A 49760-nucleotide genomic window follows, 5' to 3' on the forward strand; every position below is an offset into this window, starting at 1 on the left:
GTGGGGGGGGGGCGGCGGGCGCGCGCGCGCCGGGGGGGCGGGGTCTCTCCCCCCCGCCCCCCCCCCCGCCCCCCCCCCGGGGGGCGCCCCCGCGCCCCCCCCCCCCCCCGACTGCCGGATGACGCCCTATCCGCCGGTCCAACGGTGAACTCCGTCCTCGCCGGCATCGGCACGAAACTCGCCGAAAGGTGGGCCGGCGCCCTCCTTCTGCCCGGCCTCCTGTGGACGGTCCTGCTGGCGGTGGGCCTGCGTCTGGGCCAGACCCACCCCTTCGACCGCGGGCGGCTCGAGGGCTGGCTCGACCAGATCGCGGCACGACCGGCGGCCCATGCTCCGGGCACACTCTTCCTGGTCACCGGAGTGTTCTTCCTGGCCGCGGCGGGCATCGGGCTGCTCTCCGCAACCATGGGCGGTCTGGTCCAGCGGTGGTGGGCGCTGCCCGCCGACCGCCCCTTGATGTCATGGCTCCTGCGCCGGCGGCAGCGCCGCTGGGACGAGGCGACCCGGGAGCTGAAAGCGGCGATTCTGCGGGCGGCCCGGGCCGCGCCCGGTTCGATCGACGCCGACCGGGCGGCGGCACACGTGCGCCGCCGCCGGCGCAGGAGGGCCGTTCTCGGTCCTGCCCGGCCGGTGTTCCCGACCAGGGTCGGCGACCGGTTCGCTCGTGCGGGGCTGCGGATCGCCGAAGTGAACGGCCTGGAGGACATCGCCCTGGTCTGGCCCCGCTTGTGGACCGTACTGCCCGACGGGTTGCGGGCTGATGTCACTGCCGCCCGTGCCGCCCACTCCGCCCATGCCCGGCTGGTGGCCTGGGGTCTGCTCAACTGCCTGCTCGCCGCCGTCTGGTGGCCCGCCGCGCTGATCGGCATCGCCCTGGTCGTCGTCGCGGTGCTGCGCGCCCCGGCGGGAGCCGACACTCTGGCCACGCTGGTAGAGACCGCGGCGGACCTGTGCGTCAGCGAACTCGCCGACCGGCTCGGTGTCCCCGCCGCGTCGTCGGCGGCAGACACGGGCCGCGAGATCACCGCGCGGCTGCGCCACGTGGCCCTCCCGTCCGTGCCCTCGCCGAGTGAGGCGGGGCCGGGGTGAACGGGCGGCGCTGTCAGTGCCCTCCCGTAGTCTTCCCGGCACCGCTCACCGACCGGGAGGATCAAGAGAGTTGTCCGGCCAGTCCGCTTTTCCGTTGCCTTTTCAGACGTCCCGTTCCCTACCCTTCGCGGCACCGCGCACGCTGCGTGAGCTGGAGATGATGCGGTGCAGTGCGCACATCCGGGCGAAGGCGCGGTGGTTCGAGAAGATGCGGGACGGTGAGATCGTCGCCCGCTGGACCCGGGAGGCGCACGCGCAGGGGCTCACCGAGGCGCAGGTCCGTTACGTGCTCGCGGAGCTCGCGCACTACGCCGCGCTGAGGGACGAGCGGACCGGGATCGAGGTGTCCGGCGTCCACGGCGTGTGGCAGTCGGACACGCTGGTCGACGACGCGTTGAGGTCGCGGCTGCGCGAGGCCGTACGGGTTCTGGAGGAGGTGCCGGACGCGGAGAAGGACTGGCATCCCGGGTCCGGCGGGCAGGTGCTGGATCTGGTGCATCCGTCGCTGTTCTGCCTCGTGCGCGACGTGAGCGGCGCGCCGGAGCGGGCCTGGGACCATCGGGCCGACCGGTACACGAAGTACGAGTTCTCGGAGAAGTTCCAGTGGCTGCCGACGGACGTCGATGTCGCGGAGGACGGCAGCGCCGCATTCCGCTCGTACGTCAACAACGTCCACCCCGAGCGGCATCGTGAACTGGCTGCCGTTCTGCCGGAGTTGTTCGCGCGGATGCTGCCGCTCTGGGAGAACGTGCTCACCGATCTGCGGCATCCGCGGCCGCCGCGCATCGAGGCCGATCCCTTCGGGTGGTACGACTCGGAGCCGGAGTGTCCGGACAAGGCTTCGTACGGCGACGACGAGGAGGCGTACCAGGAAGCCGTGCGGGCCTGGGAGGTGGCCCAGGACGACTGGTGGCAGAACCGCCGCCCGGTCGTTCCCGACGCCCCGGTCTTCACGCCGCCCGAACTGCCGGACGCGTCCGCCCGGGTCGGCCTGCGCGGGCGCCGGCTTCAGGTCATCGTCAAGCTCGCCACCATCCACCTGACCCCGGACAGCCCCGAGTACGCGGGGGGTTCCTGGCACGTCGAGGGGATGCTGAACGAACGGATCGTCTCGACCGGCATCTACTACTGGGACAGCGAGAACATCACGGAGAGCCGGCTGGGGTTCCGGGCGGCGCTCGACGACCCGGACTACGAGCAGAACGACGACAACGGGGTGCGGGACGTCTACGGCCTGGAGAACGAGGACGCGCTGAGCCAGGTGCTGGGCTCGGCGTCGACCCCGGCGGGCCGCTGCCTGGCGTTCCCGAACGTCCTGCAGCACCGGGTCGACGCGTTCCGCCTCGAGGACCCCTCCCGCCCGGGGTACCGCAAGATTCTGGCGTTCTTCCTCGTCGACCCGTCGGAGACGATCGTGTCGACCTCCGACGTGCCGCCGCAGCAGCCGTGGGCCGAGACGTCGACGATGACGCCGGCCCAGGCGAAGGAGTACCGCGAAGAGCTCATGCGGGAGCGGAAGTTCTTCGTCACCGAGCACAACGAGCAGCTCTACGAACGGGAGTTCTCGCTCTGCGAGCACTGAGCGTGACCGCCGGGCGCTGACACCCGGCGGTCCCCGGCGCGGTGGGCTCAGCCGCCGCGCCGGACCCGGGCCGCCTTGCGGGCCTCGGCGAGCTTGCGGGCCTCGCTGCTCTTGCGGGACGGCTTGGCACCGGAGGCGCTCTTGGTGTCCTTGCTGGTGCCGATGCCTCGGAACGGGGCGTTCTGGTTCTTGGGGCGCGTCGACGGCCCGCCGTCGAGAGGCGTTCCGGAGGGGACCCGGGCGCCGGTGATCCGGCTCAGCTCCGCCTCGCCGGACCGCACCTTGGTGACCTTGGCGGTGACGTCGGCGTCCGCCATGACCTGGCTCGTCTCGCGGCGCTGCCCGGAGAGGGCGAGCGTCACGACGGTGCCGGTGCGGCCGGCCCGGGCGGTGCGGCCCGCGCGGTGCAGGTAGTCCTTGGGATCGGTGGCCGGGTCGACGTTGACCACGAGGTCCAGGTCGTCCACGTGCAGGCCGCGCGCGGCGACGTTCGTCGCCACCAGCGCGGTGACCTGCCCGTTCTTGAACCGGGCCAGGGTCGCGCTGCGCTGCGGCTGGGACTTCCCGCTGTGCAGGGCGGCGGCGGGCACGCCGCTGGCCCGCAGATGCCGGGTGAGCTGGTCGACGCCGTGCTTGGTGTCCAGGAACAGCAGGACGCGGCCGTCGCGGGCGGCGATCTCCGTGGCGACGGACCAGCGGTCCGGGCCGTGCACGACGAAGACGTGGTGCGCGATCCCTGAGACCGCGTTCGACGAGGGGTCCACGGAGTGCACGGCGGGGTCGCGCAGATAGCCGCGCACCAGCTGGTCGACGTCACCGTCGAGGGTGGCCGAGAACAGCATCCGCTGCCCGTCGGGCCGCACCTGGTCGAGGATCTCGGTGACCTGCGGCAGGAATCCCATGTCGCACATCTGGTCGGCCTCGTCCAGGACCGTGATGCGGACGCGGCCGAGACGGCAGCCCTTGCGCTCGATCAGGTCGTGCAGACGCCCCGGGGTGGCGACGACGATCTCGGCGCCGTCCCGCAGCGCGGCGGCCTGCCGGCCGACGGACACGCCGCCCACCACGGTGGCGAGCCGCAGCTTCAGGGCGTCCGCGTAGGGGGTGAGCACCTCGCCGACCTGCTGCGCGAGCTCCCTGGTGGGCACGAGGACGAGCGCGAGGGGTTCCTTCGGCTGGGCGCGCCGGCCGGCCGTGCGGGCCAGCAGACCGAGGCCGAAGGCGAGCGTCTTGCCGGAGCCCGTGCGGCCCCGGCCGAGGACGTCCCGTCCCGCGAGGGCGTTGGGCAGCGTCGCCGCCTGGATGGGGAAGGGCACCTTGACGTCGTGCTCGTCGAGCGTCCGCAGCAGCGCGGCCGGGAGTCCCAGGTCACTGAAGGACGCGGCGGACTCGTCGTCCTGCCGCCGGGCGTCGGCGCGTGCTGATTCGCTCACTGAGAGCCTTCCTCCGAAGGGGACCGTACCGACGTACCGGGGAAGGCGCGGCGGGGACGCGGCCGCCGGCCGGAGCCCCCGTACGGAGCGGGGGCGCGGCGAGGCCACAAACGCACAAGGCTAGCACGGGAGGCCGGTCCGGCCCTCGGTGATCAGTGCCCACTGTGCGGGGGCGAGCACGCGCGGCCCCCTCACCACGCCACCCCCGCACCACGCCGACCCCGCACACCTCGCCGTCCGCTCAGGCGGGCTCGTGCGCGTGCACCGTGCGGACGGCGTCGACGACGGCCCCGCGGTGCACGAGGTCGATGGCCGCGCGGACCCTCGGGTACATGACGACGTCCTGCGTGAGGTGGTCGACGGGCCGGCCGTCGGCGGAGCGGGTCGAGCGCAGCATGCCGAGGACCGCCCGGCTCGCGGAGGACAGCACCGACGGGTCGGCGTCCTGCTCGGCGAGGCGCAGTTCGAGCGCCTGCGCGGCCATGAGGAGCTCGATGCCGATGACTGCCTCGATGTTGGCGACGACCTGCCGGGCGTGCCGGCCGGCGTTGTTCGCCATCGAGACGTGGTCCTCCTGGTTCGCGCAGGTCGGGATGGAGTCGACGCTGTCGGGGTGGGCCAGCGTCTTGCAGTCCGACACCAGGGCCGCCGCGAGGTACTGCGGCAGCATGTAGCCGCAGTCCATGCCGACCTTCTCGCTGGCGACGAGCATGTCCGGAAGTCCCCGGTTGAGCGAGCCGTCGTCGAGGCGGAACAGCCGGCGCTCGGCGATGCTGCCGATCTCGGTGACGGCGATGGAGAGGAAGTCCGCCGCGAAGGCCAGGTACTCGGCGTGGAAGTTGCCGCCGGAGACGGCCTTCAGGGAGCGGCCGGCGGGCAGGTCCGGGAAGACCAGGGGGTTGTCGGTGGCCGCGTTGATCTCGGTCTCGACGATGCCGTGCACGAAGCGCAGGGTGTCGCGGACGGGGCCGAGGACCTGCGGGGTGCAGCGCAGCGAGTAGGCGTCCTGGGGCGGCCTGCGGGTCGGGTCGCGGTCCACGTCGCCGTCGATCAGACCGCTGTCGCCGAGCAGCTGCCGGATGCGGGCGGCGGACTCGATCTGCCCCTGGTGGCCGCGGGCCTCGTGGATCTGCGGAAGGAACGCGTCGCCGAAGCCCATCAGGGCCTCGATGGACATCGCGGCGGTGATCTCGGCGGTGGCGAGCAGGTTCTCCGCGTCGGCGACGGCGAGGGCGACCTGCGCGGTGGAGAAGGACGTGCCGTTGGTGAGGGCGAGGCCCTCCTTGGCGCGCAGGGTGATCCGCTCGATCCCGGCGTGCTTCATGGCGGCGACCCCGCTCATGAGTTCGCCGTCCCAGAACGCCTCGCCGCTGTCGATCTCGGCGTCCTCGCCGGCCGGGCGGGACAGCACGATCGCCAGGTGGGCCAGCGGGATGAGGTCGCCGCTGGCGCCGAGCGAGCCGTACTCGGGGACGGCCGGGTGGACGCCCGCGGAGAGCATCCGGGCGAGGGTCTCGGGCAGTTCGGAGCGGACGGCCGAGTAGCCGCGGGTGAGGCTCGCGGCGCGGATCAGCATGGCGGCGCGGACGACCTCGTGGTCGAGGTGGCGGCCCACGCCGCTGGCGTTGGAGACGATCAGGCGGCGGGACAGTTCGGCGGCGTCCTCGACGGTGTCGAAGGCCTGGCGTCCCGCGAGGGAGCCGAAGCCGGTGTTGATGCTGTAGATGGGCTCGACGGGCTTTCCGGCGCGCATGTCCTCGATGATCGAGCCGACCCACCGTTCGCCGGCGCGCATCGCCTCGACGGCCGCGTCGCCGACGACGACCTCCCGGCCGCCGCGGGCGACGGCGACGAGGTCGTCGAGCGAGACGGGCGCCTCGCCCAGGGTCACGGGCTCGGTCATGGGTTTCCTCCTGATGTCGGTTCCGTACCTCGTCGCACGCGACGGTGTCGCGGCACTTCTCATGATGGGCAGCCGCGACGGCGGCGGCCCGCGGCCCTCACACGTCCAGGACCAGGCGCTCGCCGCGGCAGCGCGAGACGCAGATCATCATCGTGTCGCCCGCGGCGCGTTCGTCCTCGGAGAGCACGCGGTCGCGGTGGTCCGGTTCGCCCTCGAGGACGCCGGTCTCGCAGGTCCCGCACACGCCTTCGCGGCAGGAGCTGAGCGACCGCACCCCGGCGGCGGACAGGGCGTCGAGGATCGACTCGTCCGCGCCCACGGTGATGTCGCGGCCGTCGCGGGTGACCACGGTGAACGCGTGGTCGTCCTCGCGTCCCGCGGCGTCGGGGGCGGCGGTGAAGTGCTCCAGGACGAGCCGGCTGCCGGGGCGGCTCCCGGCGTAGCCCTCGACGGCGGCGAGCAGACCGGCCGGTCCGCACGCGTACAGGTCGGCGTGCCCGGCTCCCAGCCGGTCGAGTGCGGCGGCGACGTCGATGACGCCGGACTCGTCGTCACGGTGGAGGACGACCTTGTCGCCGTACTTGCCCAGCTCGTCCGCGAAGGCCATGGAGGTCGCCGAGCGCCCCAGGTAGAGCAGGGTCCACCGCTTGCCCGCGGCCTCCAGCGCGGCGGCCATCGGCAGGAGCGGCGTGATCCCGATGCCACCGGCGACGAGGACGTGCCGCTCGGCCGCGAGGTCCAGCGGGAAGGTGTTGCGGGGCGTGCTCACCAGCAGGTGGTCCCCCACCTTGACCCGGTCGTGGAGGTGGGCGGAGCCGCCGCGTCCGTCGGGTTCGCGCAGCACCGCGATCCGCCAGCGCGCCTCGTCGGGGCCGGACGAGAGGGAGTACTGCCGGACGAGGTCGCGGGAGAGCACGACGTCGATGTGGGACCCCGGGGTCCACGCCGGGAGGGCCCGGCCGTCGCGCGACGCCAGGACGAAGGAGACGACTCCCGCCGCCTCCCGCGTCACCTCCTCGACCTTGACGGTCACGAACTGCTGCGCCGGCATGGCTCCTCCGTCTCCGCACTCGCCGTCCGCGGGGCGCGTCGTGCGGCGCCCCGATCACCCGCATCGTGCTGACGTCGGCCGGGGCGCGGCAACGGTGGTTCTCAGCAGGTGATAACGGCCGTGTCCCGGGTGTCCGCCGCGCGCCTACGGTTCGGCACGTCCACCCGTACCGACCCGAAGGAGGCCCGATGTCCGGGACCGCCGGCCACGTCGTCACGTCCGTCCTGGACGACCCGTACGACGACGCCAACCTGACCGATCCGTATCCGCTGTTCGACCGCCTGCGCGACGCCGGGCCCACGGTGTGGCTGGAGAAGTACGGGGTGCACGCCTTCACGCGGTTCGAGGAGTGCCGGCGGATCCTGGCCGACCACGAGACGTTCATCTCCGGGGCCGGGGTCGGGCCGCGCAACTACCACCAGCAGCCGCCGTGGCGCCCCGCCGGGATCCTGGACTCGGACCCGCCGCTGCACACCCCGCTGCGCACGGCGATGGCCGGGGTGATCTCGCCGCGCAACGTGCGGGCGCTGCGGGCCGCGTTCCAGGAGTTCGCGGTGCGGCTCGTGGACCGGATCCTGGACGAGCGGGAGTTCGACGCGATCACGGACATGGCCGAACTGTTCCCGATCGAGGTGTTCGGCAACGCGGTCGGCATCCCCCGCGAGGGCCGCGCCGAGAACCTGCTGCCGCACGGCGCGATGAACTTCTCCGCGTTCGGCCCCGAGGACGCCCGCTACGACGCCTACTTCGCCGCCGGCGAGGGGACCGTGGAGTGGGTGATGAACAACTGCGCCCGCGAGAACCTGTCTCCGGACGGCCTCGGCGCCAAGATCTGGGAGTACGCCGACCAGGGCGTGATCAGCCCGGACGAGGCCACGCGCCTGGTGCGTGCCCTGCTGTCGGCCGGCCTGGACACGACGGTGCTGTCCATCGGCAACACCATGAAGTGCCTGGTCACCAACCCCTCCGAGTGGGCGGCGCTGCACGCGAACCCGTCCCTCGCGCGGTTCGCGATCGACGAGGCGCTGCGCTTCGAGTCCCCGTTCCAGTCGTTCTTCCGTACGACCGCGCGCGAGACGACGGTCGACGGCGTGCGCCTGGAGGAGGACGTGAAGGTCGCGCTGTTCATGGGCGCCGCCAACCGGGACCCGCGCCGGTTCGGCGAGGACGCCGACGCGTACCGGATCGAGCGGGACGCGTCCGGGCACCTGGCGTTCGGCATCGGCATCCACCAGTGCGTGGGGCAGCCGATCTCCCGCCTGGAGATGGACGTGCTGTTCAGCGAGCTGGCGCGGCGGGTCCGCACGGTGGAGCTCACGGGTGAGCCGGTGCCGTTCCTGCACAACACGCTGCGGGGCTGGAAGAGCCTGCCGGTGCGGATCACCCCGGCCTGAGGCCGCGCGGCCGCCGTTCAGCCGGTGGGCGGCGGCCCGGCGCGGTGCTCCAGGATCTCGCCGAGCCGCAGCCCGGCCGCCTGGAGCCGGCCGCGGGCGTGCCGGCGCCAGTCCGAGCCGCACCGGTTCTCCGGTCCGGCCACGGTCAGCGCGCACAGCACCTCTCCCCCGGCGACGACCGGGACCGCCACCGCGACGGCGCCCTCGTTGAGTTCGCCGCGGGTGACGAGGAAGCCGCGCCGGCGGATCTGCTCGATCTCGCCGGCGAGCTGGGCGCGGCCCAGGGTGCGGGGCGTGATGCTGCGCAGCGGCTGCTGGAGGACGTGGTCGATGACGGTGCGCGGGGCGTGGGCGAGGAGGACGCGCTGGCCGGCTCCCGCGTAGAGCGGCAGGAGTTGGTTGATGCGGAAGGCCATGCGCAGCGGCTGGGCGGACTGGGTCTGGCGCAGGCACATGGCCTGGGTGCCGACCCGGACGGTGAGGACGGCGGTCTCGCCGGTGGTCTCCGTGAGTTCCTCGAGGACGCCCTGGCCCAGTTCGACGAGGCGGGTGTGGGTGAGGTGCTGGCCGGAGATCTCCAGGAGGCGCCAGCCGGGGGCGTAGGTGCCGCCGCGCTCCTCCACGAGTTCCATGTCGCGCAGGGTGCGCAGGTACCGGTAGACGGTGCTGACGGGGATGCCGACGTCGGCGGCGATCTTCTCCACCCGGGCCTCGCCCGACTCGGCGACGGTGATCAGTACGTTGAGTCCGCGCTGGAAGGAGCCCGCCGACGACGTGCCGGTACGCCCCTCGCGCTCGGGGACGGATGGTGCCACGGAGCCTCCCTCGGCCTGGGACCACGACCGTGCCGCACGGCAGGGCTCCGCGCACACCCCCTTCTCACACTGTGAGAACCACCCTCTCAGGGCTCGGCTCCCGGCCCTCGGCGCTCTTGGTGCGGTGGCCCGGCGACCGTAGGCCGCCGGCGGGGTGGCGGGGAGCGCTTGTTCCGGTGACCGGGACGGGGACCGGGCGCGGGGGCGGGGTCCGCTGCGAGCATCACGCCTCACGCGGCAGACGGCCGTCGAAGGGTACGGAGGGCACGGGATGAGCGCACGGGCGGACGGCAAGGTGGTCGTGGTGACGGGCGGCGCACGCGGCATGGGCGCGGCGTTCGCGCGGCGCCTGGTCGCGGAGGGCGCCAAGGTGGTGGTCGGCGACGTCCTGGTGAAGGAGGGCGAGGCCCTCGCGGCGGAACTGGGCGCCGGGAGCGCCCTGTTCACCGAGCTGGACGTGACGAGCGAGGCTTCGTGGAACGCGGCGGTGGCCCGCGCGGAGGAGGCGTTCGGCGGGGTGACGGGGCTGGTGAACAACGCGGGCGTCGTGCACCGCTGCCCCATAGAGGAGCTGTCCGAGGCGGACTACCGGCGGGTGATCGACGTCAACGAGGTCGGTGTCTTCCTCGGCATGAAGGCGGTCCTGCCGTCGATGCGGGCGGCCGGCGGCGGCTCGATCGTCAACATCTCCTCGCTGGGCGGCGTCATCGGCTTCCCGTACATCATCAGTTACGTGGCCTCGAAGTGGGCCGTGCGCGGGATGACGAAGGCGGCGGCGCAGGAGTTCGCGCCGTACGGAATCCGCGTCAACTCGGTGCATCCCGGCATGGTGGCGACGGAGATGACGGCGCACTCGGAGCGCTCGCACGAGTCGGTGAAGCACCAGCCGATCCAGCGCCTGGCCGCGCCGGAGGAGGTCGCCGGCATGGTGCTCTACCTGCTGTCGGACGAGGCGAGTTACTCGACGGGCGCGGAGTTCCTCGTGGACGGCGGATACGCCAGCCAGTGAGCGGCCGTGCCCCTACGCGGTGTGGAGGCCTCCGTGCAGGACCAGGAGGAACTGCACCGCGACCGCCTCGTGCTTGTACTTGCCGCGCGGGCGGTACCAGCGGACGGTGGACCAGATCGCGTCGCGGATGAAGCGGTAGGTGAGGTGGACGTCGACGTCGGGGCGGAACACCCCTGACTTCTGGCCCGCCTTGAGCACCGTGAGCCAGATCTTCTCGATCTTCTTGCCGGTCTGGCCGACGTACTCGAACCCGGGCTGACGGCTGAACATGGTGAGTTCGTTCTGGTAGAGCGCCACGGCGACGGGTGAGGCGTGGATGGCCGCGAAGGAGTGGCGGACGAGCTCGTCGAGGACCTGCTCCGGGTTCTCCCCCTGCTTCTCGATCGCGGTGAAGCGTTCGAGGAGCGGGTCGAGGAACTCGCGCAGGATCTCGTCGAGCATCTCCTCCTTGGAGCTGAAGTGGTGGTAGAGGCTGCCCGACAGGATGCCGGCCTCGTCGGCGATGTCCCGGACGGTCGTCTGGGCGTAGCCGCGCGTGGCGAACAGTTCCGCGGCGATGCCGAGGAGTTCGCTCCGCCGCTGTGAGCCGCTGTGGCCGCCGGCCCTGGATCCGCGCCGTGTGGTCGCCGGCTGCCCGGACCGCCCTGCCGCCATGTCGTCCGTCCCTCCTGGCAGGAGAGGGTCCCCCACCAAGCAATTGCTCGATCTGTCACTACTACCCCCGGTAAGCGCAGCTTGCCACACCGGGGCTCGGGCATGCCCCGGCCCCCCCCGACGGTGCTCGGCGGGGGCCGGGACGGGGCGGCGCGGGCCGCGGTCTCAGGAGCCCGGAGCGGGTGCTCTCGGTGCCGGGGTCCGGCCGAAGTAGGCGTCCTGGAGGTCGTCCACCTCATCGGCGGGCGCGGACAGGACGACGCGGCCCATGTCGAGGACGGCCACGTGGTCGGCGACGGCGACGGACGCCTCCACGGCCTGCTCGACGAGCAGGATGCCGATGCCGGTCTCCTTCAGCCGGCCGACGCGTTCCATGACCTCGTTGACGATCACGGGGGCCAGGCCGCCGGAGGGCTCGTCGAGCATCAGGAGCTCGGGCCCGGCCATGAGGGCCTGGGCGATGGCGAGCATCTGCTGCTGGCCGCCGGACATGGTGCCGGCGAGCAGCGCCCGCTTGTCGCCGAGGACGGGGAAGAGCTCGTACATCCGCTCCGCCTCCTCGCGCAGGGCGGGCCGTTTGAGGCGGCGGGTGTAGCCGCCGAGCAGCAGGTTCTGCTCGACGGTGAGGGCGTGGAAGACACGTTTGCCTTCCTGGACGTAGGCCATGCCCCGTTTCACGCGGGTGTGCGCGGCGGCCTTCGTGATGTCCCGGCCGGCGAGTTCCACGCGGCCGGCGGACGCCTTGTTGAGGCCGGAGACGGCCCGGAGCGTGGTGGTCTTGCCCGCGCCGTTGCGTCCGAGCAGGACGGTGAGCTGTCCCGGCCAGACGTCGAAGGAGACGTCCCACACGACGCGCAGGTCGCCGTAGCCGGTGCCGAGTCCGCGCACCCGCAGGATCGGTTCGCCGGGCTGTTGTGCCGTCATGAGGTCTCCCCCGAGGTGGTGGCGGGTTCCACTCCGAGGTACTCGCTGAGGACGCGCGGGTCGCGCTCGATCTCCTCCGGCGGGCCGGTGGTGATGAGCTGTCCGTGGGCGAGGACGGCGATGTCGTCGGCGAGGGAGAGGACCAGCCGGAAGTTGTGTTCGACGAGGACGACGGTGCCGCCCGCGTCGCGGATCTGCCGGATCAGCGAGGCGAGCCGCTCGACCTCGTGCTCGTCGAGGCCGGACGCCGCCTCGTCGAGGAGGAGCACGCCCGGCGCGTCGATCAGGGCGCGGGCCACCTCGAGGAGCCGGCGCATGCCCAGGGGCAGCGAGACGGCCTCGGTGTCGCGCAGATGGCCGAGGCCCACCAGCGCGAGCATCCGCTCCGCCTCCTCCAGGTCCCCGCGGCGCACCCGGCGGAACCGGGGAGTGCGCAGCACGGCCGCGAGGACGGAGGCGCGGTGTCCCGTGTAGCGGCCCGACGCGACCGCTTCGAGGACGGTGACGCCTGCGGGGATGTTCGGCGTCTGGAAGGTGCGGGCGACTCCGGCGCGCGCGACCCCGTCGGGCGGGAGCCCGTGCAGGGCGGTGCCGTCGAGGGTGATCTCGCCCGCGTCGGTGCGGTAGAAGCCGCACACCATGTTCAGGAGCGTGGTCTTGCCGGAGCCGTTGGGTCCGATGAGCGCGGTCACGGTGCCGGGGCGTGCGTCGAGCGAGACGTCCTTCAGGGCCTGGTTGCCGCCGAACGCCTTGGAGACGTTGCGGATCGTGAGGGTCGCGCCCTGGAACGGAGGGATCCGCGGTGCGGGTCCCTCCTCCGACGCGACGGCGCTGTCGGCCGGCGTCGCCTTCCGGTCGAGGCGGGCGACGAGGACGCGGAAGACGCGGGCGAGGCCGCCGGTGAGGAGGACGCCGCCGATGACCAGGAAGGCGCCGGTGAAGACGAGGGCGTACTGCTGGAAGCCCGAGGACTGGTTGGGCCCGAACTGCATGACGGCGGCGCCGACCAGTGCTCCGTACACGCTGGCGGAGCCGCCGAGGATGGAGGCGGAAAGGACGGTGGTGGCGAAGGCGAAGGAGAACGCCTCCGGGGACACGTACAGGTCGAGGTTGGCGAAGAGCGCGCCGGCGAGGCCCGCCGGGATGGCGCCGAGCGCGTACGCGAGGAGCTTCATCCGGAAGACCGAGATGCCGGTGGAGGCGGCGAGGACGGGGCTCTGTCTGAGGACACGCAGGGCGATGCCGTGCCGGGAGGTCACGATGTTGCGCAGCACGGCGAACCAGAGGATCGCGACCACGGCGATGACGAGGTAGAAGCCCGTCCCGTCGAGCAGGGAGCCGAACAGGGTGGGGCTCTGGATGCCGCTCAGGCCGTTCCGGCCGCCGGTCGCGCCGGGGAAGATCGCGAGCACGTCGGGGACGAGCAGGACGAGGAAGAACGAGGTCATCGCGAGGGACCAACTCCCCAGCCGGAGGCCGGGGATGCCGGTGACGACGCCGACCGCGAGCGCGCCGAGGCCGGCGAGCAGCAGCTGGAGCAGGATGTCGGTGTGGCCCGCCTTGGAGAGCAGGCCGGCGACGTAGGCGCCGGAGGCGTACATCGCGGCCTGTCCCAGGGCGAGTTCACCGGCGTACCCGAGGCTGAGGTTGAGGCCGCTCACCACGAGGGCGAGGATGAGGGTGAGCTGGACCTGGCGGGTCGTGGAGAAGTCCAGGCCCGCCCAGGGGAGGACGAGGACCAGCAGTCCGAGCGTCAGGGCCGGTACCCAGCCCGGCACCGCGCGAACGGTTCGCCACAGGGCCATGGTCACACCGTCCTTTCCTGGACCCGTACGAAGAGGCCCGCCGGTCGCACCAGCAAGATGGTGACGAGGATGACGAAGACAGTGATGTTGGCGTAGGCGCCGCCCAGGTAGCGGGCGGCGAGGGCCTCGGCGAGGCCCACGACCAGGCCGCCGACGAGCGTGCCCGGCATGGATCCGAACCCGCCGATGGCCAGGACGACGAAGCCCTTGAGGGCGAGGGAGGCGCCCAGCGTGGCCACCGCGAAGGTCTTCGGGCCGACGAACATGCCGAGTACGCCGGCGACGGCGCCGGAGAACGCGAAGGCGCCGAAGGCGAGCCGGCGGACGTCCACGCCGCGGAGCATCGCCGCCTCGCGGTCTTCCGACATGCCGAGCAGCGCGAGGCCCACGAGGAAGCGGCGGCTGAGCCGGGTGAGCGCCCACACGAGGAGGACGGCCACGACGACGAGCGCGATCTCCACCGGGTAGGTCTGGCCGCCGAGCAGCCGCATGACCTCGTTGCCCCCGAAGAACGGGACGTTCAACGGCTGGGTGCCCCACACCAGTTGGGTGACTCCGTTGAGGAGGATGGAGACACCGAGGGTGGTGACGAGGATGTTGTGCGGGTCCTTGACCGGGCGCACCGCGAGGCGTTCCTCGACCGCCGCCAGGGCGAGGACCGAGGCGACGGCGAGCAGCACGACGACCGGGACGGACAGCTTCCAGGTGACCAGGCCGGTGTACGTGACGAACGCGCCGACCATGATGAGCTGGGCCTGGGCGAAGTTGAAGGTCTTCGAGGAGATGAAGACGATGTTGTAGCAGACGGCGACCAGCGCGTAGACCGCTCCGAGGGCCAGTCCGCCCCAGATCAGCGTCACTGGAACTGCCCGTCCTTGATCTCGGACGGGGCGATGAAGAGGAACACCCCCGCGTCGGCGTTCGGCCGGTGCGCCGTGGCGCTGAAGTGGTAGTCGTTCAGGATCGCCGTCTTGGCCTTCTTCTGCACGCTCTGCTCCTCGAGCGCTCGGGCGAGTGCCTTCGGGTCGTCGAGCGAGCCGGCCTTCTCGGCGGCCGCCGCGACGAGGGGCAGCGCGTCGTAGTTGTAGCCGAGGATCAGCGTGGAGCGGATCTTGCCGAGTGACTTCATCGCCGCGACCGCCTCGTTCATGGCCTTGTCCCCGGCGTCGTACTTGGTGCTCGTGTACACCTGCATCACCAGGTTCTTCACCTGGTCGGTGCCGAGGACCCCGGCGGGTGGCGGCGTGGAGATCAGGCCGGTGGCGGAGACCGAGGTGTTGGCGACGACCGGGACGTTCCAGCCGAGCTTCTTCATGCTCTTCAGCAGGTAGCCGACCGGGGCGCCGTAGCCGTCCATGATCAGGGCGTCGGGGCCGGCGGCGCGGACCGCCTGGAGCTGCGGGGTCATGTCGAGCGCGGCGACGTCGTACTCCTCGCTCTTGACGACCTCGATCCCGGCGTCGTCGAAGGCCTTCGTCATCTCGGCGTCGAAGGTCTCCCCGTAGGAGCTGCTGCCGTGGATGATGCCGACCTTCTTGTACCCCTTGTCCTTGAGGTGGGGGATGAAGCCCTTGGCGTAGTCGGAAGGGCCGGGCGACAGGTCGAAGTTGAGCGGAAAGGCCTCGGGGTCCGAGGAGTCTGCGGTGGGGCCGACGTTCATGGACAGGATGTTGTTCTGCTTCAGGATCGGCAGGACGGCGGCCGTGACGGTGGACGGGCCGGAGTCGAGGAACAGGTCCGGCTTCTTGTCGGAGTTGATCGCCTCACGGAGCTTGGTGACGGCGGTCGTCGGATCGCCCGCGTCGTCGACGACGGTGACCTCGACCTTGCGGCCGAGTATCCCGCCCGCCGCGTTGACCACCTTGGCGCCGGCCTTGGCCGAGAGCACCGAGGTCGCCGAGTTGTCCGCGAGGACGCCCTGGGCGCTCAGGCCGCCGGTGACCAGGACGCGATAGGGCTCGTCGGCGCTCTTTCCTTCCGTGGCGGAACCGGCCCCGCACCCGGTGAGGGTGAAGGCGACACCCGTGGCCGACGCGATCACCGCAACGATTCGTCTGTTCATTTTCAACCCTTATGGAGAGCCGATGGAGAGCCGAGGACACACCGAAACCGAACCAAGCGCTTGTTAGTGCCGCGAAACGTAGCACGGCGAATCTCGCACCGGTCAAGCATTTGTTTGGTGTTGATTCCGGCCCCTTGACCGGGCTCTCGACGCGCACCTACCGTGATGCGCGACCAAGCGTCTGCTTGTTCTGGGGGCGGCGCTCCGAGCACGAGAGGTGGGCGCGCGATGCGCGACTTCGGGAACAGGGCGGGCGTGGCCGTCGTGTCCGGCGGCTCCGGAGGGATCGGGGCCGCCGTCTGCCGCGGCCTGGCGGCCGCCGGTTCGGCCGTGGCCCTGACGTACCGGCGCAACAAGGAGCAGGCGGAGGCGGTCGCCGCCGAGCTGGCCTCCGCCCACGGGGTCCCCGTCACGACGGACCCGCTGGACCTGTCGGACGCGACCGCCACCCGCGACCATCTGGCCTCGGTGGTCTCCCGCTTCGGGGCGGTCCACACCGTGGTGCACTGCGCGGGCCCGCACGTCCCGATGACACACCTGTCCCGCGTCTCGCCGGAGCGCTGGCGCGAGCAGCTCGACGCGGACGCGTCCGCCTTCTTCAACCTTCTGCACGCCGCGCTGCCGGCCCTCCGCGAGAGCCGGGGCTCGGTGGTCGCGGTCACGACGGCGGCGACCCGCCGCTATCCGGTGCGTGACGGCCTGTCGGCTGGACCGAAGGCGGCGGTGGAGGCGCTGGCCCGCGCGTTCGCCGCCGAGGAGGGCCGGTTCGGGGTGCGGGTGAACTGCGTGGGGCCCGGGATGCTCACCGACGGGATGGCCGCGCGGCTGATGGACTCCGGCGATCTCGACCAGCGGGCCCTCGACGCCGCGATGGCCAACATCCCGCTGCGCACCTTCGGCACCGCCGAGGACATCGCCGAGGCCGTGTGCTTCCTGGCCTCCGACCGTGCGCGCTTCATCACCGGTCAGAAGCTCGACGTCGACGGCGGCTACGGAGTCTGAGCGGGCCCCGGCTCAGGCCCGGGCCCGGACGATCCGTCCCTCGGCCGTGCCGATCAGCAGCTCGCCGTCCGGGCCGGCGCTCAGACAGGTCGGCGTGTAGACGTGCGCTCCGAGTGCGAGCGGCTGCCGGCGCAGCACCGCGCCGTCCGTCCCGCGCAGGGTGAGCAGTTCGCAGGCCGGGCCGGCCGTCACGGCGTGGACGAGTCCGTCGTGCGCGTCGACCCCGGTGATCCCCGTGTCGAAGCGGTGCGCCCAGACCACGGCGCCGTCCGGGTAGGAGCGGCGTACGAGGTACGAGCCGTCGCGGCCTGTGCAGCCGTGGACGAGTCCGGCGCCGAGGGCGTCGTCCACGTACACGGCCGGGCCGCCGTGGTGAACCCCGAGGGAGTCGTCCCAGGACAGGGGGAACAGCCGCTCGATCCCCTCGGGGCCCGCCCGCACGACCCACTTCTCCAGCAGCGGGGGCTGCACGCCGGCGGGGCCGTCGCCGTACAGGAACAGCAGGTGCGGCGAGCGGCGGACCGGAAGGTCGAACGAGGTGTGGCACTCCCCCAGTTCGAGGGTGCCCAACTGCCGTCCCGTGGGGGTCAGGACGACGCTCGGGACGGGCGGCCAGTGCGCCCACGGGAAGAGGTCGCGCGAGTCCCTGGCCACCCAGGCGCCGTCCGTGCGGGCGGCGATGACGACCGGGAAGTCGAGGGCGAGTTCGGCGAGCGGGGCGCCGTCGGCCAGGGCGAACCGGCACAACCGGGTGCGGCGGTTGTCGCTGGTGCCGACCAGGACCGTGATCCAGACGCTCTCCTCGTCCGGGGTGACGTGGAGCCGGCAGCCGCTGCGTTCGAAGGTGTCCTCGGGCTCCGGCAGCGACCACAGCAGGGTGCCGTCCTGCGCCCAGCACTCCAGGAGCGTCCCGGTGGGCCGCGCGACGAGCACTCGGCCGTCGCTCAGCGCCTCCACCGCGGCGGGCCCGCTGCGCCTGCTCCAGGAGGTGCCGTGCTCCGCGGCGACAGCGGCCAGGTACCGCTGCGGGGCGTCCACCCCCGGGCCCTTCGCCGCGGTCCAGTCGACCTGCGCCGGTGCCTGCGGCCAGGCGGTCCGCGCGGCGAGCACGTCCGCCGTCACCCGGCTCCAGTCGTCGCGCTCGGCGACGGCGCGGGTGTACGCCACGTTCCCGAGGTCCTCGTAGTCGACGATCGGCGCGCTGAACGTCACCTCCAGGCGCCGCGCGTCGCGCCAGCTCAGCGCGACGACCTCGGCTCCGGCGACCTCCACGTCGACGCGACGGCGGGTCTCGGGCTCGTACAGGTGAAGTCCGCCCTGCGCCTCGAACTCGTCGCCCTCTCCCGTGCCCACGGCGAGCAGGGAAAGCACCGGGTGGAAGGTGAGCGTCTCGACTGCCCGTCCGAGCACCAGTTGGTCCCACAGGGCGAGATCGCTCGTCCGGTAGACGGCGACGCGCCCGCGGCCGTCACGGCCGTTCGCGTGGCAACTCACGGCGATCCACCGGCCGTCCGCGCTCACGTCGGTCGTGAAGGGGTGGCCGATCTCGGGGAACGGGTCGTCGGGTATCAGACGCATACGCATCGCGGGAGCCTATCCGGCCCTGCCTACAGGACGGTGAAGGCTCCCGCTTCGGCCGCCAGCACCGCCGCCCGCGCGTCCCTTTCCGGCTGGTCCGGGTCGGGTTCGGCGCGCAGCAGCAGGAGCCGGTGGTAGAGCGGTGCGGTCGCAGCGATCAGCAGGGCCCGAGCGTCGGTGTGCGGGGAGGGGAGTTCACCGCGCTCGACGGCTCGTTCGACCAGGACCGCGCACTGCGCGTACCGGTCCGCCCACAGCCGCGTCTGGGCCTGCGCCGCCTGTTCGGAGTGGAACGAGGCGGACATCAGGGCGACGGCGAGCGAGGGCCGCACCGCCAGGGACTCCTGGATCTCCCGGTTCAGGGCCGTCAGATCGCCGAGCAGCGAACCCGTGTCCGGGGGCCGCCAGTCGATCTCGCCCGCGGCGTCGATGACGTCGACGAGCAGTCCGCCGACGTCGCGCCAGCGCCGGTAGACGGTGGCGCGGTGCACGCCGGCGCGCGTCGCGACGCCCTCGATCGTGAGCGACTCGTGCCCGCCCTCGGCGAGTTCGGCGCGGACCGCGTCGAGGACCTGGGCTCGGATGCGGGCGGTGCGGCCGCCGGGGCGGCGGTCGGGCGCGGGGGCCATGGGTTCTGACATCGGGAATCCAGTATCCGGTTGATCCACGTCCGTGGGCTGTGACAGCATCTTAACGCAACAGTTGTCGCAGTAACGCTCCGCGCTTCCGCCACCCGCGTACGCACCACCTGCCGAGAGGTACCGCCTTCACGATGCCGCCCGTTCCCGCCGTGCCCGCCGATCCCACCGTGCTCCACCCGATGCCCGAGCACCCGCGCGTCGTCCTGCTCAAGCCGCTGGTGAAGTCGCCGCTGATCGAGGTCGGCGACTTCTCCTACTACGACGATCCGGACGACCCCACCGCGTTCGAGACGCGCAACGTCCTGTACCACTACGGGCCCGAGCGCCTGGTGATCGGCAAGTACTGCGCGCTGGGCACCGGCACGCGGTTCATCATGAACGGCGCCAACCACCGCATGGACGGCCCGTCGACGTTCCCCTTCCCCACCATGGGCGGCTCCTGGGCCGAGCATTTCGACCTGATCACAGGCCTGCCGGGGCGCGGGGACACGGTCGTCGGCAACGACGTGTGGTTCGGCCACGGCGCCATGGTCATGCCCGGGGTGCGGATCGGTCACGGAGCGATCATCGCCTCCGGCGCCGTGGTCACCGGCGACGTGCCGGACTACGGCATCGTGGGCGGCAACCCGTCTCGGCTCATCCGGACCCGCTACGAGCCGGCGGACGTCGCCCGGCTGCTCGCGGTCGCCTGGTGGGACTGGCCCGTCGAGCACATCACCGCGCACGTACGGACCATCATGTCGGGATCGATCGACGAACTGGAGGCGGCCGCCGCGCTGCTCCCCCGGCCCTGACCCCGTCCCCCCACCCCGGAAACGAGTGATCGAGCATGTCCCGCAGCCGCGCCCACATCGCGATGGTCGGCGTCCCCCTCGTCAGCCACGTCCTGCCCGGCCTCGCGGTGATCCGTGAACTGGTGGCCCGCGGTCACCGGGTCACGTACGCCGACGACCAGGTGATGGCCGAGCGGATCGAGGCCACCGGCGCCGAACTCGTCCCGTGCTCCTCCACGCTGCCCTTCGCCGACAACAAGTGGCCGGACGACCCCATCGCGGCCGCGTCCCTCTTCCTCGACGACGCGATCCAGGCGCTCCCGCAGTTGCGCGCCGCGTACGACGACGACCCGGCCGACCTGTACCTCTACGACATCGGGGCCTACGCGGCGCGCGCCCTGGCCGAGACGCAGGGCCGCCCACTCGCGCAGCTGTCCCCGACCTTCGTCGCCTGGGACGGCTACGAGGAGGAAGTCGCCGTGCATCTGCGGCAGTTGCCCGGTGCCGACGCGTACCGGGACAGGTTCGCGCGCTGGCTCACCGAGGCCGGGGCCGTCACCACCGACGTGGACGCGTTCTCCGGGCCGCCCGGCCGCTCCCTCGCCCTGATCCCGCGCGCGATGCAGCCGCACGCCGACCGGGTCGACACGGACGTCGTCACGTTCGTCGGGCCGTGCTTCGACACCCGTACGGGAGACGAGGGCTGGACGCGTCCGGCGGGGGCCGAGAAGGTGCTGCTGGTCTCGCTCGGGTCCGCGTACACGCGGCAGCCGGAGTTCTACCGCCAGTGCGTCGCCGCCTTCGGTGACCTGCCCGGATGGCACGTCGTGCTCCAGATCGGGCGCTACACCGACCCCGCCGAGCTGGGTGACGTACCGGCCGGCGTCGAGGTGCGCTCCTGGGTGCCGCAGCGGGCGATCCTGGAACAGGCGGACGCCTTCGTCACACACGCCGGGATGGGCGGCTGCGGCGAGGGCCTCCTCGCGGGCGTCCCGATGATCGCGGTACCGCAGGGCGCCGAGCAGTTCATGAACGCCGACCGCCTGGTCGAACTCGGAGTGGCCCGCCGCGTCGACACCGCCGACGCCACCGCCGGGACACTGCGCACGGCGCTGACCGAGCTGCTCGACGATCCCGAACGTCGCGCGCACAGCCGCCGGTTGCAGACGGAGGCCCGCGCCGAGGGCGGCACCCGACGCGCCGCGGACCTCATCGAGGCGATGCTGCCGCACTGAGCACAGCCGGATCACCCCCGCCCGTACACCCTCTGCAGCGCGACTGGAGACGTAGGACATGACGACGATAGGCATCATCCTCGGCACGACCCGTCCCGGCCGGGTCGGGCCCCAGATCGCGAGCTGGGTCGAGAAGACGGCCGGGGCCCGGGACGACGCCGCGTTCGAGGTCGTCGACATCGCCGACCACGACCTGCCGCTGTTCGACGAGCCGCGCTCGCCGCGCCTGGGCGACTACGAGCACGCGCACACCCGCGCGTGGGCGGCCACGATCGACGCGCTCGACGGATTCGTGTTCGTCACGCCCGAGTACAACCGGTCCATCCCGGCCGCGCTCAAGAACGCCATCGACTTCGTCTACCACGAGTGGAACCACAAGGCGGCCGGGTTCGTCGGCTACGGCAGCAACGTCGGCGGGGCCCGCGCCCTCGATCATCTGCGGCACATCGCCGGGGCGGTTCAGCTGACGGCCGTGCACACGCAGGTGCACCTGTCGTTGCAGAGCGACTTCGAGGCGTACACGACGTTCGCGCCCGCCGAGCGCCACGAGCGGGCCCTGGGGCAGTTGCTCGACGAGGTCGTCACGCTGACCTCGGCCCTCGCACCGATGCGCCGGCGCGGCTGACGCGGCTCCGCGCCGCGTTCAGCCGTGCAGGGCCGGGCGGTAGACGAGCTCCTGGGTGCGGCCGTCGAGGGTGCGCGTCTCGATCAGGTCGAGGTCGAAGTCCTCCGCCCCGGCGAAGATCGGGTCCAGGCCGGTGCGGCCCGTGATGACGGGGAAGACCGTGATCTGGACGCGGTCGACGAGTCCGGCCGCCATCAGGGCCCGGTTCATGGACAGGCTGCCGTGCGAGCGCAGCGGGACGTCGGACTCCTTCTTCAGGCGGGCCACGACGTCGACCGCGTCGCCGCTCACGACCGTGGCGTCCGGCCAGTCCAGGGGTTCCCGGAGCGTCGTCGACACGACCGTGAGCGGCAGGTTCCGCATCCGGGTGACCCACGGGTCGCGCACGCCCGGTTCGGTGTCCTCGGCCAGCATGCCGGCGAACGCCCGGTAGGTGTTCGCGCCGAGCACCATCCGCTGGTCCCGGTCGTACTGGCGGAGCCGGTGTTCGAGCAGTTCGGGGCCCTGTTTGCCCCAGTAGCCGGTCCAGTCGCCGCTCGCGGCGCCGAAGCCGTCGAGGCTGCTGAAGATGTCGAAGGTGTACGTGGCGGTCATGACGTGCTCCCGTGCGTGTGGCTGCCGGTGGGTGAGGAGAGGAGGATCGAAGACCTGTCGGTGGGTAGGACCGTCGGGGCCGGCGGAACTCATCGGCCGGCGGGCGGCGCGCGGGCGCCGCGGAGGCAAAGGGGTCCACTCTGCGCCATTGGCGGCCCCTTCGGCTCGATGATCCATGTCACTGTCGCCGAACCTTCAGTACGCGCCCACGCTGCCCTTAGCGTTGCCGAAACGAGCCGGGCACGATCCACGGTGCTCGTCACCGGCCAGGTGAAGGGGTCAGGATGTTCCGCAAGGTGTTGGTGGCCAACCGCGGGGAGATCGCGATTCGCGCGTTCCGCGCCGGCTACGAACTGGGGGCGCGCACCGTCGCCGTGTTCCCGCACGAGGACCGCAATTCGCTGCACCGGCTGAAGGCCGACGAGGCGTACGAGATCGGCGAGGCCGGCCATCCGGTGCGGGCCTATCTGTCGGTGGAGGAGATCATCCGCGCGGCCCGGCTCGCGGGGGCCGACGCCGTGTACCCGGGCTACGGATTCCTCTCCGAGAACCCCGAACTCGCGCGCGCCTGCGAGGAGGCGGGCATCACGTTCGTCGGCCCGTCCGTGCAGACGCTGGAGCTGACGGGCAACAAGGCGCGGGCCGTGGCCGCCGCGCGCGAGGCCGGGGTGCCGGTGCTCGGCTCCTCGGCGCCGTCCACCGACGTGGACGAACTGGTGGCGGCCGCCGAGGACATCGGCTTCCCCGTGTTCGTGAAGGCCGTCGCCGGCGGTGGCGGGCGCGGCATGCGGCGCGTCGACGACCCGGCGCTGCTGCGCGAGTCGATCGAGGCGGCGGCCCGCGAGGCCGAGTCGGCCTTCGGCGACGCGACGGTCTTCCTGGAGAAGGCCGTCGTCGACCCCCGCCACATCGAGGTGCAGATCCTCGCCGACGGCGAGGGCAACGTCATCCACCTGTTCGAGCGCGACTGCTCGGTACAGCGCCGCCACCAGAAGGTCATCGAGCTGGCGCCCGCGCCGAACCTCGACCCCGAGCTGCGCGAGCGGATCTGCGCCGACGCGGTGAAGTTCGCCCGCCGGATCGGCTACCGCAACGCGGGCACCGTGGAGTTCCTCCTCGACCGCGAGGGCAAGCACGTCTTCATCGAGATGAACCCGCGCATCCAGGTCGAGCACACGGTGACCGAGGAGGTCACCGACGTCGACCTGGTGCAGGCGCAGCTGCGCATCGCGTCCGGCGCGACCCTCGCCGACCTGGGCCTGTCGCAGGAGTCGGTCGTGCTGCACGGCGCCGCGCTCCAGTGCCGCATCACGACCGAGGACCCGGCGAACGGGTTCCGCCCTGACACCGGCATGATCAGCGCCTACCGCTCCCCCGGCGGTTCGGGCATCCGGCTCGACGGCGGTACGACGCACGCGGGCACCGAGGTCAGCGCCCACTTCGACTCCATGCTGGTGAAGCTGACCTGCCGGGGCCGGGACTTCCGTACGGCCGTGGACCGGGCGCGGCGGGCCGTCGCCGAGTTCCGCATCCGTGGTGTGTCGACGAACATCCCGTTCCTGCAGGCCGTGCTCGACGACGCGGACTTCCAGGCGGGGCGCGTCACCACCTCGTTCATCGAGGAGCGGCCACACCTGCTGACGGCCCGTCACTCGGCGGACCGGGGCACGAAGCTGCTGACGTACCTCGCGGACGTGACGGTGAACAAGCCGCACGGCCCGCGCCCCGAGCTGATCTCGCCCGCCTCCAAGCTGGCGCCGCTGCCCGCGGGCGAGCCGCCGGCCGGGTCGCGGCAGCGGCTCGCGGAGCTCGGGCCCGAGGGCTTCGCCCGGAGTCTGCGGGACGCGCCGACGCTCGGCGTCACCGACACCACGTTCCGCGACGCCCACCAGTCGCTGCTCGCCACCCGGGTGCGCACCAAGGACCTGCTGGCCGTCGCCCCGACGGTGGCGCACACGCTGCCGCAGCTGCTCTCGCTCGAATGCTGGGGCGGCGCCACGTACGACGTCGCGCTGCGCTTCCTCGCCGAGGACCCGTGGGAGCGGCTCGCAGCCCTGCGCGAGGCCGTGCCGAACATCTGTCTGCAGATGCTGCTGCGCGGTCGCAACACCGTGGGGTACACGCCGTACCCGACCGAGGTGACCGACGCGTTCGTGCAGGAGGCGGCCGCCACCGGCATCGACATCTTCCGCATCTTCGACGCGCTCAACGACGTCGACCAGATGCGGCCCGCGATCGAGGCCGTACGGGAGACCGGCACCGCCGTCGCGGAGGTCGCGCTCTGCTACACGTCCGACCTGTCGGACCCGGCGGAGAAGCTGTACACGCTGGACTACTACCTGCGGCTCGCCGAGAAGATCGTCGACGCGGGCGCGCACGTCCTCGCGGTCAAGGACATGGCCGGTCTGCTGCGCGCCCCGGCCGCGGCCACGCTCGTCTCGGCGCTGCGCCGCGAGTTCGACCTGCCGGTGCACCTGCACACGCACGACACGGCCGGCGGGCAGCTCGCGACGTACCTCGCGGCGATCCAGGCCGGGGCGGACGCGGTGGACGGCGCGGTGGCCTCCATGGCCGGGACCACCTCGCAGCCGTCGCTGTCGGCGATCGTCGCGGCGACCGACCACTCGGCGCGCCCCACGGGCCTGGACCTCCAGGCGGTCGGTGACCTGGAGCCGTACTGGGAGAGCGTGCGCAAGATCTACGCCCCGTTCGAGGCGGGTCTGGACGCACCGACCGGGCGGGTCTACCACCACGAGATCCCCGGCGGACAGCTGTCCAACCTGCGCACGCAGGCCGTCGCACTCGGCCTCGGCGACCGCTTCGAGGACGTCGAGTCGACGTACGCGGCGGCCGACCGGATGCTGGGCCGGCTGGTGAAGGTGACGCCGTCGTCGAAGGTCGTGGGCGACCTCGCGCTGCACCTGGTGGGCGCGGGCGTGGAGCCCGCCGAGTTCGAGGCGACGCCGAACCGGTTCGACATTCCGGACTCGGTGATCGGCTTCCTGCACGGCGAGCTGGGCACGCCTCCCGGCGGCTGGCCGGAGCCGTTCCGCAGCAAGGCCCTGGAAGGCCGGGCCGGCCCCAAGCCGGTCCAGGACCTGAGCGCCGAGGACCGCGACGGCCTCGCCAAGGACCGCCGCGCGACCCTCAACCGGCTGCTGTTCCCTGGTCCGACGAAGGCCTTCGAGACGCATCGCGAGGCCTACGGCGACACCAGCGTGCTCGACAGCAAGGACTTCTTCTACGGGCTGCGCCCGGGCAAGGAGTACAGCGTCGACTTCGGACCCGGTGTGCGGCTGCTGATCGAGCTGGAGGCGGTCGGCGAGGCCGACGAGCGGGGGATGCGCACGGTGCTGTCCACGCTCAACGGACAGCTGCGGCCGATCCAGGTGCGGGACAACGCGGCCGCGGCCGATCTGCCCGTGACCGAGAAGGCCGACAAGGGCGACCCGGGTCACGTCGCGGCGCCGTTCGCCGGTGTGGTCACGCTGTCGGTCGCCGAGGGCGACCAGGTCGAGGCCGGTGCGACGGTGGCGACGATCGAGGCGATGAAGATGGAGGCCTCGATCACGGCGCCGCGGGGCGGGCGTGTCTCGCGTCTCGCGATCTCCAGGATCCAGCAGGTGGAGGGCGGCGACCTGCTCGTCGAGATCCGGTGAACTGAGGGGCTGTGATGAGGTGAGCGGCCGGGGCGGCATGATCCGTCCCGGCCGCCGCCGTGTGCTCACGGCTCCTCCGGGCCGTCCTCGTCGAGCTCGAACCAGACCGTCTTGCCCTCGGGCTCGGGCCGGATGTTCCACCGGTGGGCCAGCAGGTCGAGCAGGACGAGGCCGCGGCCGGAGGAGGAGAGCTCGCCGGGGGCGCGGCGGTGCGGGACCTCGTCGCTGCGGTCGGAGACCTCGACGCGCAGCCGGCGCCGGCCGTGCGTGCCGTGGATGTCGGCGCGCAGCGCGGCGGCCTGCTCGGTGTGGACGAGGACGTTGCCGAGAAGCTCGGAGACGAGCAGGAGGACGGTGTCGACCTGTTCGGGGCGGGCCCAGTCGTGGAGCAGGCCCTGGAACTCGATGCGGGCGTCGGCGAGGCCCTGGGCCTGGTCCTGTTCGAGGGTGAAGCGCAGGTTCCGGCCGGTGCCGTCGACGGGGACGGCGGACGGGTCGCGGCGCAGGAGCAGCAGCGCGATGTCGTCCTCGGTGAAGGCTGCGGCGGGCTGCTCGCCCTTCCGCGCCTCCGTCGGTGCGACGACGGCGTTCATGAGCCGGTCGGCGAGTCCGCCGAGGTCGCCTGCGCTGCCGGGTTCGAGCGCGTCGCGCACGCGCAGCCATCCGGTGTACATGTCGTGGCCGCCGGACTCGATCAGTCCGTCGGTGCACAGCATCATGATCTCGTTCTCGCGCAGGGTGACGACGCTGACGGGGTAGTCGTCCTCGTCGAGGTCGAGGCCGAGGGGCAGGCCGCCCCGCACGTGCTTGAGCACGCAGGTGCCGTCGGGGAGGCGCAGGACGGGGTGCGGGTGGCCGGCGCGGGCGATGCGGAGGGTGCCGGTGGCGGGGTCGGCCTCCAGGTAGATGCAGGTGGCGAAGCGGTCCTCGCCCAGGGAGGCGAGGAAGTGCGAGGCGCGCACCAGGACGGCGTCGGGGCCGTGGCCCTCGGCGGCGTAGGCGTGGATGGCGGTGCGCAGCCGGGACATGAGTCCCGCGGCCTGCAGGTCGTGGCCCTGGACGTCGCCGATGACGAGGCCGAGGCGGCCGCCGGGCAGGGTGATGCTGTCGAACCAGTCGCCGCCGACCATGAGGCCGCCGCCGGTGGGGACGTAGCGGGCGGCGACGCTGAGCCCGTCGACGCCGGAGCCGACCCCGCCGAGGCTGTTGCGCAGGGTCTGGGACAGGGCGCGGTCGGCCTGGCCGTCGTAGGTCTGCTCGATGCTCTGGCCGAGGAGCCGGGCGACGGTCATGAGGAAGACGCCCAGGCCGTCGGTGATCGTGACGGGGGCGTCGAAGGCGGCCATCCACACGCCGGTGAGCTGGCCGTACGTGGTCAGGGGCAGGAAGGCCCAGGCCTGGTGTCCGGCGTGGGCGGACAGGGAGTGGCCCTCGGGGAAGCGCTCGCGGAACTCCTCCGGGGAGGCGAGGAAGACCGGCCGTCCGGTCCGGGCGACCTGGGCGGCGGGGTGCACGGCGTCCAGCGGCATGCGGTACGCGTCCCGCCCGTCGTCGCGCAGCCCCAACTGGCCGACGCAGTGCAGCGTTTCCCGGTCCGCGCGGAACACGGCCTGGCTGCACAGGGGCAGTGAGGGGTCGGTCAGTCCGGAGATCAGGGTGAGGGCCTCGCCCAGTGAGGCGACGCGGGCCAGGGCGTGGCCGGTGACGAGGAGGTCGGCGCCGCGGTGGCGCAGGTCGTCCGGCGGCCGGCCCGAACCGCCGGTGGCCGGTCCCGCCAGTCGGTTGAGGGCGTCGACCTGGCGCATCTCGGCGTCGTACTCCTCGGTGTTGCCGTGTTCGCGCCCGCCACCCACGTGCGGCACTCCCGTCTGCTCGGCGCCCTGTGATCTCTCCCGCTTTCTCCATGTTCCGTCGATCGGCCCGCCCTCGCCTGCTCACGGGCACCGGGGACGGCCATCCGTGACGAGTCGGCGCCGCGGCATTGACGGATGCATGCCCAGGAGAGAAAGATCGACGGGCACCCCCTTTGACAACGTTGTCGCACGAGAGGATCGCGATGCGAGCGTTTAGACGCGCGTTCACCGCCGCCTTGATCGCCACCACTCTGGCCGCCGCCTCCGTCACCGCCACGGGCGCCGCGAGCGCCCGTGAGCAGGGGCCGGAGTTCGCCGCGGACCCCACCACGCTGGTCGACACCTCGATCGGCAACAACGGCGACGGGACCACCTTCCCGGGCGCGTCCACGCCCTTCGGCATGGTGCAGCTGAGCCCCGACACCCAGCTGAACAAGTACGCCTCCTACGACTACGCGCAGGACAGCATCCTCGGCTTCAGCCACACGCACCTCTCGGGCGTCGGCTGCCAGACGATGGGCAACATTCGGTTCATGCCGACGACCGGGGACGTCACGTCCTCGGACCCCGCGCAGTACCGGGCCAAGTTCAGCCATGACAACGAGACCCGCTCGCCCGGCTACTACGGCGTGAAGTTCGACAACGGCATCGAGGCCGAGCTGTCGGCGACGCAGCGGACGGGTCAGCACCGGTACACGTTCCCGAGCGGGTCCGGCGCGCAGAACGTGCTGATCGAGGCCGGTGAGAGCAATGGCGGCACGTTCGCCGGCGGCCTCAAGGTGGTCGGCGACGACACCGTGGAGGGCTGGGTCCAGGGCGGCAACTTCTGCTGGGAGACCGTCAAGGAGCGCTACCGGGTCTACTTCAGCGCCAAGTTCGACCGCAAGTTCTCGACGTTCGGCACGTGGACGGACGGCACGCTCACGCCGGGCAAGCGCGAGGCGCAGCGCGGCACGAAGCGGGCGGGCGCCTGGCTGTCCTTCGACCGGGACAAGGGCGACCGGGTGGGCGCCTCGGTGGGCCTGTCCTACACGTCGGTCGACGGGGCGCGCCTGAACCGGCGGGCGGAGCAGCCGGAGTCCTTCGACAAGGTCCGCTCGGCCGCGCACGACACGTGGCGGGACGAGCTGAACCGGATGCGGGTGGCCGGCGGCAGCAAGGCCGACCAGCGCACCTACTACAGCGCGCTCTACCACTCGCTGCTGCACCCGTCGGTCGGCTCCGACGTCGACGGCCGTTACCGGGGCTTCGACGACCAGGTGCACCGCTCGGACTCGCCCTACTACCAGATGTTCTCCCTGTGGGACACGTACCGTTCGCAGAACCAGCTGGTGGCGCTGCTGAACCCGGACAAGGCCACGGACATGGCCAAGTCGCTGCTGCGGGTCTACGAGGACGGCGGCTGGCTGCCGCGCTGGGGGCTCGGCAACGGCGAGACGAACGTGATGAGCGGTGACCCCGTCACCCCGTGGATCGTCGACCTCTACAACCGCGGTCTGCTCGACGACCGCACCGCGCGCGGCCTGTTCGACGCGCTGTGGAAGAACGTCAACGAGGTCCCCCAGGACCAGTCCGTCTTCCGCGGCCGCGACGGCAATCCGACGTACGTGAAGAACGGCTTCATCGGCTACCAGGACCTGCCGGGCTACCAGTTCGGTGACACACGGCAGGCGGGCTCGGCGACGCTGGAGTACGCGCTCGGCGACTGCGCGCTGTCCACGATGGCCCGCGGGCTCGGCCACGAGGACAAGGCGGACCTGCTGGCGGGACGCTGCGACAACTTCACCAAGCTGTGGGACTCCGGCATCTCGTCGAAGGGCTTCACCGGCTTCCCCGTGGCGAAGAAGGCGGACGGCACGCCGGCCGGCGACACGGACCCGACCCAGTCGGGCGCCTTCCACGAGGGCACGGCCTGGCAGTACCAGTGGCTGGCCCAGCAGGACCCGCAGACCCTGTACGGGCTGATGGGCGGGGCGGGCGCGGCCGAGCAGCGGCTCGACACGTTCTTCGACATGCCGACGGTGCTCACCGACCCGGCGAAGGCCGCCTCGGAGTCCTGGGTGAACGGCGCCTACGACTACCACAACAACTTCGCGTTCAACCCGAACAACGAGCCGGACTTCCACGCGCCGTGGATGTACACGTGGACGGGCGCGCCGTGGAAGACGTCGGCGGTACTGCGCGCGATGCGGACGCTGTTCACGGACGACGCGTACGGGATGCCCGGCAACGACGACCTCGGGGCGACCTCGTCGCTGCTGGTCTTCGCGATGGCCGGGATCTTCGAGGCGCAGCCCGGGTCGGCGAACTACATCGTCACGGCCCCGATGTTCGACAAGGTCGAGATCCGGCCCGCGCACGGCAAGCCGATCGCGATCGAGGCGCCGGCCGCCGACGCGTCGAAGACGCAGTACGTGTCCTCGGTGCGGACGGACGCGGGGCCGCTCCAGCGGAGCTGGCTGTCGCACCGGGAGCTGCAGGACGCCGGGTCGATCGACGTCACGCTCTCCGGGCAGCCGACGCGCTGGGGTGTCGACGCGGCGCCGCCGGCGGTGGCGCAGGACTGAGCGGTCGCCTGATGTGAACGGGTGCGGGGCGGGGTGCCTTCGGGGCGCCTCGCCCCGCACCCTTTTCACGCGGTCGCCAGGTGGGGCTCGGGCCGCGCGGTGAGGCGGCCGGTGCGGGCGAGCGCGGCGACGGAGGCGGCGCAGCCCAGGCCGGTGAGGGTGAGCGCGCTCCAGGTCAGCCACAGGGCGTCGTGCCGTGCGGCGAAGTCCCACAGGGCGCCGGTCGCCAGGTTGCCGAGGGTGATGCCGAGGCCCGAGACGGTGTTGTAGAGCCCGTAGTGCGTGGCGACCAGGCGGTTGCCGGACAGGGTGACGACGGTGTCCATCTCGAAGGGGTAGGCGACGGCGCCGCCCAGGGCGAGCAGGGTCACCGTCAGGACGAGCGCGCCGAGTACGGGCCAGGCCGCGTCGAACGGGACCAGGGCGAGCGGCAGGAACGCGAGCCCCATGACGGTCAGTCCGCGCACCAGCGCCCGCGGCGGGCTCCACCTCGCCTTCGCCCAGCCGGTGAGGCGCAGTTGGCCCGCCACGGCGACGGCGGCCGACGCCACGAACAGGAGGCTGGTCGCCCAGGTGCCTCGCTCCCCCAGCGCGCTCCGCGCCGCGAGCGGGAGGGCCAGGTAGACCTGGAAGGTCAGTACGTACGAGCCGATCATGGCGAGGGCGAACAGCAGGAAGGGCCGGTTGGCGACGACCGTGCGCCACTGGGCGAGCACGCTCTCGTCGGCGGCGTCCTCCTGCCGGGTGCGGTCGGATGCCGTGCCGCGGCGGGCGGGCAGGGCGCGCGCCTGGAGGACCGTGAGGCCGGCGAAGACGGCGGCCGCGGTGGTGCACACCAGCCGGAAGTCGGCGGCCAGCAGGGCGAGTCCGACGAGCGGGCCGAGGAGCATGCCGGCCTGGTAGTAGACGTTGAAGGTGGCGAAGGCGTCGACGCGCCGCTCCCCCGCCTCGGCGGCCAGGTAGGCGCGCACGGCCGGGTTGAACAGGGCGCCCGCGAATCCGGTGGCGGCGGAGGCCGCGATCAGCGTGGGCAGGTTGTCCACCCAGCCGAGCAGGGCGAACCCGACCGTGCGCAGCAGGCAGCCGGCCATGATCGGGGCCTTGTAGCCGAGGCGGTCGGCGAGGGTGCCGCCGATGAGGAACATGCCCTGCTGCGAGAAGTTCCGTACGCCCAGGACGAGTCCGACGGCCCAGGCGGCGAGGCCGAGCGAGCCGGAGAGATGGGCGGCGAGGTAGGGCATGAGCATGTAGAAGGCGAGGTTGATGGCGAACTGATTGACCATCAACAGTCGCACGGGGGCCGGGAAGGAGCGGGTCTGCCGCCACAGGCCGGTCATCGCCGGGCCCCGGTGGCCGTCCCGGCGGTGCGGTGCGGCCGCGCCGCGTCGGGGCCGAGGGGGTCGGTGACGTGGGTGCAGCGGGTCCAGCGGGTGACGACGCGGTCGGCGGGATGCGCGATCTCGTCGGGGTCGTCGGCCGGCGGCCGGTCGAGCAGCCCGTGCTCATGGCCGTAGGCGTCGTCGAAGACGGTGCCGATGTAGCGCTGCGGGCCGTCGGGGAACACGGTGACGATGCGCTCCTCCGCGGGGCGGGTGCGGGCCAGCCACCGGGACACGAGGGCGACCGCGCCGACGCTCCAGCCGCCGGTGGCGTAGTGCTGTCGCGCCAGGTTCCGTGCCGCCCAGACTGATTCGGGGGCGGCCACCCAGTGCACCTCGTCGAAGAGGTCGTAGGCGACGTTGCGCGGATAGATGCTGCTGCCCAGGCCCCGCATCAGGCGGGTGGCGGCGGGCTGGCCGAAGATCGTCGACCCGGTGGTGTCGACGCCGACGACACGCAGGCGAGGGAAGTAGCCGCGCAGGACGGACGCGATGCCCGCCGAGTGCCCGCCCGTGCCGACGGACACGACCAGGGTGTCGATGCGGCCGAGCTGCGCGACGAGTTCGTGAGCGAGCGGGGCGTAGGCGGCCACGTTGTCGGGGTTGTGGTACTGGTCGGGGCACCAGGCCGTGGGGTCCTCGGCGAGCAGTCGCGCGACGCGCAGGCGCCGGGCCTCCTGCCAGCCGCCCTCCGGGTGCGGGTCCTCCACGAGGTCGACCTCCGCGCCGTAGGCGGTGAGCAGGCCGGTCATGAGCGGCTCCATGCCGGGGTCGGTGACGACGGTGACGGGGTGTCCGAACGTGGCGCCGGCCAGGGCGAGTCCGAGGCCGAGGGTGCCGGAGGTGGACTCGACGATCCGCGCGCCGGGCAGGAGCCGGCCGCGCTCGCGGGCGGCGCGCACCATGTGGAGGGCGGTGCGGTCCTTGATGCCGCCGGGGTTGTGGCCTTCGAGCTTCGCCCAGAAGCCGCGGCCCTCGGCCGTGAACGGGGCGCCGATCCACAGGACGGGCGTGTCACCGACGAGTCCGCCGGGGGTGTGCTGGGGGCGCTTGGTGTCGGCGAGGAGCCGGGCGGGGGCGTCCAGGTGTGTCGGGGTGTGGGTCGGGGTGGTGGCGTGTGTCGTGACGTGGGGCGTGGTCTGTGCCGTGGTGGGGGTCATCGCGTGAGTCATGGCGTGCTTCTCCTGCGGCGCCGTCGGCAGGGGTGGTCGGAGACCTGAGGGTTCCGGGGCCGTGCCGGTTCGGGGCCGCTTGCTGGGCGGAGTCTGGTGGGCCGGGGCGTCGTCCTGGCGGGGGCGCGGTGGGTGCCGCGGAGGACCGGCGGGACGGCGCGGGGCCGGTCAGGTCCGCCAGATGCCCAGGTGGGCCCTCTGCTGTCCGGCGGGGGCGGCGAGGCGGGGGCCGCTGTCCCCGAACGGTCTGCGGGGCGTGGGCTCGGCCGCCGGGTCGAGGTCCGCGCCGGGGAGGGTGACGGGGGTGAGGTCGGCGGCCGGCTGGAGGCCGCGCGGGGCCTGCACGCTCGGCTCGTCGGTCCCCGAGCACTGTGCGTCGTCCTGGTGACCGTCGTGGCGGGCGTCGTCGCCGAAGTGCGCGTGTGGTCCGGCGGGTTGGCCGCACGGGGTGGGCGCGACGGCTGTGATCGTGTCGGCGCGGCCGGCGGCGGAGGCGACGGGGCCGTGGGCGCAGCACAGGAGATGGACGAGGGCGGCCAGCAGCACGGCGAGGATCGCGCCGGTGCGGTGACCGGGGCGGCTCCTGTCGTGACGTGCGGACGAGATCCTCATGACGACAGAGAGTAATCGGGTGAGCGCATAAAGTGCGCGTGAAGATCGGTCGGGGCGGGTCGCCCGGCGGCGGGGCCGGGATCGGCCGGACCTCAACGGCCCCAAGGGTGCGGTCGTCCCGGAAGGGGCGCTTCCGGGACGCGCGAGCGCCGCCGGGCCGGTCGGCCATGATCGCCGGATCGGGTGAACCCGGGCCCGCGCGGGAACCCGGATCGGCCTCTACGGCGGCTGCGCGCTGGATGAAGCCTGATGAATCGCGCACCCGGCGCCGGGGGTGCAGCCTTGCCCACCCGTGCCGCCCCAGGCGGCAGACTGCCCAAGGCCAGGTCGGCGCAACCGGATACGCACCCGGTGCCGGGGTGCTGTCCAAGGCCGGAGCCCCGGCCTGACGCGGCTCCGTCGCTCGGGCGAGTCCCACCACGGCGGCGGCACACCCGGCACCTCCGCTCGGCCCCTGCTGCGGCACCGCAGGAGCCGACCCGGCGGCAACGCCCACCCGTACGCGTACCTCACCGCCCCACCCTCCACCTCCCCGTCCCCACCACGACCGGCACCAGCGCCCCCGTGCAGAACGCCAGTACCCCGAACCCCCAGCCCAGCGAGGCCCCCGCGGCGATGGACGCCACCAGCAACGGGCCGCCCGCGTCGCCGAGTTCCCGTCCCAGTTCCGCCGCGCCCATCGTCTGGCCGATCCGTTCCTCGGGAGTCGCCGCGGCCAGTGCCGCGAAGCCGATGGGTGTGATCAGCCCGGTCCCGGCCCCGATCAGCACCGCCGCCCCCACGAGCGCCGCGATCCCGGGCAGTGCGGCCACCGCCAGCCCGCCCGCCGTCACCGCGAGCCCCGCGCTCAGTCCGCCCCGCGCGCTCAGGCGCCCCGCGTCCAGCGCCCGTCCTGCCCACGGCTGCACGACCGCCGCGCAGGCCGCGAGGACCGAGACGACCGCGCCCGTGGCGACGGGTGACAGACCGTCGGCCCGGCCGGACAGCGGGAGGAAGCCGACGCCGACCGACATGGCGGCGGTCGCCGCGGCCAGCGCGGCGACGGGCCGCAGGAACACCCCGTCGGTGAGCCGCCGGACCAGATCCGCGAGGGTCTGCCGGCGCTTGGGCAGCGGCGGCACGACGGGCACCGCGAGCAGTGCCCAGCCCGCGACCACGACCGCGAGCACCGTCAGCACGGCGAACAGGAGGGTCAGCCCGCCGAGCCACACGAGCACGCCGCCGATCAGGGGGCCCGCCGTGTATCCGAGGCTCTTCCAGAAGCCGTACGAGCCGAAGGCACGCCCGTGTGCGGCCTGCGGGTTGAGCCGGGCGACCAGTGCGGACGCGGCCGGCGAGAACGCGGAGGCCGCCGCGCCCTGGCCCAGGCGGGCCGCCCACAGCCGGCCCGGGTCGCGCACGGCCACGTAGAGCGCGGAGGCGAGGGCGAAGGCGATGAGGCCGCCCATGAGAACGCGCCGGGGGCCGACGCGGTCGGCGAGGGTGCCGAAGACCGGCTTGAGGACCACCTCCGCGCCGTCGTAGAGGGCGAGGAGCACACCGAGGTACAGGACGGAGGACGCCAGGTCCGTGTCCCCGGCGCCGAGGCTGGCGGCGATGCCGTGCGCCCCGAACGCGGTGATGAAGCCCGCGGCGTACAGCGGCCCCGTCCGGCGCCGCCCCGCCCCCGCACCCTTCGTTTCACCCACCGGATCTCCGATCAGCCGACGCCGGGACGACCCACGAGGCGGTGCCCGGCGCGCCCGGCGCCTCGCGGCCCCCGAGCACCACACCGCACCCGATACATCGGCAGCGTAGGGAGCCGTGTCACACCCGGAGGACTCCGCGTCCCGCGCGCCCCCGGAATCCACCCCTCACCACCCCCCACGCACCGCATCGGGCCCACCCGTCCCAGCGTTCCCAGAGCCGCCCCACACCCACGGATCCGCGCTTTAAATAGCGCCCTCACGGTTCCTTGACCGCGGGTGCCGATGCTCTGGGAGGGCGACAGTTGAAGAGATTCTTCGGGAAGGTCCGGCCGGCCGAACCGCGGGTGTCGGAGGCCGAACGGGAGCTGTTCGGCGGACCGTTGCGCTACGACATGGGCTGGTCCCGGCACGAGAACGCGACCCTGGACCTGACGATGCGCTCCGCGTTACGCCAGATGCCGGGGCTGGTCGGAGCCGCCCTGCGCATGGCGTGGAACGCGGACCGGCGGGCCCTGTTCGTCGTCGCGCTGAGCGAGATCGGGCAGGGTGTGGCCGCGGCCGTCGGGCTGCTCGCGGTCAACGCCGTGATGCACGCGCTGCTGGGCGACGGCACGGCCACCGAGCGGCTGCACGCGCTGCTGCCGGGTCTGCTGGCCGCCGCGGCGGTCGCCGTCGTCAACTCCGCGCTGGCCGGCTGGTCCACCGCGCAGGCCGGCCGGCTCGAACCGCTGGTCGAGCGGATCGCGACGACGCAGTACCTGGCGGCGGCGACGGCGGTCGAGCTGGAGGCGATCGACGACCCGGAGTTCCGCCGCCTGATCGACATCGCGCAGTACGGGGCGGCCTCCGCGCGCCGCATGATCAGCTGCTGCGTGTCGGCGCTGAACAGCACGATCTCCCTGATCGCCACGGCCGGTGTGCTCACCGTGCTGCATCCGGCGCTGCTGCCGATGCTCCTGGTCATCGCGGCGCCGCGCGGCTGGGGCGCGATGCGGGTCGCGCAGGAGCGGTACGTGTCGATGATGAGCTGGATCGAGCATGTCCGGGCCAGCCGGCTGATCGGCAACCTGCTCACGGAGCGGACGGCGGCGCAGGAGGTCCGCATCCACGCCGTGGGTCCGTTCCTGCTCGACCGCTACCGGGGCATGGCCCGCAGCGCGGAGGCGGAGCAGGAGCGTCTCGCGACGAGCAAGGCGGTCACGGAGTGGGTCGCGTCGGCGCTGTCGGGACTGGCGACGGCCGCCACGTACGGGGCGATGATCTGGCTCATCATGAGCGGGCGCATGGGCCTGGCGGTGGCGGGCACGGCGGTGATCGCGGTCCGTTCGGGTTCGGCCAGTCTCGGCGCGCTCGTCATGAACGTGAACCAGCTCCACGAGGAGTCCCTCTACGTGCGCGACCACTCCCGCTTCCTGACGGAGGCGGCGCAGCGTGCCATCCCGACCGGTGGGGCGCCGCTGCCCGAGCGGGTCGCGGAGATCGCGCTCGACGCGGTCACCTACCGCTATCCGGACCGCGGCGCCCCGGCCCTGGACAAGGTGTCGCTCACGCTTCCCATGGGGTCGGTGACGGCGGTCGTCGGGGAGAACGGCTCCGGCAAGAGCACCCTGATGAAGATCCTCTCCGGGCTGCTGCTGCCGCAGGAGGGGACCGTGCGCTGGGGCGACGCGCACGTACGGGATCTGGACCGCGCGGAGGTCTACGGCCGGGTCTCGCTGCTGACGCAGGACTTCCAGCGCTGGCCCGTGACGGCGGCGATGAACGTCCGGATCGGTCGTCCCGAGCACCCGGCGGAGCCGGAGGACCTGCGCCCGTCGCTCGACTACGCGGGCGCGGGCCCGATCGTGGCGAAGCTCCCCGACGGCCTCCAGAGCCTGCTGGCCCGGATGTTCCGCGGCGCCATCGAGCTGTCGGGTGGCGAGTGGCAGAAGATGGGCCTGGCCCGTACGCACTGGCGCAGCGCGACGTCGACCGCCGACAGCATCCTCGTCGTCGACGAGCCGACCTCGGCGCTCGACCCCGAGGCCGAGATCGAGGCGTTCGACCGCATCCGCCGTCTGGCCGCCCCGCACCGGGCCGTCGTCCTGGTCACCCACCGCATGTCCGGCGTCCGCCACGCCGACCGCATCTTCGTCCTCGACCAGGGCCGCCTCACCGAGCAGGGCACCCACGCGGAGCTCCTCGCCGCGCGGGGCCGCTACGCCGCGATGTTCACGGCCCAGGCCGACCAGTACGCGCCCGTCCCGCCCGCCGTGCCGCACCCCGCGTCACCGCCGGCCCCGGCCGTCACCGACCCCGCATGACCGCGCCCTCAAGAGGTTCCGTGTCCCCGCACTCCCCGCAGTCTCCGAACGCCGATGCCTGGACCGCGTACGGACGTCACCAGATCGGCCGGAAGTACATGCCGCCGGTGCCGGAGCGGATGCGCTGGGGGTTCTGGGACGGGGTGGGTCCCGGCGACGAGGTCCTCGGGCCGCTCGCCGGGCGCCGCTTCGTCGACATCGGCTCCGGGGCCGGGCACTACGCCGTGCACCTGGCGCGGACCCACGGCGCTCTGATCGACGCCGTGGAACTGTCGCCGACCCAGCACGAGCGGGCGGTCACGCACTTCGGCGAGGTCCCTGGCGTGTCCTTCGTCCACGGCGACGTCGTCGAGCACCTGCGCCGCGCCGAGCGGCCGTACGACGGGGCGTACGCGGTCTGCACGCTCGCCGGGATCGATCCGCACCGGGTGCTGCCCGCGCTGCGCGACGCGCTGGCGCCGGGCGCCCCCTTCGTCTTCTCCGTCCTGCACACCAACGTCCACGGCGTGGGCCCGTCGGCGACCGTGGCACCGCGCGAGGAGATGCTCGGGGTGGTCGGCATGACGCCGTTGCCGCTGGACTCCTGGGTGCTGACGGGTGAGGCGTGGGCGAGCCTGCTGTCCGCGTACGGGTTCGTCGTCGAGGAGACCGGTCTTCTGAGCTCGCCCGATCCGGACCATGCCGTGGTCTGCACGCTCGTCCGGGCCCGCCGCCTGCCCGCCGGGGAGGTGCGGATCTCCAGCCGTCCGCGCAGCCGTCGCGCGCCCGTGCCGCACGCGGCGATCGGGGTGGGCACGATCGTGCTCGGCGAGGCGGGGCTGCTGCTCGGCCGGCACCGCCGCGGCACGCTGGAACTGCCCGGCGGAACCGTCGAGCCGGGCGAGTCCTTCGCCGAGACGGCGGTGCGGGAGCTGCGTGAGGAGACGGGGCTCATGGCCGAACCGGGGGACGTCGACCTGCTCGGCACCCTCGTCGACCGGGTCGAGGACGTCGTACGGGTCACGGTCGGCGCGGTCGTGACGTCCTGGCGGGGCTCGCCGCGGACGCGACCGGGCGAGAGCGTCGGCGACTGGTCCTGGTGGCCGCTCGACGCGCTGCCGCACGGCCTGTTCCAGTGCTCGGCGCAGATCCTCACCGCGTGGCGCCCCGACCAGCCCCTGGACCATCCGCCGGCCCACTTCACAGCCTTCGCGGGAGGGGGCCGGAACGGCAGGTGACGGGGCGCTTACCAGCAGAGAGGGCGGGAATGTGAGGCACACGACGTCTCTCCGAGGCATCTTGACGCTTCCCTGACGCCGGGAGCGGGGACGGACCGGTCGGGGCTGCTTACGCTGACTCGACCGTCAGTGCGGGTGTGCGCGCTGCGGTCCGTCCCCCCTTTTCCCGCAGCCCCAGGAGCATCCATGTCCACGACCGACTCCGCGCGCGGCGGGCGCCTGCGTGCGTGGATGCTGGAGGGCCTGTCGGACATGGGCAAGGGCCGCCCGTCCGTCCCCAAGCCCGACACCGGCACCGAACACCAGGGCCAGCCCTGGTACCGCGTCATGTGCCTGACCGGCGTCGACTACTTCTCCACCCTCGGCTACCAGCCCGGCATCGCCGCGCTGGCCGCCGGACTCCTCTCCCCCGTCGCCACCATCGTCCTCGTCATCGTCACCCTCGCCGGCGCCCTGCCGGTCTACCGCCGCGTCGCCGAGGAGAGCCCCCACGGCGAGGGCTCGATCGCGATGCTGTCGCGACTGCTCTCCTTCTGGAAGGGCAAGCTCTTCGTCCTCACCCTCCTCGGCTTCGCCGCCACCGACTTCCTCATCACCATCACCCTCTCCGCCGCCGACGCCTCCACCCACCTCGTCGAGAACCCCCACCTCGAATCGGCCCTGCACGACAAGCAGGTCCTGATCACGATGATCCTCATCGCACTCCTCGGCGCGGTCTTCCTCAAGGGCTTCCTCGAAGCGATCGGCGTCGCCGCCGCCCTCGTCGGCATCTACCTCGCGCTCAACGTCGTCGTGGTCGTCACCGGCCTGTGGCACGTCGTCACCGCGGAACACGTCGTCACCGACTGGACCAGCGCCCTCACCCAGGAACACGGCAACGTCTTCGTCATGATCGGCGTCGCCCTCGTCGTCTTCCCCAAACTCGCCCTCGGCCTGTCCGGCTTCGAGACCGGCGTCGCCGTCATGCCCCACGTCAAGGGCGACGCGAGCGACACCGAGGCGAACCCCGCCGGCCGGATCCGGGACACGAAGAAGCTCCTGACCACGGCCGCGCTCATCATGAGCGTCTTCCTCATCTGCACGAGCTTCATCACGACGGTCCTGATCCCGCAGAACGAGTTCGAGGCCGGCGGCAAGGCCAACGGCCGCGCCCTCGCCTACCTCGCCCACGAGTACCTCGGCAACTCCTTCGGCACCGTCTACGACATCTCCACCATCCTCATCCTCTGGTTCGCCGGCGCCTCCGCCATGGCAGGCCTGCTCAACCTCATGCCCCGCTACCTGCCCAAATACGGCATGGCCCCGCACTGGGCCCGCGCGGTGCGCCCCATGGTCATCGTCTTCATCCTCGTCGCGTTCCTCGTCACCTGGCTCTTCGACGCCAACGTCGACGCCCAGGGCGGCGCCTACGCCACCGGCGTCCTCGTCCTCATCTGCTCCGCCGCCATCGCCGTCACCATCGCCGCGAACAAAGCCGGCCAACGCGGCTGGACCATCGGCTTCGGCATCATCGCCGCCGTCTTCCTCTACACCACCGTCGTCAACATCATCGAACGCCCCGACGGCGTGAAGATCGGCGCCTGCTTCATCGCCGGCATCATGCTCATCTCGCTCCTGTCCCGCCTCGGCCGCGCCTTCGAACTCCGCGTCACCCACGTCGAACTCGACGACATGGCCGAACGCTTCATCCGCGACATCTGCAAGCGCACCCCGCGCTTCATCGCCAACGAACCCGACAACCGCGACGCCGACGAATACCGGGCGAAGAAGGACCAGATCCGCGCCGACAACGACATCCCCGGCGCCGAGGACTTCGTCTTCGTCGAGGTCACCATCACCGACCCCTCCGAGTTCGAAGCCGGCCTCACCGTCCGCGGCGAAGTGCTGCACGAACGCTTCCGTGTCCTCACCGTCGAAGCCTCCTCCGTCCCCAACGGCCTCGCCGCACTCCTCCTCCACGCCCGCGACCTCACCGGCGTCCGCCCCCACATCTACTTCGAATGGACCGAAGGCAACCCCTTCGCCAACTTCCTCCGCTTCTTCCTCTTCGGCCAGGGCGAGATCGCCCCCGTCACCCGCGAGGTGCTGCGCGAGGCGGAGCCGGACCGCGAACTGCGCCCGCGCGTCCACGTCGGCTGAGCGGGCGCGGAGTTGTCGCCGGCCGTCCGACCGGCCGGTGACAACTCTGCGCAAGGGCCTGGCCAATGACATAATCGCCGGGTCCTTCACCGTCCGAGTACACGCTGGAGTCCGACATGACGGCACCGTCTTCGCCGAGCCGTATCGACACGAGCAAGCCCCACCCGGCCCGTGTCTACGACTGGCTCCTGGGCGGCAAGGACAACTACCCGGTCGACCAGGAAGTGGCGGAGAAGCTGCCCGCCGAGGCGCGGAACAACGCGATGCGCAACCGCGCCTTCATGCACCGCGCCGCCGCGTGGCTCGCGCAGAGCGGCATCGACCAGTTCCTCGACATCGGCACCGGCATCCCGACGAAGCCGAACCTGCACCAGATCGTGCAGAAGATCGTGCCGTCGGCCCGGGTCGCGTACACGGACAACGACCCGATCGTGCTGCGGCACGCGGAGGCGCTCCTCGTGAGCAGCGCGGAGGGGGCCACGGACTACATCGAGGCCGACGTCCGTGACCCGCGGGGCATCCTCGACCACGCCCGTACGTTCCTCGACTTCGAGCGGCCGATCGCCCTGTCGATGATCGCGCTGATGCACTTCATCACGGACGACGAGGACCCGTACGGCCTGACGCGCACGCTCGTCGACGCCCTCCCCTCCGGCAGCTACCTGGTCCTCTCCCACGGCACCACCGACGAGCACCCGCACCTGGCGAGCTCGGTGAAGAACACGTACCGCAAGGGCGAGATCCCGCTGCGGATGCGCACCCGCGCCGAGGTCGAGCCGTTCTTCGAGGGCCTGGAGCTGGTCGAGCCCGGACTGGTGACCGCGACGAAGTGGTACCGGTCCGAGCCCGCGCCGGCCGAGGAGCTGAGCGGTTTCTACGTGGGCGTGGCGCGCGTTCCGTAGCCGGACCTCGCGGCGAACTCCGCGAACCAGGGCAGCAGGTCGGGGCGGGTCACCGTACCCTCGGCGACGACGTCGGCGGCGCGGGCGCCCTGGAGGATGCGTTTGACGGGCACCTCCAGTTTCTTGCCGGTGAGGGTGCGGGGCACGGCCTCGACGGGGACGATCACGTCGGGAACGTGCCGCGGTGAGAGGTGTCGGCGGATCGCGGCGACGATCTCGTCGCGGAGGTCGTCGTCGAAGGACTCGCCGGGCGCGGGCACGACGAACAGGGGCATCGCGTAGCCGCCGCCCGGGAGTTCGGCGCCGATGACGAGGCTGTCGGCGACGCGCGGCAGCCGTTCGACGACGGCGTACAGGTCGGCGGAGCCCATGCGCACGCCCATGCGGTTGAGGGTGGCGTCGGAGCGTCCGGCGACCTCGACGGACAGGTCGGGGTGCAGGGTGATCCAGTCGCCGTGCCGCCAGACGCCCGGGTACACGTCGAAGTACCCGGCCCGGTAGCGGCGGTGGTCCGTGTCGCCGAGGAAGTGGAGCGGCATCGAGGGCAGTGGGGCGGTGACGACGAGCTCGCCCTGCTCGCCCACGACCGGCCTGCCGTCCGGGTCCCAGGCGTCGAGGGCGACGCCGAGGGCCGGTCCGGAGAGCCGCCCGGTGTGTTCGGGCAGCAGGGCCGAGTCGCCGGCGAGGACGGAGCAGATGTCGGTGCCGCCGCAGATCGACTGGAGCCGGGCGCCGGGCGCGAGCCTGTCGCGGACCCAGTGCCAGGTGCTGTCGGGCATGGCCGAGCCGGTCTGCAGGACGGTGCGCAGGGCGCCGAGGCCGAGGTCGCGGGCCGGGTGGGCGCCCGCCTTCTCGCCCGCGGTGAGATAGGCGGCCCCGACACCGACGACGGTGGCGCCGGCGCGCTCGGCGATGCGCCAGACTCCGTCTATGTCGGGGTGGGTGGGGCTGCCGTCGTAGAGGACGATCGTGCTCCCGTGGAGGAGTCCGGCGACCATGAAGTTCCAGACCATCCAACTGGTGGAGGTGTGGAAGAGGTAGCGGTCGTCGGGGCGCAGGCCGACGCCGAGGCCGAGCGCCTTGAGCAGTTCGACGACGATGCCGCCGTGGCCGTGGACGATGCCTTTGGGGACGCCGGTGGTGCCGGAGGACCACAGGATCCACAGCGGGTGGTCGAAGCGGACGTCGGCGAAGACGAGCGGGGCGTCGCGGCCGGCGAGGGAGGGCCACGGGTGCTGGGTCACGTCCTTCCGGTCCGACCAGGCCGGTCCGGTGGCGGACCTGTGGAGGCGGTCGACGGCGACGAGATGGCGGACGGTGGGCAGCCCGGCGAGGAGTTCGGCGGTCTGGGGCCGCCGGTCGTACTCCTTGCCGCCGTGGCGGTAGCCGTCGGCGGAGAACAGCACCTTCGGTGCGGCCTGGCGCAATCGGTCGAGGACGCCTGCGGTGCCGAAGTCCGGGGAGCAGACGGTCCAGGTGGCGCCGACGGCGGCGGTGGCGAGGAGCGCGACGACGGCGTGCGGCACGTTCGGCAGGTAGCCGGCGACGCAATCGCCGGGTCCGACGCCGAGGTCGCGCAGTCCGGCGGCGACGCCCGCGACCTCGGCGCGCAGCCGCTCCCAGGAGAGGTGTTCGGGCGCGCCGGTCTCGGAGACGGCGATGACGGCGGGCCGGGTGGCGTCGGAGCGGGTCAGGCACTGCCGGGCGAAGTTGAGGTGGGCGCCGGTGAACCAGGACGCGCCGGGCATCGTCGCGTCCGCGAGCACCTCCTCGTAGGGGCTGACGCGGTCCAGGCCGTAGTACTCCCACACGGCGGACCAGAAGGCGGGCAGGTCGTCGGTGCTCCAGCGCCACAGGGCGGCGTAGTCGGCGTGGGCGAGCCCGCGTTCGCGGCGCAGCCAGGCCTGGAAGTCGGCGATGTTGGAGTCCGCCGCGGTCACTTCACGGCCTCCCGTCCGGTGGGGGCGGGGCAGCCGAGCTCTTCGAGGAGCCGGGCGGCCTGGGGCCATTCTCCGTGGCCCGAGGCGGGGTTGAGGTGGCCGACGGGGCCGATGCCGACGAGGCGGCCGCCCCAGTCGGCGGCCAGGGCGGCGACCTTCTCGGGGCGGGCCAGGGGGTCGTTCGTGCTGGCGGCGACGATGACGGGGAAGGGCAGCCGGGCGCGGGCGACGGGCAGCCAGCCGTGGGCGCGCAGGGTCTCCGGGTCGGGGTGGCCTTCGGGCAGCGGGGTGTCGAAGTCGGGCGGGGTGGCGAGCAGGGCGCCGAGGACCGGGCGGTCGTCGTGGGTGAGGGCCCAGTGGACGGTGGTGTGGACGCCGGCGCTGTGGGCCACGAGGACGACGGGCCCGGCGACCGAGGTCACCGCGGCGTCGAGGGCGGCGACCTGGGCGGCGCGGCTGAGCCGTGCCTCGGTGAGCGGCGGGACGGTCACCGATCCGGGGATGCGGGCGGCGAGGCGGGTCTGCCAGTGGTCGGGGACGTGGTCGCGCAGTCCGGGGACGAACACGACCGTGGGAGCGGTCGTCGGATCGGGGGTCATGTGGGGAGCTCCGTCTTCGTACGGGGTGCGGCCGGGGCGGCCGGGAGGAGGTCCGCGGCGTAGTGGCGGCGGCCGAGGGCGAAGGCCAGGGCGGCGCCGAGGGAGACGAACGGGATGACGCCGAGTGCGGCGTGCAGTCCGATGTGGTCGGCGAGCATGCCGGTGACGGCGGGTCCGGGCGCGAGGCCGATCAGGCTGTTGGCCAGGGTGAGGGTCGCCATCGAGGTGGCGACGACGGCGGGCGGGGTCAGGCTCACCACCATGGCGGCGGCGGGTCCCGCGGTGGCGTTGGAGAGCAGGGTTCCGCCGCCGATGAGCAGCAACTGGCCGATCCCTGTGGGGAGTTGGAAGCCGATCCCGAGCAGGACGAGGGATCCGGTGCTGCACAGGACCGCGAGGGTCCACTTGTGCCGGACGCCCCGGCGGCCGAGCCGGTCGCTGACGAGGCCGCCGCCGATCATGCCGATGCCGGTGATGAGGGCGAAGATTCCGGCGACGAGTCCGGCCTTGTCGGTGGACAGGCCGTAGGAGCGGTCGAGGTAGCTGGGCATCCAGGCGAGCAGGGACATGGCCAGGAACATCTGCAGTCCGCTGCCGATGTAGGCGCAGCGTACGGACACCGAGGAGAAGAGGCGGGGCAGGAGGGAGCGGACGGGGCCCTGCGCGCCCGGCGGGTTGCCCTGTTCTCGGCAGGCGCGGGCCAGTCGGCGTTCGGTGACGACCACGCTGTAGACGGCGGCGAGGACGAGGCCGAACAGACCCATGATCGCGAACGTCCAGCGCCAGCCGAGGTGTTGGGCGATGACGCCGCCGATGGAGACGCCGAGGACGGAGCCGAAGGCGCCGCCGGCGATGAAGGCGCCGGACAGCGTGGCCCGCAGGGTCGCGGGGAACACGCTGATCACGACGGCGACACCGACGCTGCCGTAGGCGGCCTCGCCGACGCCGACCATGAACCGGCCGAGGAACATCTGGCCGTAGCTCGCGGCGACGGCGCAGCCCAGGGTCGCGAGGCTCCACACGACGGCGGCGAGGACGAGGCTGCGGACGCGGCCCCAGCGGTCGGCGAGCAGGGACAGGGGGAAGGTGAGCACGCCGACCATGAGGGCGACGATCCCGCTCAGCGAGCCCAGTTGGGCGTCGGAGAGCATCCACTCGGCCTTCAGCAGCGGGAACACCGCGTTGAGGACCTGCCGCGACATGTAGTCGGAGAGCAGCAGGCCGAAGCTGAGGCCGAACACGACCCACGCGTAGCCGCGGGTCCTCCGCTCACTCGGGCCGGTCACCGGCGATCCCGGCGCGCTCCATCTTGCGGACGGCGGGCCAGTAGTCCTGGACCGCGTAGTGCTGGGTGGAGCGGTTGTCCCAGATGGCGACACTGTCGGGCGTCCAGCGCCAGCGGACCTGGTACTCGGGGACGGCGGCCTGGCTGATCAGGTAGTTCATCAGGAGGTTGGCGCCGGGGGCGTGGTCCTGGCCGAAGCGCACGTTCTCGGGGGTGTGGTGGTTGACGAAGTGGGTGGTGAAGGCGTTGACGAAGAGGATCTTCTCGCCGGTCTCGGGGTGGGTGCGCACCACCGGGTGTTCGGGGTCCGGATAGCGTTCCTTGAGCCGGTGGCGTTCCTCCGGCGGCATCACGGCGCCGAAGCTGGCCTCGATGCTGTGGCGGGCGCGCAGGCCGGCGATCTGGGTGCGGATGTGCTCGGGGAGTCGGCGGTAGGCCTCGGCCATGTCGACCCAGATGGTGTCGCCGCCGACCTCGGGGGTCTCGACGCAGCGCAGGACGGCACCCATGGGCGGGCGTTCGCGCCAGGTGGCGTCGCAGTGCAGGGCGTTCTCGTAGTGCTCGGGCTTGCTGTCGAGGTCCTTGTAGATGCGGACGAGTCCCGGGTGGTCGGGGTCGCTGCCGAGGACGGGGTGGTCCTCCAGCGGGCCGAGGCGGGAGGCGAAGGCGACGTGGTCGGCGCGGCTGAGGTTCTGGTCGCGCAGGAAGAGCACCTTGTGGCGGAGCAGGAGCTGCCTGATCTCGGCGAACAGGGCGTCGTCGTGGACGGCGTCCGCGAGCTGGACGCCGTGCAGTTGGGCGCCGAGGGTGCAGGTCAGGGGCTCCGCGTCGATCCGGGTGCGGACGGCGGTGGGCGTCTGCGTCATGTGCGCGCTCCTCAGGGGATCAGGACGGAGGAGCCGGTCGTGAGACCGGACTCCAGGGCGCGGTGGGCGGCCACCGCGTCCGTCAGTGCGTAGCGCTGGTCGATGCGGATACGAATACGGCCTTCGGTGACGTGGTCGAAGAGTTCACCGGCGAGCGCGTCGCGTTCGGCGGGGTCCGCGATGTAGTCGGCGAGGGCCGGGCGGGTCACGAACAGGGAGCCGTGGACGGCGAGTTTCATCGCGTCGAGGGGCGGGACGCCGGAGGCGGTGCCGAAGCAGACGAGGAGTCCGCGGCGGCGCAGCGAGGCCATCGACCCCTCGACGGTGTCCTTGCCGATGCTGTCGAGGACGAGCGGGACGCCCTCGCCGCCGGTGATCTCCCGCACGCGTTCGGCGACGTCCTCCTTGCGGTACAGGACGGTGTGGTCGCAGCCATGGGCGCGGGCGAGGGCGGCCTTCTCCTCGGTGGAGACGGTGCCGATGACGGTGAGGCCGAGGAGCTTGGCCCACTGGCAGACGATGAGGCCGACGCCGCCGGCCGCGGCGTGCAGCAGGATCGTGTCGCCGGGCTTCAGGGGGTGGATGCGGCGCAGCAGGTAGGAGGCGGTGAGGCCGCGCATCGTCATCGCGGCGGCGGTCTCGCAGTCGATGCCGTCGGGCAGCTTGATCAGGGGTCCGGCGTCCATGACGCGGGCGGTGCTGTAGGCGCCGAGCGGGCTGCCGGTGTAGGTGACGCGGTCGCCGGGGCCGAGGTGGGTGACGCCGGGTCCGACGGCTTCGACGACGCCGGCGGCCTCGACGCCGAGGCCCGCGGGGAGCGGGGCCGGGTACAGGCCCGTACGGAAGTAGGTGTCGGCGAAGTTGAGGCCGACGGCCTTGTGCCGGACGCGGACCTGGCCGGGTCCGGGGTCGCCGACGGTGACGCTCTCGAGGCGCAGGACCTCGGGGCCGCCGGTCTCGTGGAAGCGGATGGCGTGGGCCATGGGGGTTCTCCCTGGGTCCGGCGGGTCAGCGGGGGGTGTCGCGGAGCATGAAGCCGCGCTGCCCGGGGCGCCGGTTGGGGACCATGCCGAGCCGGGCGAGGGTCTCGTCGGTGTCCGTGTAGTACTCGCCGATGTGGTAGATCTCCTTGGCCTCGGCGCCGGTGGCGACGTCGCGGCCGAGGGTGTGCGCGATCTGTGTCATCTGCTCGACCTGGCGCACGGAGCTCATCCGCTCGCCCTTGCGGGCCCACAGGTTGTCCTCGTTGCCGACGCGGACGTGGACGCCGAGGGCGATCGCGATGGCGTTCATGGGGGCGACGGCGCGCATGGAGGACTCGATGGTGAGGACGGCGCCGTCGGGGACGCGGCGCACGAACTCGATGAGGTCGGCGGGGTGGCGGCCGGCGAAACCGCCGCCGATCGCCACGTAGTTGAGGACGAGCGGGCCGGTGTACTCGCCGCTGCGGATGAGGCGTTCGACGGTCTCCAGCTGGGCCAGGGTGGCGAGTTGGAAGTGCGGCTGGATGCCGTTGCCCCGCAGCCGCCGCAGGTGTTCGAGGTAGAAGTCGGGGCCCGCCTCGACGACCATGTCGCGGTAGGCCTTGTAGTAGTCGGGCTTGGCGATCGAAGTGCCGGCCAGGTCGTCGTCGGTCATGATCTCGACGATGTTCATCTGGCTGGTGTTGATGGCGATGGTCACCTGGTCGGGGCGCGGGTCGAGATCGGCGAGCAGGTGGCGGGTGTCGTAGCTGAGCCACTTGGCCTCGGAGCCCTCGTCCTCGGGGGCGAAGGAGATGGATCCGCCGATCTGCAGGACCATGTCGGGCACGGCCTCGCGCAGCCGGCCGATGAGCTCGTTGAACTTGGACATGCGCTTGGAGCCGTGTCCGTCGAGTTCGCGGACGTGGATGTGGAGCACGGTGGCGCCCGCGTTGTAGCAGTCGACGGCGGCCTGGACGTGCTCGTCCATGGTCAGGGGCAGGTCGTCGGCGTCGCCGGGCAGCCACTCGGGGCCGTAGGGAGCGGCCTGGATGACCAGCTTCTCCTGGTTCTCGGGCAGCAGGGAGTCGTCGAGGAAGTGCATGGCTGTCTCCTGGAACGGGGCGGCGGGCGGTGGCGCCGGAAACGGTCGCGGCCGGGCCCGACGCGTGGTGGAGGCGGGGACACCGGGTGGTGACTGCTTCGGTGTCGCTCGCGGTACCGCCACGTTAAGAGCGGGTTACCGGCCGCGCTTCACCCGTGGAGACACAAGACTTGCCCGTTCGGGACAGGTTCGGGACAGGTCAGGGACAGGCTCAGTCGGCGGACGGGTCGGCGCCTGCCGTGTGCCGGGCGCGCCAGTCCCGGGCGCTGGTGCCGAACTGCTCGCGGAACCAGCGGGAGAAGGCGCTCGGCGCGGAGAAGCCGAGGAGGCCGGAGATCTCGGTGAGCGAGCGGCTCGGGTTGGCGACGAGCTGCTCGGCGAGTTGGGTGCGGGTGGCGTTGACGAGTCCGGAGAAGGTCTCGCCGGTCGTGGCGAGGTGCCGGTGAACGGTCCTGCGGTCGACGCCGAGGCTGCCCGCCACCTGTTCGACGGAGCAGCGCCCGGTGGGCAGCAGCACCTCGATGAGTTCGCGGACCCGGTCCAGTTCCGTCGTGTCCGTGGTGACGGCGAGGGACTCGAAGTACTGGCGGGCGTAGTCGCGCAGGAGCGGGTCGGAGAGCTTGTTCGGGGTGTCGAGCTCGGAGGCGTAGAGGACGATGCCGGTGAACTCCCGGTCGAACTCGACCACAGGGCCCAGGAGTCGGCGATGGGTGGTGAGGTCCCGGGGTGCGGCATGGGTGAAGCACACGGAGACGGGCTGCCAGCGCGGGCCGAGGAACTCGCGCAGGAAACCGATGAACGTGCCGACGGCCAGCTCGACGGCCTGGCGCGACTCGTGGAACTCGCCGAGTTCGAGACCGACCCGCACCGTGGCGAGACCGGCGGCCTCGGTGAGGCGGCTGCGGAGCATCTCGTTGTACATGCGCTCGTGGCGCACCAGGAGGGCGAGGGCGCTGCGCACGTCGGGTTCCTCGCGCAGGACCAGGCTGATGGGGCCGAGGTTGGCGAAGCGGCGCCGCTCGGCGAGGAGCAGCCCGAAGTCCTCGCGGCGGGCGGTGGCGGCGGAGAGTTCGAGGAGTCGGGTGACGGCGTCGCCCGACACCCAGCGGTCCTGGGCGGCGAGGCCCACGGGGTCGAGGCCCACTCTTTTCATGAGGGCTCGCGGGTCGATGCCGACGGACTGGCCGAGCTCGACGTAGCTGCTCAGCGCGGCGTTGCGGACCAGGGGCTTCATCGGGCGCTCCGGGGCTCGGTCCTGGATCTCGGTCCTGCGGCCCGGGGGCGGCGCGCCGGGGGGGGGCGGGGGGCCGCCATAGAGTGGAAGTCCGCCGGGGGGGGTGGAG

Annotated in this window: 38 protein-coding genes; 14 read left to right on the forward strand and 24 right to left on the reverse strand. The window is 72.4% G+C overall.

The annotated features are described in order from the left end of the window. Positions 1-144 precede the first annotated feature (144 nt). Both ACFW9D_RS03195 and ACFW9D_RS03200 read left to right on the forward strand, forming a co-directional pair. Complete coding sequence (locus tag ACFW9D_RS03195) at positions 145-1089, forward strand: hypothetical protein (RefSeq protein ID WP_384617134.1); 945 nt, start codon at positions 145-147, stop codon at positions 1087-1089. A 70-nt stretch (positions 1090-1159) separates the two neighbouring features. Further along, positions 1160-2671 (forward strand): DUF4246 domain-containing protein, encoded by a 1512-nt coding sequence (locus tag ACFW9D_RS03200; RefSeq protein ID WP_384617137.1) that lies wholly within the window; start codon positions 1160-1162, stop codon positions 2669-2671. A 47-nt stretch (positions 2672-2718) separates the two neighbouring features. On the opposite strand, the gene ACFW9D_RS03205 is transcribed toward ACFW9D_RS03200, so the two are convergent. The 3 genes from ACFW9D_RS03205 to ACFW9D_RS03215 form a co-directional block, all read right to left on the reverse strand. After that, positions 2719-4104 carry a DEAD/DEAH box helicase gene (locus ACFW9D_RS03205; RefSeq protein ID WP_384617139.1) on the reverse strand — a complete coding sequence of 462 codons (1386 nt, stop codon included), beginning with the start codon at positions 4102-4104 and terminating at the stop codon, positions 2719-2721. Positions 4105-4345: 241 nt separating this feature from the next. Next, positions 4346-6007, reverse strand: a complete 1662-nt coding sequence (hutH, locus tag ACFW9D_RS03210; protein ID WP_384617142.1) for a histidine ammonia-lyase — start codon at positions 6005-6007, stop codon at positions 4346-4348. A 97-nt stretch (positions 6008-6104) separates the two neighbouring features. Then, the gene (locus ACFW9D_RS03215; protein ID WP_188335315.1) at positions 6105-7058 is read right to left on the reverse strand and encodes a PDR/VanB family oxidoreductase; all 954 of its coding nucleotides are present in this window, start codon (positions 7056-7058) and stop codon (positions 6105-6107) included. A gap of 188 nt (positions 7059-7246) precedes the next feature. Here ACFW9D_RS03215 and ACFW9D_RS03220 point away from each other — a divergent pair, with 188 nt between their 5' ends. Next, positions 7247-8452, forward strand: coding sequence for a cytochrome P450 (locus ACFW9D_RS03220; RefSeq protein ID WP_384617145.1), 1206 nt, complete (start codon positions 7247-7249; stop codon positions 8450-8452). Between the two features lie 17 nt (positions 8453-8469). On the opposite strand, the gene ACFW9D_RS03225 is transcribed toward ACFW9D_RS03220, so the two are convergent. Further along, positions 8470-9267, reverse strand: a complete 798-nt coding sequence (locus tag ACFW9D_RS03225; protein ID WP_188335317.1) for an IclR family transcriptional regulator — start codon at positions 9265-9267, stop codon at positions 8470-8472. Positions 9268-9538: 271 nt separating this feature from the next. On the opposite strand from ACFW9D_RS03225, the gene ACFW9D_RS03230 reads away from it, so the two are divergent. Beyond that, entirely contained in the window at positions 9539-10276 is a 738-nt protein-coding gene (locus tag ACFW9D_RS03230; protein WP_384617148.1) for an SDR family NAD(P)-dependent oxidoreductase, read from the forward strand. Positions 10277-10288: 12 nt separating this feature from the next. On the opposite strand, the gene ACFW9D_RS03235 is transcribed toward ACFW9D_RS03230, so the two are convergent. From ACFW9D_RS03235 to ACFW9D_RS03255, 5 genes are all read right to left on the reverse strand, one after another. Continuing rightward, positions 10289-10930, reverse strand: a complete 642-nt coding sequence (locus tag ACFW9D_RS03235) for a TetR/AcrR family transcriptional regulator (protein ID WP_384617151.1) — start codon at positions 10928-10930, stop codon at positions 10289-10291. 165 nt (positions 10931-11095) lie between these two features. Continuing rightward, positions 11096-11854, reverse strand: a complete 759-nt coding sequence (locus tag ACFW9D_RS03240; protein ID WP_384617154.1) for an ABC transporter ATP-binding protein — start codon at positions 11852-11854, stop codon at positions 11096-11098. Next, a complete protein-coding gene (locus tag ACFW9D_RS03245) occupies positions 11851-13659 on the reverse strand; it encodes an ATP-binding cassette domain-containing protein (RefSeq protein ID WP_384617155.1) in 1809 nt (602 codons plus the stop codon). Before ACFW9D_RS03245 ends, ACFW9D_RS03240 begins: the two co-directional genes overlap by 4 nt. A gap of 2 nt (positions 13660-13661) precedes the next feature. Then, positions 13662-14519, reverse strand: coding sequence for a branched-chain amino acid ABC transporter permease (locus ACFW9D_RS03250; RefSeq protein WP_384617158.1), 858 nt, complete (start codon positions 14517-14519; stop codon positions 13662-13664). Further along, the gene (locus ACFW9D_RS03255) at positions 14516-15721 is read right to left on the reverse strand and encodes an ABC transporter substrate-binding protein (RefSeq protein WP_384617161.1); all 1206 of its coding nucleotides are present in this window, start codon (positions 15719-15721) and stop codon (positions 14516-14518) included. The genes ACFW9D_RS03250 and ACFW9D_RS03255 overlap by 4 nt, the downstream gene beginning before the upstream one ends. Positions 15722-15949: 228 nt before the next feature. On the opposite strand from ACFW9D_RS03255, the gene ACFW9D_RS03260 reads away from it, so the two are divergent. Further along, a complete protein-coding gene (locus tag ACFW9D_RS03260; RefSeq protein ID WP_188335324.1) occupies positions 15950-16723 on the forward strand; it encodes an SDR family NAD(P)-dependent oxidoreductase in 774 nt (257 codons plus the stop codon). Between the two features lie 12 nt (positions 16724-16735). Here the strand turns inward: ACFW9D_RS03260 and ACFW9D_RS03265 are convergent, their stop codons facing one another. Next, positions 16736-18307, reverse strand: coding sequence for a hypothetical protein (locus ACFW9D_RS03265; protein WP_384617164.1), 1572 nt, complete (start codon positions 18305-18307; stop codon positions 16736-16738). 23 nt (positions 18308-18330) lie between these two features. Further along, positions 18331-18942, reverse strand: coding sequence for a TetR/AcrR family transcriptional regulator (locus ACFW9D_RS03270; RefSeq protein ID WP_384617167.1), 612 nt, complete (start codon positions 18940-18942; stop codon positions 18331-18333). Positions 18943-19073: 131 nt separating this feature from the next. Here ACFW9D_RS03270 and ACFW9D_RS03275 point away from each other — a divergent pair, with 131 nt between their 5' ends. From ACFW9D_RS03275 to ACFW9D_RS03285, 3 genes are read left to right on the forward strand one after another with little or no spacing between them, the layout of a single operon-like run. Next, positions 19074-19736, forward strand: a complete 663-nt coding sequence (locus ACFW9D_RS03275) for a CatB-related O-acetyltransferase (protein ID WP_384617169.1) — start codon at positions 19074-19076, stop codon at positions 19734-19736. Between the two features lie 35 nt (positions 19737-19771). Further along, positions 19772-20950 (forward strand): macrolide family glycosyltransferase, encoded by a 1179-nt coding sequence (locus tag ACFW9D_RS03280; protein WP_384617172.1) that lies wholly within the window; start codon positions 19772-19774, stop codon positions 20948-20950. A 58-nt stretch (positions 20951-21008) separates the two neighbouring features. Next, positions 21009-21575, forward strand: a complete 567-nt coding sequence (locus ACFW9D_RS03285) for an NADPH-dependent FMN reductase (RefSeq protein ID WP_188335328.1) — start codon at positions 21009-21011, stop codon at positions 21573-21575. 18 nt (positions 21576-21593) lie between these two features. Here the strand turns inward: ACFW9D_RS03285 and ACFW9D_RS03290 are convergent, their stop codons facing one another. Then, positions 21594-22169, reverse strand: a complete 576-nt coding sequence (locus ACFW9D_RS03290; RefSeq protein ID WP_188335329.1) for a dihydrofolate reductase family protein — start codon at positions 22167-22169, stop codon at positions 21594-21596. A gap of 284 nt (positions 22170-22453) precedes the next feature. Here ACFW9D_RS03290 and ACFW9D_RS03295 point away from each other — a divergent pair, with 284 nt between their 5' ends. Next, on the forward strand, positions 22454-25828 hold the full coding sequence (locus ACFW9D_RS03295) for a pyruvate carboxylase (RefSeq protein ID WP_384617176.1): 3375 nt from the start codon (positions 22454-22456) through the stop codon (positions 25826-25828). Between the two features lie 65 nt (positions 25829-25893). Here ACFW9D_RS03295 and ACFW9D_RS03300 read toward each other — a convergent pair whose 3' ends face one another. Continuing rightward, positions 25894-27681, reverse strand: coding sequence for a SpoIIE family protein phosphatase (locus tag ACFW9D_RS03300; protein ID WP_384617178.1), 1788 nt, complete (start codon positions 27679-27681; stop codon positions 25894-25896). Positions 27682-27884: 203 nt separating this feature from the next. Between ACFW9D_RS03300 and ACFW9D_RS03305 the strand changes: the two genes are divergently transcribed. After that, entirely contained in the window at positions 27885-30248 is a 2364-nt protein-coding gene (locus ACFW9D_RS03305) for a GH92 family glycosyl hydrolase (RefSeq protein ID WP_384617179.1), read from the forward strand. 65 nt (positions 30249-30313) lie between these two features. On the opposite strand, the gene ACFW9D_RS03310 is transcribed toward ACFW9D_RS03305, so the two are convergent. From ACFW9D_RS03310 to ACFW9D_RS03325, 4 genes are all read right to left on the reverse strand, one after another. Continuing rightward, positions 30314-31585 carry an MFS transporter gene (locus ACFW9D_RS03310; RefSeq protein ID WP_384617181.1) on the reverse strand — a complete coding sequence of 424 codons (1272 nt, stop codon included), beginning with the start codon at positions 31583-31585 and terminating at the stop codon, positions 30314-30316. After that, positions 31582-32799 (reverse strand): PLP-dependent cysteine synthase family protein, encoded by a 1218-nt coding sequence (locus ACFW9D_RS03315; protein WP_384617184.1) that lies wholly within the window; start codon positions 32797-32799, stop codon positions 31582-31584. The genes ACFW9D_RS03310 and ACFW9D_RS03315 overlap by 4 nt, the downstream gene beginning before the upstream one ends. A 168-nt stretch (positions 32800-32967) precedes the next feature. Next, positions 32968-33411 (reverse strand): hypothetical protein, encoded by a 444-nt coding sequence (locus tag ACFW9D_RS03320; protein ID WP_384617187.1) that lies wholly within the window; start codon positions 33409-33411, stop codon positions 32968-32970. A 509-nt stretch (positions 33412-33920) separates the two neighbouring features. Further along, positions 33921-35099 (reverse strand): MFS transporter, encoded by a 1179-nt coding sequence (locus ACFW9D_RS03325; RefSeq protein WP_384617189.1) that lies wholly within the window; start codon positions 35097-35099, stop codon positions 33921-33923. A 302-nt stretch (positions 35100-35401) separates the two neighbouring features. Here ACFW9D_RS03325 and ACFW9D_RS03330 point away from each other — a divergent pair, with 302 nt between their 5' ends. The 4 genes from ACFW9D_RS03330 to ACFW9D_RS03345 all read left to right on the forward strand — a co-directional run bounded on the left by ACFW9D_RS03330 (position 35402) and on the right by ACFW9D_RS03345 (position 41660). Then, a complete protein-coding gene (locus ACFW9D_RS03330; RefSeq protein WP_384617192.1) occupies positions 35402-37402 on the forward strand; it encodes an ABC transporter ATP-binding protein in 2001 nt (666 codons plus the stop codon). After that, on the forward strand, positions 37399-38619 hold the full coding sequence (locus ACFW9D_RS03335; protein WP_384617195.1) for an NUDIX domain-containing protein: 1221 nt from the start codon (positions 37399-37401) through the stop codon (positions 38617-38619). The genes ACFW9D_RS03330 and ACFW9D_RS03335 overlap by 4 nt, the downstream gene beginning before the upstream one ends. Positions 38620-38805: 186 nt before the next feature. Then, positions 38806-40758 (forward strand): amino acid transporter, encoded by a 1953-nt coding sequence (locus ACFW9D_RS03340; protein WP_384617197.1) that lies wholly within the window; start codon positions 38806-38808, stop codon positions 40756-40758. 116 nt (positions 40759-40874) lie between these two features. Further along, positions 40875-41660 carry an SAM-dependent methyltransferase gene (locus tag ACFW9D_RS03345; RefSeq protein WP_188335336.1) on the forward strand — a complete coding sequence of 262 codons (786 nt, stop codon included), beginning with the start codon at positions 40875-40877 and terminating at the stop codon, positions 41658-41660. On the opposite strand, the gene ACFW9D_RS03350 is transcribed toward ACFW9D_RS03345, so the two are convergent. From ACFW9D_RS03350 to ACFW9D_RS03380, 7 genes are all read right to left on the reverse strand, one after another. Next, the gene (locus tag ACFW9D_RS03350; protein WP_384617199.1) at positions 41633-43600 is read right to left on the reverse strand and encodes an acetoacetate--CoA ligase; all 1968 of its coding nucleotides are present in this window, start codon (positions 43598-43600) and stop codon (positions 41633-41635) included. The two genes, ACFW9D_RS03345 and ACFW9D_RS03350, sit on opposite strands and share 28 nt — an antisense overlap. Beyond that, on the reverse strand, positions 43597-44199 hold the full coding sequence (locus ACFW9D_RS03355) for an RBBP9/YdeN family alpha/beta hydrolase (RefSeq protein WP_384617201.1): 603 nt from the start codon (positions 44197-44199) through the stop codon (positions 43597-43599). The genes ACFW9D_RS03350 and ACFW9D_RS03355 overlap by 4 nt, the downstream gene beginning before the upstream one ends. Beyond that, positions 44196-45485: an MFS transporter gene (locus ACFW9D_RS03360; RefSeq protein ID WP_384617204.1), complete on the reverse strand. Its 1290-nt coding sequence runs from the start codon at positions 45483-45485 to the stop codon at positions 44196-44198. The genes ACFW9D_RS03355 and ACFW9D_RS03360 overlap by 4 nt, the downstream gene beginning before the upstream one ends. After that, the gene (locus tag ACFW9D_RS03365; RefSeq protein ID WP_188335339.1) at positions 45469-46350 is read right to left on the reverse strand and encodes a TauD/TfdA family dioxygenase; all 882 of its coding nucleotides are present in this window, start codon (positions 46348-46350) and stop codon (positions 45469-45471) included. The genes ACFW9D_RS03360 and ACFW9D_RS03365 overlap by 17 nt, the downstream gene beginning before the upstream one ends. Positions 46351-46361: 11 nt before the next feature. Further along, entirely contained in the window at positions 46362-47333 is a 972-nt protein-coding gene (locus tag ACFW9D_RS03370; protein WP_384617207.1) for a quinone oxidoreductase family protein, read from the reverse strand. Positions 47334-47358: 25 nt separating this feature from the next. After that, positions 47359-48417, reverse strand: coding sequence for a 3-keto-5-aminohexanoate cleavage protein (locus ACFW9D_RS03375; protein ID WP_384617209.1), 1059 nt, complete (start codon positions 48415-48417; stop codon positions 47359-47361). Positions 48418-48628: 211 nt separating this feature from the next. Further along, entirely contained in the window at positions 48629-49651 is a 1023-nt protein-coding gene (locus ACFW9D_RS03380) for an AraC family transcriptional regulator (RefSeq protein WP_384617212.1), read from the reverse strand. Positions 49652-49760 lie beyond the last annotated feature (109 nt).

The sequence above is a fragment of the Streptomyces sp. NPDC059524 genome, from assembly GCF_042749255.1.
In the GTDB taxonomy this organism is placed as follows: Bacteria; Actinomycetota; Actinomycetes; order Streptomycetales; family Streptomycetaceae; genus Streptomyces; species Streptomyces xanthii.

Excerpts from the sequence above, each read along its gene's own strand:
- hutH (WP_384617142.1), bottom strand. The coding sequence starts at position 6,007 with ATGACCGAGCCCGTGACCCTGGGCGAGGCGCCCGTCTCGCTCGACGAC.
- ACFW9D_RS03215 (WP_188335315.1), bottom strand. The coding sequence starts at position 7,058 with ATGCCGGCGCAGCAGTTCGTGACCGTCAAGGTCGAGGAGGTGACGCGG.
- ACFW9D_RS03220 (WP_384617145.1), top strand. The coding sequence starts at position 7,247 with ATGTCCGGGACCGCCGGCCACGTCGTCACGTCCGTCCTGGACGACCCG.
- ACFW9D_RS03230 (WP_384617148.1), top strand. The coding sequence starts at position 9,539 with ATGAGCGCACGGGCGGACGGCAAGGTGGTCGTGGTGACGGGCGGCGCA.
- ACFW9D_RS03235 (WP_384617151.1), bottom strand. The coding sequence starts at position 10,930 with ATGGCGGCAGGGCGGTCCGGGCAGCCGGCGACCACACGGCGCGGATCC.
- ACFW9D_RS03240 (WP_384617154.1), bottom strand. The coding sequence starts at position 11,854 with ATGACGGCACAACAGCCCGGCGAACCGATCCTGCGGGTGCGCGGACTC.
- ACFW9D_RS03245 (WP_384617155.1), bottom strand. The coding sequence starts at position 13,659 with ATGGCCCTGTGGCGAACCGTTCGCGCGGTGCCGGGCTGGGTACCGGCC.
- ACFW9D_RS03255 (WP_384617161.1), bottom strand. The coding sequence starts at position 15,721 with ATGAACAGACGAATCGTTGCGGTGATCGCGTCGGCCACGGGTGTCGCC.
- ACFW9D_RS03260 (WP_188335324.1), top strand. The coding sequence starts at position 15,950 with ATGCGCGACTTCGGGAACAGGGCGGGCGTGGCCGTCGTGTCCGGCGGC.
- ACFW9D_RS03265 (WP_384617164.1), bottom strand. The coding sequence starts at position 18,307 with ATGCGTATGCGTCTGATACCCGACGACCCGTTCCCCGAGATCGGCCAC.
- ACFW9D_RS03270 (WP_384617167.1), bottom strand. The coding sequence starts at position 18,942 with ATGTCAGAACCCATGGCCCCCGCGCCCGACCGCCGCCCCGGCGGCCGC.
- ACFW9D_RS03275 (WP_384617169.1), top strand. The coding sequence starts at position 19,074 with ATGCCGCCCGTTCCCGCCGTGCCCGCCGATCCCACCGTGCTCCACCCG.
- ACFW9D_RS03280 (WP_384617172.1), top strand. The coding sequence starts at position 19,772 with ATGTCCCGCAGCCGCGCCCACATCGCGATGGTCGGCGTCCCCCTCGTC.
- ACFW9D_RS03285 (WP_188335328.1), top strand. The coding sequence starts at position 21,009 with ATGACGACGATAGGCATCATCCTCGGCACGACCCGTCCCGGCCGGGTC.
- ACFW9D_RS03290 (WP_188335329.1), bottom strand. The coding sequence starts at position 22,169 with ATGACCGCCACGTACACCTTCGACATCTTCAGCAGCCTCGACGGCTTC.
- ACFW9D_RS03295 (WP_384617176.1), top strand. The coding sequence starts at position 22,454 with ATGTTCCGCAAGGTGTTGGTGGCCAACCGCGGGGAGATCGCGATTCGC.
- ACFW9D_RS03305 (WP_384617179.1), top strand. The coding sequence starts at position 27,885 with ATGCGAGCGTTTAGACGCGCGTTCACCGCCGCCTTGATCGCCACCACT.
- ACFW9D_RS03310 (WP_384617181.1), bottom strand. The coding sequence starts at position 31,585 with ATGACCGGCCTGTGGCGGCAGACCCGCTCCTTCCCGGCCCCCGTGCGA.
- ACFW9D_RS03315 (WP_384617184.1), bottom strand. The coding sequence starts at position 32,799 with ATGACTCACGCGATGACCCCCACCACGGCACAGACCACGCCCCACGTC.
- ACFW9D_RS03320 (WP_384617187.1), bottom strand. The coding sequence starts at position 33,411 with ATGAGGATCTCGTCCGCACGTCACGACAGGAGCCGCCCCGGTCACCGC.
- ACFW9D_RS03335 (WP_384617195.1), top strand. The coding sequence starts at position 37,399 with ATGACCGCGCCCTCAAGAGGTTCCGTGTCCCCGCACTCCCCGCAGTCT.
- ACFW9D_RS03340 (WP_384617197.1), top strand. The coding sequence starts at position 38,806 with ATGTCCACGACCGACTCCGCGCGCGGCGGGCGCCTGCGTGCGTGGATG.
- ACFW9D_RS03345 (WP_188335336.1), top strand. The coding sequence starts at position 40,875 with ATGACGGCACCGTCTTCGCCGAGCCGTATCGACACGAGCAAGCCCCAC.
- ACFW9D_RS03355 (WP_384617201.1), bottom strand. The coding sequence starts at position 44,199 with ATGACCCCCGATCCGACGACCGCTCCCACGGTCGTGTTCGTCCCCGGA.
- ACFW9D_RS03365 (WP_188335339.1), bottom strand. The coding sequence starts at position 46,350 with ATGACGCAGACGCCCACCGCCGTCCGCACCCGGATCGACGCGGAGCCC.
- ACFW9D_RS03370 (WP_384617207.1), bottom strand. The coding sequence starts at position 47,333 with ATGGCCCACGCCATCCGCTTCCACGAGACCGGCGGCCCCGAGGTCCTG.
- ACFW9D_RS03375 (WP_384617209.1), bottom strand. The coding sequence starts at position 48,417 with ATGCACTTCCTCGACGACTCCCTGCTGCCCGAGAACCAGGAGAAGCTG.
- ACFW9D_RS03380 (WP_384617212.1), bottom strand. The coding sequence starts at position 49,651 with ATGAAGCCCCTGGTCCGCAACGCCGCGCTGAGCAGCTACGTCGAGCTC.